At 64.5% G+C, this 56,900-nt stretch carries 48 protein-coding genes (1 of these 48 running past the window's edge); 13 read left to right on the forward strand and 35 right to left on the reverse strand.

Going from position 1 to position 56,900, the window contains the following annotated elements:
* Positions 1-126: 126 nt before the first annotated feature.
* Positions 127-2,457 carry a TonB-dependent receptor gene (locus tag ACVOLS_RS13475; protein WP_481546011.1) on the reverse strand — a complete coding sequence of 777 codons (2,331 nt, stop codon included), beginning with the start codon at positions 2,455-2,457 and terminating at the stop codon, positions 127-129.
* Between the two features lie 426 nt (positions 2,458-2,883).
* On the opposite strand from ACVOLS_RS13475, the gene ACVOLS_RS13480 reads away from it, so the two are divergent.
* From ACVOLS_RS13480 to ACVOLS_RS13490, 3 genes are all read left to right on the forward strand, one after another.
* Positions 2,884-3,393: a sigma-70 family RNA polymerase sigma factor gene (locus ACVOLS_RS13480; protein ID WP_481546012.1), complete on the forward strand. Its 510-nt coding sequence runs from the start codon at positions 2,884-2,886 to the stop codon at positions 3,391-3,393.
* Between the two features lie 5 nt (positions 3,394-3,398).
* Positions 3,399-4,382, forward strand: coding sequence for a FecR domain-containing protein (locus tag ACVOLS_RS13485; protein ID WP_481546013.1), 984 nt, complete (start codon positions 3,399-3,401; stop codon positions 4,380-4,382).
* A gap of 79 nt (positions 4,383-4,461) precedes the next feature.
* On the forward strand, positions 4,462-7,611 hold the full coding sequence (locus ACVOLS_RS13490; protein ID WP_481546014.1) for a TonB-dependent receptor: 3,150 nt from the start codon (positions 4,462-4,464) through the stop codon (positions 7,609-7,611).
* 158 nt (positions 7,612-7,769) lie between these two features.
* Here ACVOLS_RS13490 and ACVOLS_RS13495 read toward each other — a convergent pair whose 3' ends face one another.
* From ACVOLS_RS13495 to ACVOLS_RS13555, 13 genes are all read right to left on the reverse strand, one after another.
* Positions 7,770-8,519: an energy transducer TonB family protein gene (locus tag ACVOLS_RS13495; protein ID WP_481546015.1), complete on the reverse strand. Its 750-nt coding sequence runs from the start codon at positions 8,517-8,519 to the stop codon at positions 7,770-7,772.
* The gene (gene exbD, locus ACVOLS_RS13500; RefSeq protein WP_481546016.1) at positions 8,516-8,938 is read right to left on the reverse strand and encodes a TonB system transport protein ExbD; all 423 of its coding nucleotides are present in this window, start codon (positions 8,936-8,938) and stop codon (positions 8,516-8,518) included. The genes ACVOLS_RS13495 and exbD overlap by 4 nt, the downstream gene beginning before the upstream one ends.
* 2 nt (positions 8,939-8,940) lie before the next feature.
* Positions 8,941-9,639 (reverse strand): tonB-system energizer ExbB, encoded by a 699-nt coding sequence (exbB, locus tag ACVOLS_RS13505; protein ID WP_481546017.1) that lies wholly within the window; start codon positions 9,637-9,639, stop codon positions 8,941-8,943.
* The gene (locus ACVOLS_RS13510) at positions 9,636-9,953 is read right to left on the reverse strand and encodes a hypothetical protein (protein ID WP_481546018.1); all 318 of its coding nucleotides are present in this window, start codon (positions 9,951-9,953) and stop codon (positions 9,636-9,638) included. Before ACVOLS_RS13510 ends, exbB begins: the two co-directional genes overlap by 4 nt.
* Positions 9,954-9,964: 11 nt before the next feature.
* Positions 9,965-10,336 carry a YbaN family protein gene (locus ACVOLS_RS13515; protein ID WP_481546019.1) on the reverse strand — a complete coding sequence of 124 codons (372 nt, stop codon included), beginning with the start codon at positions 10,334-10,336 and terminating at the stop codon, positions 9,965-9,967.
* Positions 10,336-10,944 (reverse strand): biliverdin-producing heme oxygenase, encoded by a 609-nt coding sequence (locus ACVOLS_RS13520; RefSeq protein WP_481546020.1) that lies wholly within the window; start codon positions 10,942-10,944, stop codon positions 10,336-10,338. The genes ACVOLS_RS13515 and ACVOLS_RS13520 overlap by 1 nt, the downstream gene beginning before the upstream one ends.
* 34 nt (positions 10,945-10,978) lie before the next feature.
* Positions 10,979-12,421 (reverse strand): surface lipoprotein assembly modifier, encoded by a 1,443-nt coding sequence (locus ACVOLS_RS13525; protein ID WP_481546021.1) that lies wholly within the window; start codon positions 12,419-12,421, stop codon positions 10,979-10,981.
* Positions 12,422-12,584: 163 nt separating this feature from the next.
* On the reverse strand, positions 12,585-13,412 hold the full coding sequence (locus ACVOLS_RS13530; protein ID WP_481508122.1) for a HupA family protein: 828 nt from the start codon (positions 13,410-13,412) through the stop codon (positions 12,585-12,587).
* A gap of 88 nt (positions 13,413-13,500) precedes the next feature.
* Positions 13,501-16,587, reverse strand: coding sequence for a TonB-dependent receptor (locus ACVOLS_RS13535; protein WP_481546022.1), 3,087 nt, complete (start codon positions 16,585-16,587; stop codon positions 13,501-13,503).
* 185 nt (positions 16,588-16,772) lie between these two features.
* Positions 16,773-17,729 carry a FecR family protein gene (locus ACVOLS_RS13540; protein ID WP_481546023.1) on the reverse strand — a complete coding sequence of 319 codons (957 nt, stop codon included), beginning with the start codon at positions 17,727-17,729 and terminating at the stop codon, positions 16,773-16,775.
* Between the two features lie 106 nt (positions 17,730-17,835).
* Positions 17,836-18,342, reverse strand: coding sequence for an RNA polymerase sigma factor (locus ACVOLS_RS13545; protein WP_481546024.1), 507 nt, complete (start codon positions 18,340-18,342; stop codon positions 17,836-17,838).
* Positions 18,343-18,758: 416 nt separating this feature from the next.
* Positions 18,759-19,715, reverse strand: a complete 957-nt coding sequence (locus tag ACVOLS_RS13550) for a hydroxymethylglutaryl-CoA lyase (RefSeq protein ID WP_481546025.1) — start codon at positions 19,713-19,715, stop codon at positions 18,759-18,761.
* Positions 19,715-20,866, reverse strand: a complete 1,152-nt coding sequence (locus tag ACVOLS_RS13555; protein WP_481546026.1) for a hypothetical protein — start codon at positions 20,864-20,866, stop codon at positions 19,715-19,717. Before ACVOLS_RS13555 ends, ACVOLS_RS13550 begins: the two co-directional genes overlap by 1 nt.
* 342 nt (positions 20,867-21,208) lie before the next feature.
* Here ACVOLS_RS13555 and ACVOLS_RS13560 point away from each other — a divergent pair, with 342 nt between their 5' ends.
* Positions 21,209-22,624 (forward strand): aminotransferase-like domain-containing protein, encoded by a 1,416-nt coding sequence (locus tag ACVOLS_RS13560; RefSeq protein WP_481546027.1) that lies wholly within the window; start codon positions 21,209-21,211, stop codon positions 22,622-22,624.
* A gap of 67 nt (positions 22,625-22,691) precedes the next feature.
* Here ACVOLS_RS13560 and ACVOLS_RS13565 read toward each other — a convergent pair whose 3' ends face one another.
* The 3 genes from ACVOLS_RS13565 to ubiK all read right to left on the reverse strand — a co-directional run bounded on the left by ACVOLS_RS13565 (position 22,692) and on the right by ubiK (position 26,226).
* Positions 22,692-24,218, reverse strand: coding sequence for an esterase/lipase family protein (locus ACVOLS_RS13565; RefSeq protein WP_481546028.1), 1,527 nt, complete (start codon positions 24,216-24,218; stop codon positions 22,692-22,694).
* A gap of 225 nt (positions 24,219-24,443) precedes the next feature.
* Positions 24,444-25,958: a YifB family Mg chelatase-like AAA ATPase gene (locus tag ACVOLS_RS13570; RefSeq protein ID WP_481546029.1), complete on the reverse strand. Its 1,515-nt coding sequence runs from the start codon at positions 25,956-25,958 to the stop codon at positions 24,444-24,446.
* 10 nt (positions 25,959-25,968) lie between these two features.
* Positions 25,969-26,226 (reverse strand): ubiquinone biosynthesis accessory factor UbiK, encoded by a 258-nt coding sequence (gene ubiK / locus ACVOLS_RS13575; protein WP_303747857.1) that lies wholly within the window; start codon positions 26,224-26,226, stop codon positions 25,969-25,971.
* A gap of 155 nt (positions 26,227-26,381) precedes the next feature.
* Between ubiK and ACVOLS_RS13580 the strand changes: the two genes are divergently transcribed.
* Positions 26,382-26,720, forward strand: coding sequence for a P-II family nitrogen regulator (locus ACVOLS_RS13580; protein ID WP_057628415.1), 339 nt, complete (start codon positions 26,382-26,384; stop codon positions 26,718-26,720).
* Between the two features lie 153 nt (positions 26,721-26,873).
* Here ACVOLS_RS13580 and ACVOLS_RS13585 read toward each other — a convergent pair whose 3' ends face one another.
* Both ACVOLS_RS13585 and speE read right to left on the reverse strand, forming a co-directional pair.
* Complete coding sequence (locus tag ACVOLS_RS13585; protein WP_481546030.1) at positions 26,874-27,530, reverse strand: RIO1 family regulatory kinase/ATPase domain-containing protein; 657 nt, start codon at positions 27,528-27,530, stop codon at positions 26,874-26,876.
* Positions 27,531-27,795: 265 nt separating this feature from the next.
* Positions 27,796-28,653 carry a polyamine aminopropyltransferase gene (gene speE / locus ACVOLS_RS13590; RefSeq protein ID WP_282267936.1) on the reverse strand — a complete coding sequence of 286 codons (858 nt, stop codon included), beginning with the start codon at positions 28,651-28,653 and terminating at the stop codon, positions 27,796-27,798.
* Positions 28,654-28,905: 252 nt separating this feature from the next.
* On the opposite strand from speE, the gene speA reads away from it, so the two are divergent.
* Complete coding sequence (speA, locus tag ACVOLS_RS13595; protein ID WP_481546031.1) at positions 28,906-30,795, forward strand: arginine decarboxylase; 1,890 nt, start codon at positions 28,906-28,908, stop codon at positions 30,793-30,795.
* A gap of 85 nt (positions 30,796-30,880) precedes the next feature.
* Here the strand turns inward: speA and ACVOLS_RS13600 are convergent, their stop codons facing one another.
* Genes ACVOLS_RS13600 through ACVOLS_RS13610 form a run of 3 tightly spaced genes read right to left on the reverse strand, consistent with a single transcriptional unit; the run spans position 30,881 to position 33,176 of the window.
* Entirely contained in the window at positions 30,881-32,209 is a 1,329-nt protein-coding gene (locus tag ACVOLS_RS13600; RefSeq protein ID WP_481546032.1) for a sensor histidine kinase, read from the reverse strand.
* Complete coding sequence (locus ACVOLS_RS13605; RefSeq protein WP_481533096.1) at positions 32,206-32,868, reverse strand: response regulator transcription factor; 663 nt, start codon at positions 32,866-32,868, stop codon at positions 32,206-32,208. The genes ACVOLS_RS13600 and ACVOLS_RS13605 overlap by 4 nt, the downstream gene beginning before the upstream one ends.
* Complete coding sequence (locus ACVOLS_RS13610; RefSeq protein ID WP_312370360.1) at positions 32,868-33,176, reverse strand: PepSY domain-containing protein; 309 nt, start codon at positions 33,174-33,176, stop codon at positions 32,868-32,870. Before ACVOLS_RS13610 ends, ACVOLS_RS13605 begins: the two co-directional genes overlap by 1 nt.
* Before the next feature lie 119 nt (positions 33,177-33,295).
* Between ACVOLS_RS13610 and ACVOLS_RS13615 the strand changes: the two genes are divergently transcribed.
* Complete coding sequence (locus tag ACVOLS_RS13615) at positions 33,296-33,736, forward strand: PepSY domain-containing protein (protein ID WP_481546033.1); 441 nt, start codon at positions 33,296-33,298, stop codon at positions 33,734-33,736.
* Between the two features lie 40 nt (positions 33,737-33,776).
* On the opposite strand, the gene ACVOLS_RS13620 is transcribed toward ACVOLS_RS13615, so the two are convergent.
* The 4 genes from ACVOLS_RS13620 to radC form a co-directional block, all read right to left on the reverse strand.
* Positions 33,777-34,529: an SDR family NAD(P)-dependent oxidoreductase gene (locus ACVOLS_RS13620; protein WP_481533093.1), complete on the reverse strand. Its 753-nt coding sequence runs from the start codon at positions 34,527-34,529 to the stop codon at positions 33,777-33,779.
* A gap of 640 nt (positions 34,530-35,169) precedes the next feature.
* Positions 35,170-36,051, reverse strand: a complete 882-nt coding sequence (locus tag ACVOLS_RS13625; RefSeq protein ID WP_481546034.1) for an SPOR domain-containing protein — start codon at positions 36,049-36,051, stop codon at positions 35,170-35,172.
* A 21-nt stretch (positions 36,052-36,072) separates the two neighbouring features.
* Positions 36,073-37,761, reverse strand: a complete 1,689-nt coding sequence (gene argS / locus ACVOLS_RS13630) for an arginine--tRNA ligase (RefSeq protein WP_481546035.1) — start codon at positions 37,759-37,761, stop codon at positions 36,073-36,075.
* A 195-nt stretch (positions 37,762-37,956) separates the two neighbouring features.
* A complete protein-coding gene (gene radC / locus ACVOLS_RS13635) occupies positions 37,957-38,631 on the reverse strand; it encodes a RadC family protein (RefSeq protein ID WP_481546050.1) in 675 nt (224 codons plus the stop codon).
* Positions 38,632-38,728: 97 nt separating this feature from the next.
* On the opposite strand from radC, the gene coaBC reads away from it, so the two are divergent.
* From coaBC to ACVOLS_RS13650, 3 genes are read left to right on the forward strand one after another with little or no spacing between them, the layout of a single operon-like run.
* Positions 38,729-39,970 carry a bifunctional phosphopantothenoylcysteine decarboxylase/phosphopantothenate--cysteine ligase CoaBC gene (coaBC, locus tag ACVOLS_RS13640; RefSeq protein ID WP_481546036.1) on the forward strand — a complete coding sequence of 414 codons (1,242 nt, stop codon included), beginning with the start codon at positions 38,729-38,731 and terminating at the stop codon, positions 39,968-39,970.
* Positions 39,967-40,434 (forward strand): dUTP diphosphatase, encoded by a 468-nt coding sequence (dut, locus tag ACVOLS_RS13645; RefSeq protein WP_296253083.1) that lies wholly within the window; start codon positions 39,967-39,969, stop codon positions 40,432-40,434. The genes coaBC and dut overlap by 4 nt, the downstream gene beginning before the upstream one ends.
* A gap of 15 nt (positions 40,435-40,449) precedes the next feature.
* Positions 40,450-42,801 (forward strand): phosphomannomutase/phosphoglucomutase, encoded by a 2,352-nt coding sequence (locus ACVOLS_RS13650; RefSeq protein ID WP_481546037.1) that lies wholly within the window; start codon positions 40,450-40,452, stop codon positions 42,799-42,801.
* Positions 42,802-42,995: 194 nt separating this feature from the next.
* Here ACVOLS_RS13650 and ACVOLS_RS13655 read toward each other — a convergent pair whose 3' ends face one another.
* From ACVOLS_RS13655 to pyrE, 8 genes are all read right to left on the reverse strand, one after another.
* On the reverse strand, positions 42,996-43,706 hold the full coding sequence (locus ACVOLS_RS13655) for a response regulator transcription factor (protein ID WP_481546038.1): 711 nt from the start codon (positions 43,704-43,706) through the stop codon (positions 42,996-42,998).
* Positions 43,696-46,356 (reverse strand): ATP-binding protein, encoded by a 2,661-nt coding sequence (locus ACVOLS_RS13660; protein WP_481546039.1) that lies wholly within the window; start codon positions 46,354-46,356, stop codon positions 43,696-43,698. The genes ACVOLS_RS13655 and ACVOLS_RS13660 overlap by 11 nt, the downstream gene beginning before the upstream one ends.
* Positions 46,357-46,392: 36 nt before the next feature.
* Positions 46,393-47,001: a potassium-transporting ATPase subunit KdpC gene (kdpC, locus tag ACVOLS_RS13665; protein ID WP_481546040.1), complete on the reverse strand. Its 609-nt coding sequence runs from the start codon at positions 46,999-47,001 to the stop codon at positions 46,393-46,395.
* Positions 46,998-49,046, reverse strand: coding sequence for a potassium-transporting ATPase subunit KdpB (kdpB, locus tag ACVOLS_RS13670; protein WP_481546041.1), 2,049 nt, complete (start codon positions 49,044-49,046; stop codon positions 46,998-47,000). The genes kdpC and kdpB overlap by 4 nt, the downstream gene beginning before the upstream one ends.
* Before the next feature lie 8 nt (positions 49,047-49,054).
* Positions 49,055-50,773, reverse strand: coding sequence for a potassium-transporting ATPase subunit KdpA (gene kdpA, locus ACVOLS_RS13675; protein WP_481546042.1), 1,719 nt, complete (start codon positions 50,771-50,773; stop codon positions 49,055-49,057).
* Between the two features lie 11 nt (positions 50,774-50,784).
* A complete protein-coding gene (locus ACVOLS_RS13680) occupies positions 50,785-50,877 on the reverse strand; it encodes a potassium-transporting ATPase subunit F (protein WP_054660392.1) in 93 nt (30 codons plus the stop codon).
* A gap of 607 nt (positions 50,878-51,484) precedes the next feature.
* Positions 51,485-52,189 carry a hypothetical protein gene (locus ACVOLS_RS13685; RefSeq protein WP_481546043.1) on the reverse strand — a complete coding sequence of 235 codons (705 nt, stop codon included), beginning with the start codon at positions 52,187-52,189 and terminating at the stop codon, positions 51,485-51,487.
* A 15-nt stretch (positions 52,190-52,204) separates the two neighbouring features.
* Entirely contained in the window at positions 52,205-52,864 is a 660-nt protein-coding gene (pyrE, locus tag ACVOLS_RS13690; RefSeq protein ID WP_282270424.1) for an orotate phosphoribosyltransferase, read from the reverse strand.
* Between the two features lie 197 nt (positions 52,865-53,061).
* Here pyrE and ACVOLS_RS13695 point away from each other — a divergent pair, with 197 nt between their 5' ends.
* The 3 genes from ACVOLS_RS13695 to ACVOLS_RS13705 all read left to right on the forward strand — a co-directional run bounded on the left by ACVOLS_RS13695 (position 53,062) and on the right by ACVOLS_RS13705 (position 55,694).
* Entirely contained in the window at positions 53,062-53,862 is an 801-nt protein-coding gene (locus tag ACVOLS_RS13695) for an exodeoxyribonuclease III (RefSeq protein WP_481546044.1), read from the forward strand.
* On the forward strand, positions 53,859-55,388 hold the full coding sequence (locus ACVOLS_RS13700) for an AmpG family muropeptide MFS transporter (RefSeq protein ID WP_481546045.1): 1,530 nt from the start codon (positions 53,859-53,861) through the stop codon (positions 55,386-55,388). Before ACVOLS_RS13695 ends, ACVOLS_RS13700 begins: the two co-directional genes overlap by 4 nt.
* A gap of 78 nt (positions 55,389-55,466) precedes the next feature.
* The gene (locus ACVOLS_RS13705; protein WP_481546046.1) at positions 55,467-55,694 is read left to right on the forward strand and encodes a hypothetical protein; all 228 of its coding nucleotides are present in this window, start codon (positions 55,467-55,469) and stop codon (positions 55,692-55,694) included.
* Between the two features lie 192 nt (positions 55,695-55,886).
* Here the strand turns inward: ACVOLS_RS13705 and ACVOLS_RS13710 are convergent, their stop codons facing one another.
* Positions 55,887-56,900, reverse strand: partial view of an anhydro-N-acetylmuramic acid kinase gene (locus ACVOLS_RS13710; RefSeq protein WP_481546047.1) — the 3' portion only. 111 nt of this gene lie beyond the right edge of the window; 1,014 of the gene's 1,125 nt are visible here — the last part of the coding sequence; its start codon lies off the right edge, out of view; the stop codon is at positions 55,887-55,889.

A 56,900-nucleotide genomic window follows, 5' to 3' on the forward strand; every position in this document is an offset into this window, starting at 1 on the left:
AATTTGTAGGCTTGCCGGGTCTTGCTGGTGATCTTGCCTGCAGACATGACTGTCTCCCAATGCTACCCCCAACAGAGGCTAGCTCTGTCTAGGAAATCCTGGGAACTCCACGGCAGCAGCGGGCCCTCAGAGGTTGATGCGCAACCCAAGCTGGAATGCACGGCCCGGCAGGGGCGCGATGTACTTCAACGGTGAGTTGTGCGGACGTGCTTCGGCGTCGAGCAGGTTCGAGCCATTGAGGAACACCTCGATCGCGCTTACGTAGCCACCCCGCGGCTGGAAGCGGCGGCTGACCTGCATGTCCAGCATGTTGAAGCCATCCAGGGGGACTTCCTCGCTGACATTCTTCCCCAGGTACTTCTGCTTGTCATAGTAGGTGCTGGAGATGCCGGCCTTCCAGTCGCCTTTCTGCCAGCCGATATTGGCGCCATAGCGGTTGGTCGGCATGTTGGGCAGGTACTCGCCGTCGTTGTGCGCCCGCAGTGAATCCGGATGGTCTGCACGGTTCTTCACCAGATCGGAGAACGCAGACAGGTTCAAGCTACCCCAGCGGCCGAGTTCCAATGCCTGCGATACCTCGATTTCGAAGCCCTTCACCGTGGTGTCGGTCTGCTTCCAGTACTTCAGCGGCAGGCGATTGGCGGTCTGCAGGCCGGAATACCCCTGGTAGAGGTAATTTTCGTACTTCATGACATAGCCGGTCGCTGAGATGTCGAAGCCGCGGTTGTTGAACAGCAGGGCGAGTTCGGCATTCTTCGCGCGCTCGGGTTCCAGGTTCTGGTTGCCTTCTTCCTGGGTCATGACCGAGTAGTGGGCGTTGCTGGCATACAGCTCATTGACCTCAGGTGCCCGTTGAGAGGACGCGTAGCGGGCCTTGGCGCTGAGTCGGCTGCCGAGCTCGACAAGCGCGCCCAGGCTGTAGCTGTTGAGCGTGAACGACCTGTCCTCCAGTTTCGAGTTGGCGGAGTTGCGTGAGGTCTTGAAGGCACTGCTGCGGATGTCATGATCCACGCGCTCGTGGCGGAACCCGGCATCGAAGGACGCGCCATCGAAGTCGAGGCTCTGCTTCAGGAACACCGCATTGGTCACGCTCTGCACATCAGGCAGGTAGCGCAACGCGCCGCTGCCGCTGATATCGCGCGTGCGCTGGCTGAGCCCGAGCAGGCCACTGAGCGGGCCGGCGCGGCGCTGTGCCAGCAGCACTTCAGCCTGATAGCTATCGAACTGGTACTCGTTGGCCTTGCTGGCCCCCAGTTGTTCTGCCGAGGTATTGCTCACCTGCGACACGCGCAGATCCGCGCTTTCAAACAGCGGAAGCGGATCCAGCACATTGGCCTGCAGCGCGTACTTTGTCTGCTTGAGCACCACGCCCACCGGACGGCTCTGGCTGTGGTCGGCACCGAAGGACAGGTTGTCCATCGAGAAGCCCGGCACCCCGTACTCGCTGTCCTTGGCGTCGATGCTGATACCGACGTAACCACGGTCGAAGAAGTAGGTGCTACCTGCGGCAAGGTGTGAGTTGCGGAAGTAGCTATTGCCCAGGGTGCCGCGGTAGTTGGGGGTGACGTCGCGGTTGATCTTGTTCTGCACATACGAAGGCGTGCCGGCTACATAGTCCGGGTTTGCCGGGTTCACGTAGGTCTTGCCCTGCCAGACCGATGAAGGGTTGTTGGTATAGAACGAGAAGCTGCCGTCCGCCCAGTCCGGGTTTTCGGTCATGAACTGGTCGATGTAAGGCTGCGATGCCTTGTTGTAGACCTGCTGGATGCGGGCCTCCTTTTGGCAGCTGTCGGCCAGGCCGCTATTGACCCCGCCGCCGGCTGGGAACAGCTGGCTGTCGCAGACACTGGCCTTGCTGTTGCCGGGGATGTCGTAGTGCGAGATGCGCTGGTGCGACATCTGCAGGTTGGTCGAGAGGTTGCGCTGGTTGTTGAAATTCATCCGGAAGCCCTGTGCGTCGGCGGCGTTGAAGCCCTGCCGGAGCACCAGCTCCATGTCCTGATCCTTGTCCTCCATCTTGGTGGAGATGAGGCCGGAGTCGACATCGATGCTGCCGCCGATCGCGTTGCCGCCGTGACGGACGCTGTCCGATGACTTGTTGACGCTGACGCTGCGCACGAACAGCGGATCGAAGGGAATGGCGATATCACCGCTGAGCGCGTTCATGCCGAGGATGGACTGGCCATCCTCCAGCACCTGCACGCGGTTGCCGCCCAGGCTGCGGATGACCGGCGCGCCGGCGTTCGGGCCGAAGGCGCTGTTCTGCACACCAGGCACGCGTTCCAGCATGCCGCCCAGGGTGCGGTTCTGTGCCTGGGTGTTCTCGACGACAACGATGCTGTCGATCTTTGAAGCCTTGTCGGCCCGGACCTTGACGGTGGGCAGGGTGGTGTCATCTGCGGCGTAGGCGCTCTGGACAACGAGCAGCACGGCGGCTGCAAGTACGTGTTGACGCATGGATCATCCCCGTTGAAATTGGAATGTTATAATATATCGTTTGAGGAAAAGCGAAAGTCCCTCTGGTGCCGCGGCCAAGCTCGGGGTCATTCGTGGGGCGGTGTCCGCCGGGGAGATCGTTCGCGCACAGGTGTTGCTGCGCGCTGGCGCAGGGAGCCAGGTTCGAGATGATGGGAAACCAGCTAATGGGTTCCGCCAACATTGCCTCGAAGCTCCCGAAACTTCGGAGGCTCCCGAGGCAGCCAGACAGCCAGGCAGCCAGGCAGCCAGGCAGCCAGGCAGCCAGGCAGCTGGGCAGCTGGGCAGCTGGGCATGCCGGGTCGCTTCACTGGTGGCGGTCAATGTTGCCGCTGCCGGCGGCATGCGCGGTTTGCGTGCAATCCCAACTTATCGGATGATAGTGATTCCTATTCGCAATATTTACCCATGGTCAACGCTTCGCCGGCACCGGCGCCTGATTCCCTGCAGGGCCTGTACGTCGCGCACCATGGGTGGTTGTTGCAGTGGCTGCGCCGACGCATGTCTGCGGACGAGGCAGCGGCGGATCTGGCGCAGGACACCTTCGTGCGCCTGCTGCAGAAGCCACAGTTGCCGACGCTGGAGCAGCCACGCGCCTACCTGACCCGCATCGCCAACGGATTGGTCATCAATCTGTGGCAGCGCCGCGCGCTGGAGCGTGCGTGGCTGGAGGTACTGGCCAGCCTGCCCGAGGCGCTGGTACCTGACGAGGAACAGCGGCAGATAGCCCTGGAAGCGCTACTGCGCATCGACCGCATGCTGGACGCGTTGCCGCCGCGCGCACGTGAGGCCTTCCTGCTGTCGCAGCTGGACGGGCAGACCTATGCGGTGATTGCCACGCGCCTGGGCGTGACCGAGCGCACCATCAAACGCGACATCGTGCTGGCGATGGCGGCCTGCCTCGAGGTCATGGACTGATCCGCATGCAGGAGCCATTGGCCAGGATCGATACGCCAATTCCCCCGCCGGTGCTGCATGAAGCGGCCGAATGGCTGCTGCGTTTCCGCGAAGGCGAACTCGATGCCAGGGAGCGCGCGGCCTGGCAGCGCTGGCTGTCCAGCAACGACCTGCACAGGCGTGCCTGGCAACGCGCGGAGCGCTTGACCGGTCTGCTCGACGATGTGCCCGGTGCGGTAGGCAGTGCGCCCTTGCAGCAAGCTCGCCGTACTCGGCAGGGTCGCCGCGCCGCGTTGGCGGCCATCATGGGAATGATGGTCGGCGCGCCGCTGGCGCGCCTGGCGTGGCAGCGTGAGCCTTGGCAACACCTTGTTGCCGACAGCAGCACCGCCATCGGCGAGCGTCGCGCACTGCGGCTTGAGGATGGCAGTGAACTGCAGCTCAACACCGATACGCGGATTGCGCTCACCTTCAATGAGCAGTTGCGGCAAGTGCAGCTGCTGCGCGGTGAAGTGCTGTTGCAGGAAGCGGCGGATGATCGGGTTCCAGTGCGGCCCCTGCTGCTGCAGCTGCGCAACGCGCATCTGTCTGCTCTAGGCGCGCGCTTTGCCGTGCGCATGTGGGATGACCATGCGCGCGTGGCGGTAGAGCAGGGCGCGGTGCGGATCCGCCTCGGCGATCGCGGCGATGTCACGCAGGTGGTTAGCGCAGGTCAACAGGCGGTCTTCAACACGACGGGCATCAGCGCGGCCACTGCGCTACAGCGCAACAGCCTGGCGTGGGTGCAGGGCGTGCTGCATGCCGAGGCCATGCCGCTGGGGGAATTGTTGTCCGAGCTGGCGCGTTACCGCAGCGGCGTCGTGCGTTGTGATCCGGAGATCGCCGGGCTGTTGGTGTCCGGTGTATTCCAGCTGGACGATACCGATACCGTGCTCGCCCTGTTGCAGGCAGGGTTCCCGCTGCGCGTGCGCTACCGCAGCCGCCTGTGGGTGATGGTCGACCCCGCCTGAGACCGGGATGTCCCTTTTTGCCGGTTGGCCGGGCAAGGAAGTGAACCCTTTCAATTCCTTTCTGTCACGGACCCCCGCCATGTCTTCGCGTCCCCCTGTTGTCCGCACCTCGCTGGCCCTGGCCTGCCTGGTCGCGCTTTCGCTGCCATTGCCGCAGCTGGCCTTCGCCCAGAGCGGCACATCCGCAGCCAGCGAGGGCAACATGAGCTTCAACCTCCCGGCTGCGCCGCTGGCGCTGGCACTGAATGACACCGCGACGGCCGCCGGTGTTTCGCTGAGCTATGACCCGGCATTGGTCGCCGGCCGTGCGGCTCCTGCATTGCAGGGGCGCTATACGGTGCGCGCGGCGCTTGCGCGACTGTTGCAGGGCACGGATCTGGCGGCACGCGAAGTCAGCCCGGGTGCGTGGAGCATCCAGCGCGTGGCGAGCACTGACGGTGATGCCGTGGTCATCGGTACGCTGCGCGTGGGTGGCGAGCGCTCGGCCGACCCCACCGGCATCGAGCGCGACGAGCGCGGCTACGACGATGTCTACGATCTCGACCTGTCCACCGTGTACGCCGGGCGTGAGCAGATCGAACGCTACAAAGGCGCTGCGCCGGCCGATATCTTCAAGGGCATGGTCAACGTCTACAGCGGCGATGCCCGCAACAGCGGCGCGCTGGACCCGAACATCCGCGGCATCCAGGGGCCGGGCCGCGTGCCGCTGACCATCGATGGCACCGAGCAGGCACTGACGGTCTGGCGCGGCTACATGGGCGCCAACAACCGCAACTACATCGATCCCAGCCTGATCGGCGGCATGCAGGTCATCAAGGGCCCGGCGATGCTGCGCGGTGCCAACACCTCGGTGGGCGGCGCGGTGCAGATCAAGACGCTGGACGTCGACGACATCCTGCTGGAAGGCGAGAGCTTCGGCGGTGAGTTGAAGATGGAGGCCAGCGACAACGCCATCGATCCGAAGTTGCCGACCCTGTTGACCGGCAAGCCGCTGGGCAGCGTGCCGGGTTTCCCCGCCAGCCAGGTCAATTTCTACGACCCGACCCTGTACCAGCATCCGCGTACCAGTGGCAGCGGCAGCTTTGGCAACGACCAGGCGTGGCGTCTGGCGCTGGGCCTGCGCAAGGAAAACTTCGACCTGATGGCGGCGTACGCTTTCCGCGAAAAGGGCAACCACTTCGCCGGCAAGCATGGCAGTTCGTTCTATGACAACGCGCCCACCAACAGTTGGGATTATGTGCCGTACCTGGCCAAGGTCTATGTGCCGGGCTCGGAGATCCTCAATTCCTCCAGCCGCATGGAATCGTGGCTGGTCAAGGGCACCTGGCGCTTGAGCGACAGCCAGGTGCTGCAGCTCAACGTGCGCGACACGCAGTCGCGCTATGGCGAAATCATGCCTTCGCGCATCCAGTGGGACAACACCGTCACCGATGGCATTCCGCAGTGGCCGCTGAGCCAGGTGGATGCGCGTGCGGTGAACCTGGAATACAAATGGCGCCCGGGGCTGGACTGGGTGGATCTGCGCGCCAACCTCTGGCGCACCGATACCGACAGCGCGACCTATAGCAGCGGCGGCCTGCCCAACGATCGGATGAACTGGTACAACGACGTCGACAAGGTCTATGTCACCCCGGACCACTTCCGCAACACCGCGATAGCCAACAGCAGGAACGCGCGCACCGGCTTCTCGTTCGACAACAAGATGCAGCTGAGCGACAGCCTGGACCTGACGGTCGGCGGCAACCTGCAGAAGGAAACCCTCAGCTCCAAGGACGCCTACAACGATCCGGAGATCACCGGCTATTGGCGTGGCAAGCCGCGCGCTGGCTGGCGCCGTGAGTATGATCTCAGCGCCTTGTTTGAATGGCGACCGATCGACAAGCTGCTGCTCAGCGCGGGTGTGCGCTACCAGAACTGGCAGTCGTTCGATGAATTCCTCGCGCGCCAGCAGCGGGCCGGCGTGTTGCCGACCAGCAGCAAGGAAGCCTCGGGTCGGGTGATGAAGTGGAACACGCTGGAGCACTACACCCAGGCCGAGATCGATACTTCGATCGAGCAGATGACCAGTTTGGTGGAAAGTCAGTGGTCCTTCTACGAGGAGTTCTTTGGGTACACGCGTGAGCAGTTTGTGGCGGAGATATTGAACCCGTCCCTAGACGAAGTCCGCAGCCGCACCACGTACACCGCCAACAATGAGATGCTGTGGAAGCACGATGGCCAGGGCCGTTACACCCGCGCCGGGAATCCCTGCATCAATGGCGCCATCGACTTCAGCAACGTGGTGCTGAGCGGTAGCAGCAAGTGCTGGTCTGATGGGCCTTATCCGGGCCAGAGCATCAATGGTGAGCTGATTCCCTTCGCCACGGTAGACAACACCGCACGCAGGCAGCGTGGCGCTGGCTGGGTGCCGTCGTTCGCGGCGACCTATGAGTTCAGCGAACACAGCCGCGTCTATCTTCGCCACAGCCAGGTGCGACGCTTCCCGGCGCTGTTTGAAAGCACGATTGGCTTCTCCAGCATCCAGGACAGTTACGGACTGAAGCCGGAACATGCCTACAACACCGAGTTGTCGTGGGTGCAGGACTTCGGTCAGATGCTGGATGGCAATCCGCTGGCGGACCTTAAGATCGCCTACTACCACCACCGCACCCGCGATGTGATCGAGCGTAGCCCGCAGCTGACGTTCTCCAACATCGACGAGCAGACCATTCGTGGCGTCGAGGTACAGGGCCGCTTCGACAACGGCCGCTTCTTCACCGACATCAGCGGTGCCTGGAACCTGGAAAACCGCGTCTGCGATCAGCACACCGCGATGTTGCTGGACAACACCGGTGGCGTCTCCAACTGCGTGGAAACCGGCTTCGTCGGCGGTTACCTGGTGACCATGGCGATCCCGCGCTATACCTTCAACTGGACGGTGGGGACGCGCCTGTTTGATGGCCGCTTGGAGCTTGGCAGCCGCATCGTCCACCACGCGCCGCAGGAGATCGTGTTCAAGGACAATTACGGTAACCAGTCGGCGACGATTTCCTACTACCTCAACACGCCGCTGCAATGGGGTCGCATCACCACGTATGACGCCTACGCCACGTGGCGCGTCAATGACCGCGCCACGGTCGAAGTGGTGGGCACCAATCTGGGCAACCTCTACTACATCGACCCGCTAACGCGGTCGTCCATGCTGGCACCGGGCCGCACGTTGAAGGCGAGCTTCAACTATCGGTTCTGATTCAGTGCGGCGTATTTCAACGCGCTATGTGCAATGACAAAGCCCGCCCGGATCTGGATCCGGGCGGGCTTTTTTTGCTGCGAGCAGTTCCCAACAATGGCGCAGTGATGCACAGCATGCGGTGGAACAGGCCAGCGCGACAGTTCAACGCGGGCCAATCAGCGAATGAAGAACTCCACCGGCGTGGTGATCTGCACGGGATCGCCTTGCACTTCATCCGGTGGCGACGGCAACGGGCTCGCGCGCTGCACGGCGGCCAACGCCTCGCCATCCAGCAAGGCATTGCCGCTGCTGCGGGCGAGCCGCGCCCACTGCACGCCGCCGCTGCGGTCCACCGCGTACTCGACCAGGCTCACGCCTTCGCTGCGACGGCGCTGCGCCGCACGCGGGTAGCGTTTGTAGCGCTCCAGATGCGCAAGCACCAGCGCCTGCCAATTGGCCTGCGAAGGAACGGCGGCGCCGGCCGAGGATTGTCGGGCGGTATAGCGGGTGCTGCTGCGCGCCTGCACGCTGGGTGGTGCAGTTGATTGCAGTACCTCGGCGGTTTCGATCGATGCGGTGCGTTGTTCCTGCCGCTCTGGCGCAGGCGGTGGCAGGGCAGCGTCTGCTGGCAGGGTCACCGAGGGCGGCGTCACTGCCGCTGCCGGTGTTGCAGCTGCCTGCGCGGGCTGCGGCTGCTGTTCCTGTTGCAGCGGTCCCGGCGCCAGATCGGTGGGCGGCGCCGGCGGCGCACTCGGTAGTGGCGCCAGTTCCACCATCACCGCCTGTGGCGGCGAGGGCGGGGCAGGTACTGTTGACCATGATGAGCAGATCACAGCGCCGCCCACTGCCAGCGCATGCACACCAAGCACGATGCACAGACTGCGGCCCCAGCGCGGGCCTTCGGCCGCATGCTGTGTCGCGTTCACGGCGAGGCCTGTTCCAGCCCGACCAGGGCCACCTTCAAATAACCGGCAGTACGCAGGCTGTTCAAGGTGTCCATCAGGTCGCCATAAGCAACGCCCTTGTCAGCGCGCACGAAAATGCGTTGCTCACGGTTGTTGCTGGTGAGCGTGTCCAGCGCCGCTGCCAAAGCAGGGGCAGCAACCGGGTCCTGGTTCAAGCGCAGTGACAGGTCCTGCTGCACGGTCAGGTATACCGGCTCATCGGCTCGCGGTTGTGGCAGCGCCGTTGATGCCGGCAGATCGACGGCGACGTCCACGGTGGCCAATGGCGCGGCGACCATGAAGATGATCAGCAGCACCAGCATCACGTCGATGAAGGGCGTGACGTTGATCTCGTGGTTCTCATCGGGGACATCGTCCTGCTCGTCGGTCCTGATCGCCATGCTCACGGTGCTCCGGATGGGTTGAAGGCGTGGCGGTCGAGGTCGCGCGATACCAGCTGCTGCACGCTGGCTGACAGGTCGCCGCTGTCGCCGCGCAGCGCTGCAAGCTGACGGCTCAGCTGGTTGTAGATGACCACCGCGGGGATCGCCGCGACCAGCCCAAGCGCGGTGGCCAGCAAGGCCTCGGCGATACCCGGGGCGACCACGGCCAGATTGGTGGTGTTGGCCTGGGCGATGCCGACGAAGCTGTTCATGATGCCCCACACGGTGCCGAACAGGCCGACGAAAGGCGCGGTGGCACCAATGGTCGCCAAAAGCCCGGTGCCGCTGCGCAGCTGGCGTGCGTGCGCGAGTTCGATGCGCTGCAGGCGCGAGCCGACCCGTTCCTTGATGCCGTCGGTACTGCCAACGTTGGGCGAGCGCTGCAGCTCATCCTGTGCCTCGGCCAGCAACGCCGAGGCGATGGCACTTTCCTGCCCGGCCGTGGCCAATGCCGTGGGCAGGTTGTCTGCCGCTGCGAGTATGCGGCGTGCGGCTTGCATGCGCTGCGCCTCTCGCCGCAGCTGCCGGTGCTTGGCCAGCAATACCGTCCACGTTGCCAGCGAGGCAATGGCCAGGCCGACCATCACCGTCTGCACCACCCAGTCTGCATGCAGGAACATCTGCCATGGGCTGAGATTGCTGGGCAGGTTGGTCGTCATGCGTGCTCCTGGATGGTCGCGCTGTTCGCAGGTGGTAATGGGTCTGTTTGCTTGGGGGATGGCAGCAAGCCAGCTGCACCCAGCGTCGACAAGGTGTTGTAGAAAGCGCTGGTGGAGACATGCATGTCACCCTGCTTCAGGGAAGCGGCATGCAGCAATTGCGGACTAAGGCGTCCGTGTGCGGCCAACACCAACGGCGCCAGCCGCAAGGTGGCAATCCGCGCCGAGGTCACCCGGATACCGGCACCACGCAGTATCGCCGAGTGGATGTTGCGGACTGGCAGCGGCAGGCTGGCGGGCGTTGTCAGGGGCATGATCAGTATCCTCAATGGATGAGCACACGCGGTGCGGGACGCGACAGCACGTAGCCGGCGCTGACGGTGAAGAACAGGCCGACACCCAGCGCCAGTTTCCAGCCGGGGTGCGCCGTGCAGAAGAAAACCAGGTAACCCACAGCCATCCCTGCACCGGCAAAGGCTTTGCCTTTGGCGCTGACCGCCCCCTGTTCGCGCCATAGGCGCAGGCTGTGGCCGTAGCGCGGGTGCCGTAGCAGATAGCGCTCCAGCCGTGGCGAGGAGCGCGCGAAGCAGGCCAGCGCCAGGATCAGGAAGATGGTGGTCGGCATCACCGGCAGTAGCGCGCCGATGATGCCAAGCGCCAGCATCCAGCAGCCTGCGCAGAACCATAGCCAACGCATCAGGGCACCGGCACCGGGTCGGTTTGGAGCTCGTCTTCGACATAGCCGCGCACGTTCTGGAACGCTGCGCGTGCGCCCTCCACCACCAAGGCTTCCTGTTCGGCCGCCAGTGGCGCCGCATCCAGTGCGGCGGTGAAGCTGCGCCAATGCCGAGCTGCGCCGTCGGCATGTGCGGCCAGGTGGCGTGCACCGAAGTCGGCATGCAGCTGCAGCCGGTCGCGCGCCAGTTTGAACAGCACGGTGCCACCGAGGTTGGAGCCTTCGGCAACGTACAGCCAACCCAGGGCATTGGGCAGGGAGATGTTGGCGTCGACCAGTGGCGTGCTGTGCACTGGAACATCGCTGCCGAGATCCTGCAGATCGAGTGCGATCCTGGCCAACCGCCGGCGCTCGGCCAGATCGGGGATCAACGCCAGTAGCCCCTGATGCGAGTAGAGCGCATCGATATCGCGGTGGAAGCGATACTGCACGCGCAGGAAGCGCGTGAAGCTGTCGCGGCTGGCAAAGATGTCTGCTGCCATCACCCGCTTGTCCAGGCTGTCATGGGTGCTGTGGGTGGCGGCCTTCAGTTGCTGGCTGCGCGAAACAACGTTGCTGTGTTTGCTCATATGCAATTCCCGGTAGTGCAGGAAGTGGTTGGGGTCAGAAACTGCGTTCCAGCTTCAGGCTGGCGGTGCTGCGGTCATAGCTGTAGAGCCAGTCGACGTTGCTGGAGACGACGTTGTAACGAAGGCTCAGCAAGGGCGTGAAGCCGGCGAAGGCCAGGCGATTGGCCTTGACGATCAGTGTGTAGTTGCGTTCGTCGTCATCGCGGCGCACGCCGAGCATTGGGCTGTAAAGGTCGTAGCTGCGGCGGCGATAGGAGGCGAACAAGGTGTGGCTGAAGCCTTCCGGCCACTGCAGGGATGCGCCGAGTCGGGCACCTACCGAGCGGTAGCTGTTGCTGCGGTCGTGCGAATCGCTGTCCAGTGCATCGATGCCGCCGAAGGCCATCCAATGACTGCCAAGACTGCGGAAGTAAGTGGCGGAGGCGGTGCGCTGCACGCCGTCCAGATTGAGCGCGTAGTCGCGCTGGCGATAGCGAAGATCCTTCCAGTCAGCTTCCAGCTTCAGCATCGACAGCCGCCCCGGCGTCCAGCTCCATTCGGCATGCACGCCCGGTGCACCAAACAAGGCGCTGTTGCCCAGCGCGTAGTAGTCGAACGACGGTGCCAGCGCGACGTTGTGGCGCGCACTGCGGAAGCTGTAGCCAGCCTGCAGCGCGGCATTGAGTTCGTTGTAAGCGCTGTTGTCGCGGTAGTTCTGGCCAAAGGCGATTGCACGCAGGTAGGCGCCATGGTGGCCGCGCAGCGCATGCCGCTTGTTGAGGGTGGCGTCGTAGTCGATGCCGGTAGCGGTGATGGCTTCGGGCAGCTTGCGTTCGATAAGGCAGTCGCCGGTGATCAGCAGCAATAGACAGGTACGACTGGCCGAGGTGCGGTTGGCGTTGTCGGTCCAGCTCGGGCCGGCCGCGTAGGAGCCGCTCCAGCGCTCGCGCTGGGCCAGAGCCTGGCGGAAGCTGACGATGGTGGTGCGCACGCCTTCGGTTTTCGGGTCGTCGGCATCGATGCTGGCGCCGACATCGGCGAACAGCGCGTCGGCTTCGCGATCCTGCTGGTCTTCGAACAAGGTGCGGGCCAGTTCCAGCTGCGCCGGCATGAAGTCCGGCTGCAGGGCGAGCAGGGCGCGGTACTCGGCGGCCGCCTGCGCGTGCTGGCCCTGGATGCGCAGCAAACCGCCCTGGGCGTAGTGCACCAGCAGTTTGTCGTGGTCGGGCAGGGTCAGGTATTCGTTGAGGAAATGCGCCGCCAGGTTCCACTGCCGCTGTTGCAGCGCCAGATACAGGGCGCGACCGAGGTCGTCGACGTTGTGGCCAATGACGTGGCGCTGGCCATCGATGGTCAGCGTCGGGCGCTCGCCATCCAGTTCGTCCTTGAGCAGCTCACGCTCGCGGGCCTGCGCCTGTTGGTCGATGTGCTGGTCAAGCAGGCGGCGGGTATCAGCCTGCTCCTGTGCGGCGCCCGCGACGGGAAGCAACAATCCCACCAGCAGCAATGCGGCGGGAAGCGCGAAGAGGGGCCGGCGTCGGCAACCGGTTGAAGAACGAGAATGCATGCAATGGCCATCGAGGGAGGCAAGGATTGGCGGACGCTGGCTGGTCCTTGCCGGTAGCAGTCGAATTACAGCGGTTGACGGACAGGCTTATCCGTCAGTTCTTGGTGCCGCCCCAAGCGATGTTTGTTGCCGGGTTGCCAAAATCGACAATGCCGGCGACGGCGGCCGCACCAGCACCGAAGAAATCGCCCTTCACCGTACCGGTGGCGTATACGACATTGCCCGGGATCACCCACTGGCCGGCATTGGCGGCGTCGAAGTGACCGTTGGTGTCGAACGCGATCTGGCTGCCGCTGGTGCCCAGACGGATCTGCGTTGCGCCGATCGACAGGTCGCCGTGGAAGGTGCGGCTGCTGAAGTTGGCGGTCAAACTACCGGTCAGGTGGGTGTTGGCGCCGTAGCGGTGCAGGCCGGTCAGCGTGTAGCCAACCGCGGTACCGGTGGCGGCGGTATAGCCGGTCTTGTCACCGACGTAATAGACCTGACGGTTCTGGTAGGTCGGGCTGCCGGTATTGCCGTTGGTCGACCATTCGCCGAACCAGACATCGCCACTGCCAACCTTGACGAAGCTGAAACTACCCAGGCCAAAGTGTGCCGGATCGTTCGGGTTGCCGGGGGTGCCGGGAGTGATCGGATCGTGCAGGCGGTAGACGGTCATGCTCGGAGTCAGCGCGGTGGCGGCGCTGGAAGGCGTCAGACCCTGGAAGTCGACCTTGGTGCCACCGGCATAGCTGGAAATACCGACGCCGGAGATGCCGGCGGTATGCGGGCCGAACGGTACCTGTGACACACCGACCGTGACGTACGACGTTCCGGTACCGGCGGTCTGGGCGCCGACGATGGTAGCAGCTGCGGCAGTGCCTGCCACGGAAACCACGGTCAGGGCGAGGGCGAGCTGGGAGATGCGTTTGTGCATTTTCATGATCATGTCTCTCTTGATGTGATGAAGGAAAAAGCAGAACTGCAGTGATGTTTCGGGTTGCGGTGGACTCCTTGTTGCTACGGGATGATCAGAAGCGCGCGGTCACGCTCAGCTTCAGCGTGCGACCCGGGGCAGGCAGCAGTGAGCGGGTGGCCGGGTCGGCGTAGTAGCGGTCGGAGAGGTTGGTGCCGATCAGCTCAAGCTGTACGGTGTCGTTGACGCGGTAGCTGGCATAAGCATCGAACAGCCAGGTGGTATCCCAGGAGAACGGCACGTTGAACACGGCAAGGTTCTGGTTGGTGACGGCGGCAAACGCCTCCAGGTCGCGGTTGGGTTTGCGGCGCTGGTAATAGACGACGCGCGCGCCCAGCTCGAGCCGCTTGTCAAGGAAGCGTCCACCCAACGACCAGTTGGCCGAAGTTTCCGGCGAGGCCTGGGTCAGCAGCCAGCTGCCGATGAAGCCCTGGTCGACACAGGTTGGCGTGCCGCTGACGTTGGGGTCGATGGTGATGGCCGTGTGTTCATCGCAGACCTCGTTCTTCAGCGTATGCGCCACGGCGAGGTCGGTGAAGAAGCGGCCATTGTCATAGCGGCCCTGGAACTCCACGCCCTGCACAAGCTGTTTGTCGATGTTGCGGAACAGGAAGTTGTTGTCGCGCTCGATCAGGTCATCGGTGCGGCGGTGGTAATAGCTGAGCTTGACGTCGGCAATCGTGTCATCGCCCAACAGATGCCCGAGCTCCTGGATGTAGCCCAGCTCGTAGCTGTAGGTGTGTTCGGGTTTCAGGTCGCGGAACGGGCTGACGCTGGCACCGAAGGCGATGACGCTCTCGAACATGTTGGGGTAGCGCAGTGCCTCGTTATAGCTGAGGTAGGCGCGGCTGTAGTCCGAGAACAAGCCAGTAACGGTAAGCGACGGCGCCCAGCCACTATCACGACGCTTCTTTGCCACGGCGTACCTGGAAGCGATCGGGTTGGCGGTGTAGCCGATCCTGCAGTTCCCGCCCTCGAACAGATCGGCTACGCCGGCCAGCGCGCCGTTGCTGCAGGGGTTGTCTGCGCGGTGGAACCTACCTTCGGCGTCAGGGAGCCATTCGAGGGTGTTCTCTTTGGCAGCATATTTGATGTTGGCGGCGACGTAGTCTGCTTCGCTTATCCCTTCCGGAATACCTAACATCTCGCAGTAGAACGGCATCGCCGCGCAGACCTGGTGGCCGGCGCGTAGCTGCGCCTCTGCATTGCTGCGCTCCTGCGCAGATAGGGTCCGGTAGCTGGCCTGATAGCCGGATACCGAGCCCAGGAACTTGTTCGGATGGTCGGCGAGGAAATCGTCGTACGCCCAGTACGAGGAGTAGCGGGCACCGGCATTGATCTTGAGGAAGTCGACCGGGCGCCATTCAAGGTTGAAGTTGGCATTCCATTCCTCGCGACGGCCGGCACGCGGGAACATGCGCCAGGCCGCGGAGGGGCCGATGTACTCATCATGCGAGCGCAGCTTTTCGTGCTGGAAGTCGCCGCCGACGGTCAGGTCCAGCGTATCGCTGAGGCGGAACAGATTGCTCAGGGTCAGGCCGTTGCGGGTATTGGTGGAATCATCCAGCGCGCCGTTCATGACGATCGGCTGGGTCACCGCATTCCAGTAGTTCGGGTAGCTGCCGGCGGTGTTCGCATTGCTGTCGGTATCGGTGCGCCACAGGTTGGCGTACAGGTCGATCCAGCGGCTGCCCTGCGGCTGCCACTTGTATTCCAGGTTGTAGGCGGTGGAATCGACCCGGCTCAGTGACCATTGCGGCAAGCCGAGCGCGGTGCGGTTGATGCGCGAAGGCATGATCTCGCCGTAGTGCGACAGCGTGTCGCGGTAGCCGAAGCGCAGCACCTGGTCGGGCGTCGGGTTCCAGGTGGCTTTGAACAACCACGATTCCATCTGGCTGGAGGTATTGGTGACCTCGTCGCCCGGGCGCAGGCGGTTGGCCATGGTGATGATGTAGTCGCCGGCGCTGATGTTTTCCACCGGCTGCGAGTAGTAGCCGGCGCCGCGCTTGCCGGCGAAGTAATTGCCACGGTCGCGGTAGGCATAGGCGCCGAACAGGCTGAGCGTGTCCGACTTCCAGCCCAATGCCAGCCGATAGGCGTGGTCCTCGCCATCGAAGACGTTGTAACCGCCGCCACCGGTGTGCGGTTGCACGCGCAGTGTCGGGTCGTTGGCCGGGCTGCCGGTGGCCAGTTCCGGCACGTCGCGGTGGTTCATGCCGGTGTACAGCCGGCCCGGCAAACGCGGCGCCACCGCATTGCTGCTGCCTTCGATCTTGAACTCGCCGCCGAACGACTCGCCTTCCGGCACCACATCGTCCACGTCCAGTGTCTTGATCACCACGCCGCCACCGATGCCGGTGGTGACGTTGCGGGTCAGCGACGGGCCCTTGAAGATCTGCATGCCGCCGATCAGGTTGGGGTCGACGTAATTGCGGTTGCCGATGCCGTTGTAGCCGCGCCAGGCGGTAACCGCCTGTTCGGTGCCATCGATGGTGACCGGCACGCGTCCTGGCCCCTGCACGCCACGGATGTTGACGTCGAGCGCGCCGCTGTTGCGCGCATCGCCACTGAACACGCCAGCGACGCCGTTGAGCAGGTCCGAGGGCGTCGCGCCCTTGTAGCGTTCGATTTCGGTGCGGCCGAGATACGCCGTGGACAGGTCCAGATCATAGACATCGTCCTGGCCCCGCAGATCGCGCTGTGCGCCGGTGGCCTCGATGCCTTGCTGGCCGGTCACGCTCAGGGTGCCGGTGACGATGGGGGTGCTGGCACCTGCAGCGGCGGCGCCGTTGCGCGTCACCACGGCGGTGCCGGGCTCGCGCCATTGCCAGGCCAGGCCGCTGCCCGCCAGCAGTTGATCCAGCGCCTGCGCCGCACTGAGTTGGCCTTTGATGGCCGCCCCCTGCAGGCCGCTGACATCGTTGGACACGAACAGGATGCGAACCCCGCCCTGGTCCGCCAATCGGGTCAGCGCGCTGTCCAGGGACTGCGGCGGGACATCGAATGCGCTGCGCTGCGTGGAACCGCTGGCGACGCTGTTCTGTGCGGCGGCATATAGCGGTGCATTGAGTGCCAGGGCGATGCTGACGGTCAGCATGGCCGGCAGTCGCGGGGAACGACGGGGAAAGTTGGAAGGGCTCATGGATCCGACGAAGCAATAGGAAGAGGACGCTCGGAGGTACCGGCGTTGACTTTATGAGAATAAGTCTCATTCCTATAGACGACTGTCGTGGGCGAAACTTGCAGCGTCAGCAGAAAAAAATTTGTCCGCCGCTTCGTGTGCCTGCACGGCGGGCCGCATGCGGGGTTACAGCACTGCTCGGCCGCTCAGCGGATCACGGTCAGCAGCGGCAGGCGGATCAGTTCTGCACCGGCCAGCGCGGCGATATTTCGCAGCAGCGCATCGATGTCATCCAGCTCGAACACGCCGGTGAGCTGCAGTTGCTGTAGTGGCTCACCCATCACGACGATGCGCCCCGGAACGTGGCGCTGCAGTTCGCCTGCGATGGCGGCCACGCTCTGCTGGTTGAAGATCAGCTTGCCGCGGACCCAGGCGGTCAATGCACCGGCATCGACGGTTTCGGCTTTGCCCAGTACATCGGCGCTGAAGGCAACACGCTGGTTGGGGATCATTTCGATACTGGCGCCGGCCCGGTTGCGCAACTCGGCCAGACCAGAGACCACGGTCAGCGTGCTACGGCGTGATTGGCGGTGCAGGGCAAAGCGGCCAACGCTGCAATGGACGCTGCCATCGCGGCTCTCGATCACGAACGGCCGCTGCGGGTCGGGTGCGACGTCGAACAGCAGCTCGCCAGCGGCCACCGATACGGTGCGGCGGACGTTGGAGAACGCCTGCGAGAATGCGCTCTCGCTGTTGAGCCAGGCGGTCGATCCGTCGCCCAGTGATGCCTGCCGGCGCTGGCCGATGCGGGTACGGTGGTCGGCAAGCACGCCGCTGACTGGCCCCAACATCCCCGTGCCAACCACGCCGGCCAGCGCTGCCGCCGACAGCCCACCCGCCAGCACCGCGCGGCGGCTGATCCGGCGCGGCGCAGGTGTCAGCGCCTGCACCCAATGGCGATGCTCGGCCGCAAGCTCGGTCTGGCCGACGCCATCGAGCAGCGCGAATGCCTGCCGCGCAGCCTCGGCATGGGCCGGGGAGCGCTGGCACCAGCGCTCGAACGCGGCTTTATCGCCCGCAGATGGACGTGCACCCAAGCGGATCACCCACTGGATGGACTCGTCATTGAGCGCGTTGTTCCGGGTTCGGAAGCGGTCGAACATCGTGGCGTGGCTAGGGGCTGCGCTGGGAAAGGGGTTGTCTACCTATAAGACGTTTCGCCAATGCCAAAGTTGCAGTGGCTGCAGTGATCATCTTCCATCGTTGTCCTCACATTGGCCCCAGACGGTCGCGACAATGCCGCAGCGCCTGCGCCAGATACTTGGCCACCATGCTCTCGGATACGCCAAGCCTGCGCGCGATCAACGCGTGCGACAGGCCGTCGACGCGGAACAGCAACAAGGCCAGGCGTGCATTGGGTGGCAGCTCGCGCAAGGCCTCGTCGAGCTGCCGCAGGCGGTCCTGGGCGATGGCATTGCGCTCCGGGCCGGCGACAGGGTCGGCCTGCTGGGGGTCGGGTTCGCCGTTGCCGCCTGCGCGCTGCTCACGTCGCGCCACGTCGATGGCGAGATTGCCGGCGACGCGGAAAATGAAAGCGCGCTGGTCGCGGATCTGCTCCTGCTGCGCACGGCTGTCGGTCTCGAGCAGGCGCAGGTAGGTTTCCTGCATGACCTCTTCGGCACGACTGCTGTCGCCCGTGCGTCGCCGCAGGTGTCGCTTCAACTCGCCGTACAGGCCAAGGAAGGCATCAATCAGGCGCGAGCTCGGCGTTGTCATCAGTGCCGGCAGCCGGCAGTGGCATGCAGCTGTGACATGCAGGCAGGCGTGATATGGGGCAGGGCAGGCGCATGGCGCTGCTGCTTCCGCCAGCGTGGCCCAGGTTTCGACAGCAGCGGCATGGGAATCTCTCCACGGCGCTCGGCGCCGGCATCGGGTGGTCGGCTGGCCGCTATGCTCGCTGACCGCCACATCATACGTTCATCGCCGACGGCGTGTCAGTTTCGCGCTTGGTCTGGCACTGTTCCAGGCAGCCAGGACAATGACCAACGCCAGAACCTGGGCGATCCCATCGACGTGAAGGATGGCCAGCGTCGCCGAAGCAGTGCGGCTGCCAGCAGCTGAGCATGCTGGGCTGATCTGGCACGACTGCGCGAGCCAAGGTCATTACGCCATGCAACAGCAGCCGAGCTGGCTCATCCCATCCAGGTCCTGGCAGTGTCCTTCTTCTGGCTTCTTCTTGCCCGCAGCGCCCGACCCACGCGCGACTCGGTTCTGCGCTCAAGCATGCAGTCTATGTAGTCGGCAGCCAGCAGCAGACCGTCGATATCGGCGTTGCAGCCGATCCCCAGCTCGGAGAACAGATAGACAAGATCTTCGGTAGCCAGGTTGCCTGCCGCACCCGCTGCATGGCTTTCACCGCCAAGCCCGGAAATAGCGCTGTCGAATGCCCGTACGCCATGCTCCAGCGCTTCGATGACGTTGGCGATGGCCAGGCCGAAGGTGTCATGGAAATGCATGGCCACGCGGTGCATCGGTACTTCGGTCGCACAGGCACGTAGCAGCACACCGACTGATGCGGGCGTACCGCTGCCGGTGGTATCGCACAGGCTGATCTCGCGGCAGCCCATATTGTAGAGTCCGCGCACGATTGGGATGACCTCCGCCGTCGTCACCGCTCCACTGAACGGACAATGGATGCTGGTAGCCAACGTGGCACGAACCTGGATGCCGAGGGCCAATGCGTGCTCGCTGATCTCGTCAGCACGGCGCAGGCTCTCGCTGATGTTGCAGTTGAGGTTGGCGCGGCAATAGGCATCCGATGCGGCCGATGCGACGGTGATATCGCGGCAGCCGTTGGCGACTGCCATCTCCAACCCCTTCATGTCGGGGACCAGCACGGAGCGGATGCGATCAATCGGCGGCGGTCCCAGTAGCGCGCATAGCGCAGCGGTATCGGCCGTCTGTGATACCCAGCGTGGTGACGTGAACGAGCCCAGTTCGAGTTCCTTGATGCCGGCCGATTCCAGCAATTCGATCAGGTTCATGCGGACGATGGCCGGCAGTGCCTTGGCCTGGCTTTCAAGGCCCTTGCGCGCGCCAACCTCGATGATGCGAACACGATCTCCCGACGCATGATCGTGGCTGTCCATCACCGCCCCCGCAGCTTGTCGAGCGCGCCGATCGCCAGATCCAGGCGGATGCCCTGCGCGGACAGCAGGGCTTTGACCACGTGAGCGATCTCACCATCGCGGGCGCCTGCCAGCAATGCCAGGTCGTAGGCGTGTTGGCTGGGATCAACTTGCGTGACCGCCCCGGTTGCATGTGCATGCAGGCTGGCCAGGCTCTGCGCCAACCCGATCGCCGCGACAGCAGGATCGAGTGGATACGTACACGGGACGTTGGCAGCTACGGGCGTCTGCGTCGTACTGACGTCTGGCGCAGTGCCGATGTTGTCTACGTGCTCGGCCTGCACCTGCAGGGAGATTCTTCCTGCCAGATGACCGTAGTGATCACGGTACCAGATGACCAACGGTACCCCGGGGACATCGACTGCCGTCCAGGTGCTGAGCTTGCTGCCGCGCACAGCTTCAATGGCAGCAAGCAGGGAATTCGCCGTTGCAAGAATGTCCGCGTTGCACTCGCGGATGCGCTCCCTGACCAAGCAGGTGAAATTGTGTAGATCGACGATGCGGCCAGCCAGTGCATAGCCTGCGGCGGCTGCAAGCGAGAAGCTGCCCGGGTCGAAAGTCACCTGCGCGCGTAGCAACTGGCGACTGGCAATCTCGGTTATTGATGCTCCCGCCATCGTACCGCTGGTCAGCTGCTCAATCAGTGGTGCCAACCTCGCGATCAGCTTGTCGATGACCTGGATGCCAGATCTATCAGGAATTTCGACAAGCACGGCCATCTCCAGGAGTGGGCCCATATCGCTGGTCGTGCGCACATCCGCTTCAATATCCTTGCAGCCGCCACCGTCCGAGACGAGTGCCGGATTGATCGTGTTGATGAGCCCGGCCAGCTGGTTGCGTAGTTGAAGTACATGCCTGCGAGCGTCATGAACATCGCGGATCGAACGGAACTGGATGCAGATACGCAGCATTCGGGCTGCGCAAAATACGCGAAATCCACCAGTTGGGCGCGAAAGCTCGGTGATGCGTTGGAGGATGCGCGCCGATCCCGGCTGGCACTCCGCTATTGCTACGCGCCGATTCCTGCCATTGATCGGCAGATCTTCGATGAAGCTGATCGGCTGGGACAAGTGGACGTGTTGGCTATCTGGCGTTGGAATGGCGCTGTCCACAGGCATTGCTTCCGCAGTACCGGTCATTCTTATGTCGATGCGTGGTTTGCGCGGAATGTGCGCTATCGCTGACGTTGAATCAGATAACGCGGCATGTTCTGCGTGTGCATGAGTTGCGTTCAACGGTGATCGCCCTGGTCGTTCCACTTCCATCGAGCATTACTCAATCATCGGCACGCAATGTGCTCCGAAGAGTGCGGGCGAAAGGTACAGTTTTCTCGTACAGAGATGGCGCCGGAGCGTATCTGCCAATTCATATCAAAATGTCCATTTATGCTCTTTACAGGGGGCGTTACCGCGTAGATACAGTGAGCGCCCCCGAAGAAGTTTGTATGGATTCCTATGCGCTCTGAACCACGGAAGATTTCACTAGCGGAAAAAGTTGCCATGGACATCGGTCGTCAGATCCTTGCCGGCGTGCTGAAGCCAGGAGACAAGCTGCCGTCATTGCGTGAGTACGCGCGATTGAATGGCTATTCAAAGAACACGGTGATCTCGGCATTCGACCTGCTTGGCGAGCGGGCGTTGGTTGAGGCACAGCACGGTAAGGGTTTTTTTGTGCGGGGCGTGGAAGCGCCACCGGAGCGGGACGTTGATGAGGAGCCCGTTGGTTACAGCAGGGTGATCGACACCTTGTGGATGATGCGCCAACAGGCCATCCGTGAGCCGGGGCGGTCACACCTGGCCGAGGGCTTTCCGCCTGTTGACTGGTTGACCTATATGCGACTTGATCGCTTCCATCGGCAGGTCGCGCGCAGTGGTACCGGCAGCTTGTTCCGATACGGCAATCGTTACGGCTATTTGCCGTTGCGACAGCAGTTGATCCGGCGCATGGCCATGCATGGCATGGAGCTTGGTCCGCGGCAGTTGGTGACTACATTTGGCGCGAATCACGCGCTGGACCTGATCATCCGACGCTACGTCGCGCCGGGTGATACGGTGTTGGTGGAACAGCCGGGTTACTACCCCCTGTTCGGCAAGCTGCAACTGCAAGGCGCGAAGCCAATCGCCATTACACGCCGTGTGGATGGTCCCGATCTTGCGGAGTTCGAGGCGGCGCTGCTGACCAGCAAGGCGCGCGTCTTCTTCCTGCAGACCACCGCGCATAACCCGACCGGTACGGACGTGGCGCCCGAAGTCGGAAAGCGCTTGCTGGAGCTGGCGGCGGCGCACAACGTACTGATTGTCGAGAACGACGCGATGGCCGATTTCAAGCCAAATTCCGCGTTTCGCCTGTCTTCGTTGTCGCAGTTCAGGAATACGCTGTATGTCGGCAGCTTCTCGAAGTCGGTATCGGCGGCATTGCGCAGCGGTTTCATCGCCGGCGAGAACGCACACATTGAAGAGTTGGCGGACCTGAAGATGCTGCTGCATATCGGCAGCAGCGAGTACGGCGAGCGCGTGCTGGAGGCGATCCTGCGCGAAGGTAACTTCCTGCGTCATGTCGGGCGCTTGCAGGACCGGGTGCGCGCCGCCACCGCCGAAGGCCTGGAAGTGTTGAACAGGCTGGACGCCACCGTCTACGCAACGCCGGAGCAAAGTCTGTATCTGTGGGCACGTTTCGATGGCATCGATGATACCCGCACGCTGACCGCGCGTTTGTTGTCACGCGGTGTTGTGCTGGCGCCGGGTGCGTTCTTCAATATCGACTCCGAACAGGTGTCCCCGTGGACACGCTTGAACGTTGCCTATTTGAATGACAGCGTTTTCATCGAGAGCCTCCGTGAGGAGTTGGACCAGGCCGCGGCGATGGCCTGATGATGGCACGTTGAACCGGGGAGCTGCCATTGGTGCAGCGCCCGGAACGGCGGGGCAGGGTGAACGCTCAATGCCAATCGGAGAGCGAAAGCTTCAACTCGGCGTTGAAGCCTTTGGCTGACTGCAGCGGTATTGCGAAGATGTTCGGTGCCTGTTGGTTGATGCCGATCGCCTTGGTACGGGCGGTATCCAGTTCGGCCTCATTCTTCGGGCCACCTGCCCATTGGTCGTCACTCCAGACATAGCGCAGGCGCCAGTCGCCTGCATCGCCGGGCTTGGCGAACACAACCAACGTGTTGCGGAACAGGTACTCGCCGGGGATGTGGTTTTTCAGGAACAGCGCACCGTCCACTTGATAACCGGCATTGCTGACCGCCAGATCGATCGAGAACGCGATTTCGCTGCCAGCCAGGATCTTGCTGCTGTCCAGGAACACCGAGAACAGCACGGTCGAGCGTTTGTCCTTCAGCAGGTTGCCCTGCGCATCGAAGATGTCGCCGTACTCGCGGCGGATGGCGCATTGATTGGCCTGGGTGCGCGAGGTCAGCTCATAGGTGTAGGCGCCGCGTGGGGCGACCGTGGCTTCGATGTAGTACGAGGATTCAATCTTCTTGCCGCGTTTGCGCGCAGCCTCGATCTCTGGCGGGAAGGGCAGGGCGCTGATATCCAGCTGGGCAGTGGCGCCGGTATCGCCGAACAGGAAGCGCACCAGGTTCTGGTAGCCCTCCTCGGAATTGACGATACCGAAGTAGCCGCTATGGCTGCGATTGACGAACGCGCGCGGCGAGCCTTCGACATAGGCGTTGGCGATGCGCACCAGGCCATCGCTCAGAGCGCCGACAGCAAAGGACGACAAGCCATGCGCCGCGGCGTAGTCGCGGCTGTTGGTGCCGATCAGGCAGAACAGGCGCTCGGGCGGAAAGCCGGACGCTCCCAAGGTGTTGACCTTGTCCTTGGGCACCTTCAGGTACTTGCCCATATTGGTCCGGTTGAAGTTGTTGATGTCGTTGATCGACAGCAGGTTCGGCAGGTTGATGCCGCCGACTTCGATGCCATTGTGCGGGGTTGCATAGGTGAAGGCCTTGTCGACCATCGCCCGCACTTCGGCACTGGCCACGTCCGGGTTCTGCAGCAGGCAACGGCAGATCAGTCCGCCCATTGAATGGGCGACCAGATAGACGCGGAATTCCTTGCGCATGGCTGCGTTGTTGCCGCAGATGCTGTCGCGCAGTTGTTCGATGCGCTTGCCAAGCGCGGCGGCGGCATCGGGGATGGACGGCGTCTTGCCGTCACCGAATGCCGGGTCCGCCGGATCGTAGTAGCGGTGGATGACGATGCAGCGCGGCGAGATGCGGTCACGGCGCTCGGCACCAAACTCGTAGACATCGCGGTAGTTGTAGTCCTTCATCAAGCGCACCAGTGGCGACTCGAAGACGAATTTGACGATGCTGCCGTCCTGCGCCTGGCGCATCTTGGTGGAGCCGGCCTCGAAGCCCATGAATGGCGTGGAGGTGGTTTCGACGATCTCATCGCGGGTCATCGCGTAGCCGCGCACGTAGATGATCGGGAAGTAGGGGCGTTCAATACGTTCCATGGCCGGTCTCCGCGGGGGCTGCTGGCGATGGTGAACGGATTTTTGGGATTTGTCTTGAATGTGGTGCTTTAAGAGCTCACCCCTCCCCAGCCCTCCCCTTGGCTGCGCCAAAGGGAGGGGGCCAAGCTCTGCTCCCTCCCTTGCGCATAGCGCAGGGGAGGGCTGGGGGGGGTAAAGCCTTTGCCGTTGCAGTGGCTCCGAGCAAGCGCCAAAACCCCCAGCAACCTAGCCCTCACCCCCAACCTCACCCCGGTCCAACTGCCGATAACCAATCGCCTCGGTCAGATGCCCCCGTTGGATCGCAGCTTCACCGGCAATATCGGCAATTGTCCGCGCGACGCGTAGGATCCGGTGCATCGAGCGCGCCGATAGCTGCAATCGCTCCATCGCCTGCTCAAGCAGATCACTGTCCACAGCGGAGAGCACGCAGTCCCGTAACGTCTCCGCCTGCCCAAGGTGTGCATTGGCCTTGCCAGCACGGTGCAGTTGTCGCCCGCGGGCCCGCATTACCCGCTCGCGCACCTCGGCACTGCTTTCGCCCGCAGGAGCATCCCCACGCAGTTCGCTCGGCGCCAGCCGGGGCACCTGTAGATGCAGATCAATGCGGTCCAGCAATGGCCCGGAAATGCGCGCGCGATAGCGACGTATGCTTTCTGCGGAGCAGCGGCAGCGGCCACTGCTGTCACCGGCCCAACCGCAAGGACATGGGTTCATGGCCGCAACCAGTTGAAAGCGCGCCGGGAACTCCATGCTGCGCGCCGCGCGTGAGACGGTGACCGTGCCGGACTCCAGTGGCTCGCGCAGCACTTCCAACGCATGTCGACTCCACTCCGGCAATTCGTCCAGGAACAACACGCCGTTGTGCGCGAGCGAAATCTCGCCAGGGCGCGGATGCGAGCCACCACCAACCAGCGCAACCGCGCTGGCGGTGTGATGCGGGGAACGGTACGGCCGCTGCCGCCAGCGACTCGGATCAACGCCGCGACCGCTGATCGAGGCAATGGCTGCGGACTCGAGCGCTTCATCTTCACTGGCCTCGGGCAGGATGCCGGGCAGGCGCGAGGCCAGCAGGGTCTTGCCGCAACCGGGTGAACCCAGCAGCAGGAGGTGATGGCCGCCGGCCGCGGCAATCTCCAGCGCTCGTCGTGCATGTTGCTGGCCGCGCACATCACTCAGATCTGCAAGTGCAGCGGGTGCGGTGTGTGGTACCTGCGCGTCCGGCAGTTGCTTGCTGCCGTTCAGCGCTGCGCAGACTTCCAGCAGCGTGCGTGCGACTTTGACTTCGGCGTGTTGGGCCAGCGCCGCTTCGCCGGCGTTGCCGGGTGGCACGATCAGGCAGCGCTTGGCATCGGCGGATGAAATGGCCGCGGGCAAGGCGCCGTCTACCGCACGCAGCTCACCGGTCAGTGCCAGCTCGCCGATGAACTCGTAGTTGGTGAGTGTGTTGCGGTCGATCTGGCCACTGGCAGCGAGGATGCCGAGCGCGATCGGAAGGTCAAAACGGCCGCCCTCCTTGGGCAGATCGGCCGGCGCAAGATTGATGGTGATGCGGCGCGCCGGATAGTCGAACTGCGCGCACAGGATGGCGGAACGTACGCGGTCGCGCGATTCGCGTACCGCGGCCTCGGGCAGGCCGACGATCTGGGTGAAGGGCAGGCCGCCGGACAGGTGGACTTCCACCTGTACCAGCGGTGCGTGCACACCTGCACGGGCGCGGCTGTGCACCAGCGCCAGGCTCACGGCCCGGCGCTCAGGCGTTCTTGTCGGAGGCGCGGTTTTCCAGGGCGGCGACGGCGTGTTCCAGCGCGTCGAGCTTTTCACGGGTGCGCAGCAGCACGGCACGCTGCACTTCAAATTCTTCGCGGGTGACCAGGTCCAGCTTGCCCAAGCCGGCCTGCAGCGCGGTCTTGAAGGTGGCTTGCAGTTCTTCGCGCGATTCGCGCAGGCCCGGCGGCACCAGGCTGCTCAGGCGGCGGGCCAACTCGTCGATGTGGTTGAGGTCGATCATGGGGTTTCTCCGCAGGGGTGAGCCGAGCCTAGGCGGCGGCTGTTGCTTGCGGGCATCGGTATCCGTTAGTGCCAATGGTAAGGATAGTCCGGAACCTTGCTAGTGGCACGTCAGCCTGCACGGTATGCTTCAGGCATCACCCAAGGAGCCGACCTATGAAGATGATCATGGCCATCGTCAAGCCGTTCAAGCTGGACGACGTGCGCGAGGCGCTTGCCGAACGCGGCGTGGCCGGTATCACCGTCACCGAGGTCAAGGGTTTTGGTCGGCAGAAGGGTCACACCGAGCTGTATCGCGGTGCCGAGTACGTGGTCGATTTCCTGCCGAAGGTGAAGATCGAGGTCGCCGTGACCGATGCGCAGGCTGACGAGGTGGTGGAAGCCATCGTCAAGGCGGCCGGCACCGGCAAGATCGGCGACGGCAAGGTATTCGTGTACGACCTGGGCAGCGTGGTGCGGATCCGCACCGGCGAGCTGGATGGGGATGCGCTTTGAGGTTTTGGGTTTTGGGGATTTGGGGATTTGAAGCTTTAGAGCTTTAGAGCACCCCTCCCCAGCCCTCCCCTGCGCTCTGCGCAAGGGAGGGAGCCAAGCGCTCTGCCCCCTCCCTTTGGCGCAGCCAAGGGGAGGGTTGGGGAGGGGTAGGTTTTAGCCTTTGATCCACCGATAAAGCCGCTTCCACGCATTACGTACCGCCTGCACCCAGCCCGGCTCAGCCAGCGCTGCAGCCTGTTCGGCGGAAGGTTGCTGTCCGGTCAGGCGCTGGCGCATCTTCACCAGGTTCTTCATGTCACTGCGGCGCAGCTGGCGCGAGATCGGCCAGTTCCGGAACCAGCGTGGTGAGCGCAGTGCCGAGGTGAAGTCCAGCAGCACCGGCACGCCGGCGCTGACCACCACATTGGTGCCGTGCAGGTCGTTATGGGTGATGCCGGCCGCATGCAGGCGTGCCAGCGCGTTCTGCAGCTGGTCGAAGACTTCCTGGGTGACGCCCTGCACGCCGGCACTCAAGGTGTCGCCGGGGATGAACTCCATGCCCAACGCCAGACCGCCAAGGGTGCCCAGCAGCGCCGGAGCGTGCTTCCAACCCTGCAGGCGCTTGAGCACCTTGGCTTCGCGGCGGACCAGCAGGCGCGCCACCGGCGATAGCGGCGTGCCCTGATAGCGGCGGTAGTCCTTGACCACGGCCGGGCGGCCGTCCAGTTCGGTGCGGTAGACGTCAGGCTCCAGCAGGCGTTCGCCACGCTTGAGCAGATGGTGGGCGGGAACAACCGCGTGTTCGCCGTCGAAATTGGGCAATGTGTTCATCAAAACCTTCCTGACGCGGGCATGGCGCGGAAAGCGTCTTGCAAAGCCGGTCTAACGTGCCCTGGTGGGCGGGGATGTGCGGCAATTATAAAACTGCACAGTCCATGAATTGCTGAATGTAAAAAAAATGTAGGAGTCAGGAGCCGGAAAGGATTGTTGCGGCCATGTGAATGATGAAAGCCCGCCTGTCTGCGTCCTGGCCGGAAAACGAAAAACCCCGCACCGTTGCGGGCGCGGGGCTCGGTTCACGGCGCTGGCAGCGGGCTTATTCGCCCAGCGCCTTGGCCACGAACGGCGGGCTGACCAGCACGCCGGTGTGCAGCGGGGCGGTGTAGTACAGGGTGTCGAACGGTTTGGCGGCCGAATCGGCCTCGCGGAAGCCGAAACCGAAGCCGGCCTGCTTGCTGGCCACGGTCACCGACCACCAGCCGGTCGGATAGCACGGCTGCGGGAACGGCAGGGTCTTGAACGACTGGAAGCCGGCCTTGCCCATTTCCGAACGCATGTCCTTGATCAGTTCCAGCAGGGCCAGCGGCGACTCGCTCTGCTGCACCAGCAGGCCGTCGTCCTTCAGGGCGCGGAAGCAGCTTTCGAAGAAGGCCTTGTTGAACAGGCCTTCGGCCGGACCAACCGGGTCGGTGGAGTCGACGATCACCACATCCACGCTGCCCGGGGCGCAGTTGGCCATGTAGGCCACGCCGTCGTCGAACAGCAGCTCGGCGCGGGCGTCACCGTTGGATTCGCACAGTTCCGGGAAGTACTTCTCGGCCATGCGGGTGACCTGCTCGTCGATGTCGCACTGGGTGGCGCTTTCCACGCCCGGGTGCTTGAGCACCTCGCGCAGGGTGCCGCAATCGCCGCCGCCGATGATGACCACGCGCTTGGGCGCCGGGTGGGTGAACAGCACCGGGTGGCTGATCATCTCGTGGTAGAAGAAGTTGTCCTTGGTGGTCAGCATCATGGCGCCGTCGATGACCATCAACTTGCCCCAGTCGGTGCTGTCGTAGATCTCGATCTTCTGGAACGGCGACTGCACCTCGTCCAGCTTGCCGGTGATGCGGAAACCAATAGCCGAACCGGTCGGCTGGAAGTGTTCGATGAACCAGTTTTCGTTGGAGGTCATGATGATTCCTGGGTGCAATGGACTTTTCCCTTCTCCCGCGGGCGGGAGAAGGTGCCCCCAAAGGGGCGGATGAGGGCAGCGGTGAGCCTGCCACAGCAGGGTTTCACCCGTAATCTGGTCCTGAACCCCGATTCAGTCAGGCTGGTCAGTCAGGCTGGGGGAAAGGCGCGGGCGCGGATTGTAACGGACCCTTGCCCCGCTAGCGTTAGAATGCGCGTCCTTATTTATCCACAGCTGAGAGTTGCTACGCCGATGAGCGATTGGTCCCTCGAACAGGCCCGCAAGACCTATTCGATTCCGCACTGGTCCGACGGGTATTTCGACGTCGATACCGCAGGCCACCTGGTGGTCCGTCCCGTTGGCGCCGAAGGCGCGGCGGTGTCGTTGCCGCAGGTTGTCGATTCGGCGCGTGCCGCCGGCGCCAAACTGCCGTTGCTGGTGCGTTTCCCGGACATCCTCGGCCAGCGCCTGGGCAAGCTGCAGGCGGCGTTCGCCCAGGCCCAGTCCGACTGGGACTACGCCGGCGGCTATACCGCGGTCTACCCGATCAAGGTGAACCAGCACCGTGGCGTGGCCGGCACCCTGGCCAGCCACCACGGCGAGGGCTTCGGCCTGGAAGCCGGCTCCAAGCCGGAGCTGATGGCAGTGCTGGCGCTGAGCCGGCCGGGCGGACTGATCGTCTGCAACGGCTACAAGGACCGCGAGTACATCCGCCTGGCCCTGATCGGCCGCAAGCTCGGCCTGCAGACCTATATCGTCATCGAGAAGCCGTCCGAGCTGAAGCTGGTGCTGGAGGAATCCAAGGCGCTGGACGTGATGCCTGGCCTCGGCGTGCGCATGCGCCTGGCCTCGCTGGGCGCCGGCAAGTGGCAGAACAGCGGCGGCGACAAGGCCAAGTTCGGCTTGTCCCCGCGCCAGCTGCTGGACCTGTGGAAGGCCCTGCGTGACACCGAGTACGCCGATTGCCTGAACCTGCTGCATTTCCACATGGGCAGCCAGATCAGCAACGTCCGCGACATCGCCAACGGCATGCGCGAGGCCACCCGTTACTTCGTCGAGCTGTCGCAGCTGGGTGCCAAAATCAGCCACGTCGATGTCGGCGGCGGGCTGGGCATCGACTACGAGGGCACCCGTTCGCGCAGCTATTGCTCGATCAACTACGGCCTGAACGCCTACGCCAGCAACATCGTGCAGCCGCTGGCCGAGGCCTGCGAAGCGCATGGCCTGACCCCGCCACGCATCATCACCGAGTGCGGCCGCGCAATGACCGCGCACCACGCCGTGCTGATCGCCAACGTGTCGGAAGTGGAGCAGGCAGCCGAAGGCCGCGTGCCCGAAGCGCATGACGACGAGCCGGCGGCGATCCGTCACCTGCGCGAGATCCACGAGGAACTCGACCAGCGCCCGGCGGTGGAACTGTTCCAGGAAGCCCAGCATTTCCATGCCGAAGGCTTGAGCGCCTATGCACTGGGCCAGATCGACCTGCCGCAGCGTGCGCGCATCGACGACCTGTTCTACGCCATCGCCAACGGCGTGCGTGCACGCCTGAGCTATGACGAAAAGAGCCATCGCCCGGCGCTGGACGAATTGAACGACCGCCTGGTCGACAAGTACTTCGTCAACTTCAGCGTGTTCGAATCGATCCCGGATGCATGGGCGATCGACCAGGTGTTCCCGATCGTGCCGATCGAGCGCTTGAACGAGCGCCCCGAGCGTCGCGGCGTGATCGCCGACATGACCTGCGATTCCGATGGCATGGTCAAGACCTACGTCGAGAACGAAAGCCTGGACAGCTCGCTGCCACTGCACGCCGTTCGCCATGGCGAGAGTTACCGCATCGGCTTCTTCCTGGTCGGTGCCTACCAGGAAATCCTCGGCGATATCCACAACCTGTTCGGCGATACCGATGCCGTGGAAGTAGTGGTGGAAGACGACGGCTACGTGATCACCCAGCAGCGTCGCGGTGACACCACCGACGTGATGCTGGACTACGTCGGCTACAGCCTGGCCGACCTGCGCACGGCCTACCGTGAGCGCGTGGCTGCTGCTGATTTGTCGGCAGAGCGCGCCGCAGAACTGGATGCCGCGCTGGAAGCGGGCCTGACCGGTTATACCTACCTGTCGGACGAACCGCTGGGCTGATCCAACAGCCCATGCAGGGAAACAGCGAACGCCGCGCCGGCTTGCCTGCGCGGCGTTTTCTTTGGCGGATTGATTCGATGTGCGCTCAGGTCCGTGGCAGCTGCAGGCTGGCGCACAGCCCGCTGCCGGTATTGCGCAGGGTCAAGCTGCCGCCATAGCTGTCGACAATGTCGCCGACTATCGCCAGTCCAAGCCCGCTGCTGCCATCACGCTCGTCCAGACGTACGCCACGTTGCAGCACCTGTTGCAGCGCTTCCTCGGCCAAGCCCGGGCCGTCGTCGATGATGTCGATCAGTACCTGCTGATTGTCTGCACGCGCCTGGATACGCACTTCATGCGCCGCCCAGCGGCCAGCGTTGTCGAGCAGATTGCCGAGCATTTCCTCGAGATCGGCTGCCGCGCCGGCAAAGCACAGCTGCGCATCGATATCGTCGGCGACGAAACGGATGTTGCGCTCGCCGTGAACACGCTGCATCAGTCGGCACAGCGATTGCGCGACTGGCGCGACTGCGCTGCGTTGATGCCGGTCCGCGGCCATGCCAGCGGCCAGGTAGCGATCAATGCTTGCCTGCATGCGCCGGCTTTGCTCGCGCAGGGTTTGTCGCCAGTGCTCGCCGCTGCCATCGGCTTCGGCATGCAACACGCTCAGCGGTGTCTTGAGCGCATGCGCCAGATCCTGCGCGCTGCTGCGCGCACGGCTGACCATACGCTGGTGGTGGGCCAGCAGGGCATTGAGTTCATCGGCCAGCGGCGCTACTTCGCGCCCCAGCCCCTCGCTGCTGATCTGTGCGGTATCGCCGTGGCGCACCTGCTCGACACGTTTGCCGAGCGCGTGTAACGGACGCAGGCCGAACTGCACCTGGCTGACCAGCACCGCCAGCCACGCAGCGATCAACACCGCCATCGCCAGCGCCGAACGCTGGCGGAAGCGGGCGACATCAGCATCCAACTGGCTGCGGTCGCTGGCGACGGTGACTTGCAATGGTGCTTGGCTGCGCGGCAAACGCACCTGTTGGGTCAGACCTCGCAAGGGCTGCTGCAGTGGGCCGCTGAAATCCACGCCGCTTGCCTGGGTGGGAACCTTTGGAATAGGTGGGAGCAGGCTCTCGTCCCACAAAGAGCGTGATTGCAGCAGCACTTGCCCATCGGTTGCGGCGATCTGCCAGTACGCGCCGGAGAACACGCGTTGGAAGCGCGCATCGTTGGGTTCCTGGCGCAGTGCGAGCTTGCCGCTGGCATCGATCTCGGCCTGTGCCAGTACGGTCAGCAGGTCCTGCTCCAGCTGCGTGTCCAGGTTGTCGCGCGCGGCCTGTTCGAACAAGCGCCCCAGCAGTACACCGGCCAGCACCGATACCAACACCAGGCCGAGACCGCCGGCAAGCAGCAGGCGCGCGCGCAGCGAAAGCGCCTTCATGCAGGCGCGACCAAGCGCCAACCCTGGCCACGTACGGTCTGGATCATGTCCACGCCAAGCTTGCGCCGCAGCCGTCCCAACAGTACATCCAGCGCATTGGAATCGGGATCATGGCCACCGTCGAAGACCTGCTCGCCCAGCCGCTCGCGGCTGACGACGCTGCCGGGATGGTGGATGAAATAGCTGAGCAGGCGGAATTCCTGTGGACTCAGTGACAGCGGCTGTCCTTCCAGCAGGAAGCGCCCGGCATTGATCTCCAGCTGCAACGGCCCACAGCTCAGCTGCGCGCTGGCGTGGCCATTGCTGCGGCGGATCAGCGCCCGCAGCCGCAGGATCAGCTCATCGGCCTGGAAGGGTTTGGTCAGGTAGTCATCGGCACCGGCATCGAAGCCGGCCAGCTTGTCGTGCCAGCGCCCGCGCGCGGTCAGCACCAGCACCGGGAAGTCGCGGCCATTGCCACGCCAGCGCTCGATCACGCTGAGCCCATCCAGTCCCGGCAGGCCAAGGTCGACGATGGCTGCCTGCAGTTCCTCGATCTGGCCGAGTTCCTCGGCTTCACGGCCGTCGCTGACGTGGCTGACCACGTAGCCGGCCTGCTCCAGCAAGGGTTGCAGGCGGCTGGCCAGTTCAAGGTCATCTTCGGCCAACAGGATCCGCATCAATCGTCCAGTTCGGTCTTCAGCAGGGCGCCGCTGCGGGCATCATAGTCGAGCTCGATGACCACGCCGTCTGCACGCAGGATTTCCACTTCGTAGATGCCGTCGTCGAGTTCCACTTCCAGCAGCTTGCCCGGATGTCGCTTCAGCGCGTCGCGCACGATGTTTTCCAGCGGCACGTAGCGGCCCTGCTTCAAGGCCTGGCGCGCGGTCTGCTGTGCGGCGTCCTGGCCGTGGGCGATGGCCAGCGGCGTGCCTGCCGTCAGCAAGGACAGGCCAGCGAGGGCGACAAGGGTGCGGTAGGAAAACATGCGTTATTGATAGCGCGCCTGGCTAACAATCGACTAACAGCGCTGGCTAGGGTGCTGTTAGACAGGCGGCGGAGACTGTCCGGGCCGGGCTGATCCGGCAGCACTCAAGGAACTCCCCCATGTTGAAGTCATTGTTCGCCACCGCCGCCATTGCCGCGGCATTGAGCACCAGCGCCCATGCACAGACCAAGTCGCTGGGCATGGCCGAGGTCGAGCAGAAGCTGCGTGCCGCCGGCTACACCCATATCCACGAGATCGAGAAGGACGACGGCCTGTGGGAAGCCGATGTCGCACGCGCTGATGGCCGCTTCGCCGAGGTGTGGGTGGACCCGGCGACCGGTGAGATCTTCGACGAGCACGACGGCCGCGCCCTGCTGGGCAGCGAGCAGATCCTGGCCCGGGCTGGCGCCGCAGGCCTGCGCGAGATCCACTCGCTGGAGCGCGATGGCGCCACCTGGAAGCTGGAAGCACGCAATGCCCGCAACCAGCGTGTTGAAGTCCGCATGAGCGGCATCGATGGCCGCATCCTGCACAGCGAGCGTGACGGCTGGCTGGACTGAGTCTCCGCGAAGGCGCAGCCAAAGGCTGCGCTTCGTGCGATCAGGCGTTGCGTGCGACCTGGAAGCCCGCAAACGACTGACTTACCGGCATCAACTCGATGCGATTGACGTTGAGGTGTTCGGGCAGCGTCGCCACCCAGAAGATCTGCTCGGCGATGTCTTCGGCAGTCATCGGGCTGGCGCCGCCGTACAGCTGATCGGATGCGGCCTGGTTGCCGTGCGTACGCACCAGGGTGAATTCGGTTTCGGCCATGCCCGGTTCGATCGCGGTCACGCGTACGCCAGTGCCGTGCAGGTCCGAGCGCAGGCCCAGCGAGAACTGGCTGACGAAGGCCTTGGTGCCGCCATAGGCATTGCCGCCCGGATACGGGTAGAGCGCGGCGGTGGAGCTGATGTTGATGATCGCGCCACGGCGCTCTACCAGCTTCGGCAGCAGGTGATGGGTGAGGGTCACCAGCGCGGTGATGTTGGTGTCGATCATGGTGCGCCAGTCTTCCAGGCTGGCGTGCTGGGCCGCAGCGGTGCCTTGGGCGAGGCCGGCGTTGTTGACCAGCAGGTCGATGTCGCGGAAGGCCGGCGGCAACGCGGCGAGTGCGGCCTCCATTGCGGCGGCATCGCGGATGTCGAAGGCGGCGGCGTGGATCTTGTCGGCGCCGAATTCTTCAACCAGCGGCTGCAGGCGCTCGGCACGACGACCGGTGGCGATCACTTTCCAGCCGGCCGCAGCAAAGCGGCGGACAGCGGCGGCGCCGAAGCCAGAGGTGGCGCCGGTGATCAGGGCGGTCTTGGACATTGCGGAATCCTTGGGGCGGGGGATGTTGATTTTCGCACTGTGGGGCGGCTGGGAGTATGGCCGGGGGTGAAAAGCGGTGACCAACGTCAAAAGCCAAGACAACTGCAAAGCCAAAGCTGCCCTCATCCCAACCCTTCTCCCGCAGGCGGGAGAAGGGCTAAAGCTAAAGCTAAAGCTAAAGCTCAAAGCTCAAAGCTCAAAGCCAAAGCTCCCCTCCCCAACCCTCCCCTGCGCCTGCGGCGCAAGGGAGGGGGCACCGCGCGGCTTCGCTTTGCGTCGCCGCGACCTGACCGATCGCACAATCAGCTCCCTCCCTTGCGCCGCAGGCGCAGGGGAGGGTTGGGGAGGGGTGCTCTTTGCAGGGAAATCAACGGCGCAAAGGGAACCAACTATCGAGCAAACGCGCACTCAAAGCCTCAGGTGCGCTGCACGTACCAGGACTGCAACGGCACAAACAAAAACCCCGACATCAACCGATATCGGGGCTCAAATACTCCTGAAGTTCCACTAGCGATCTGTCCGCCCCAATAGCCTCCTTGAGTCAAGGGGGCGCGCCGACAGGCGCAGGGTTTTGGATGTAACGGGCACGGGGCCCAAAGTTTGTTTCACAAACTTTGGGGTGAAGCCGCCGTAGGCGACTTCACTGCGCCTTGATCGCCATGGCCTGCAAGCCAGTGCCGTTGAGCTTGGCCTTGGCTTCTGCCAGTTCGCTGGCGGTGCCATACGGGCCCATGCGCACGCGGTACACGGTGTTGCCGTTGATCTGTGCCGATTCCACGCGCGCCGCCAAACCCATCATCGCCAGTTTGGCCTTGGTCGATTCGGCATCACCCGAAGCACCAAATGCACCCGCCTGCAGGATGTAGCGCACGTTCTCGGTCGCTGCTGCCGGGGCGGCAGTTGCAACCGTCGCTGCCGGAGCAGGAGTTGCCGTGGCAGGCGCCGGCTTGGGAGCCGTGGCCGTAGCTGCCGGAGCAACGCTGGCAACCTGCGTCGGGCGCGCAGCGGTTTCGCTGATCGGTGCCGGCTGGCGGGTGGTCTCGCTCACCGGTGCCGGCAACGGACGCCCTTCCAGCGCAGCCTGCGCACGCTGGGCATCGGTCGGCGGGGTGGCCGGCGTTGCGGCCGCAGTCGCGCGTGCAGCAGCTGCACGACGCTGTTCCTCGGCCTTGGCACTTGCTGCCAACTCGGCGTCGGACATTTGTACTTCGGTGCCTGGCAGCAGGGTGTAGAAGTCGTACTGGGTGGCTGGCTTTTCCTCCGGCTTGGCACCGGCAGGCGTGGCTGGCTTGTTCGATTCCACCCCGGCGTCGACGTCGGCGTCAGCGACCGGTGCCGGCTGTGCGTCCGGGTTGGGTTGCGGGCCTACGCGCAGGAAACCGTCGCCGTCCTTCTTGAACAGGTTCGGCGCCGCCAGGAACACCACCGCCGCAATCGCCACGCCGGCAACCAGCCACACCCAGCCGGGCGTGCCATTGTCGTTGTTGCGCCGGGCTTGGGTTTTGCCGCGTCGTGCTGCCATGTCTACTGCGTCTCCAGGTGTTTACATCTTTTCCGGGGCACTGACGCCCAGGATGCTCAGGCCATTGGCCAGGGTCTGCCGTGCGGCGCTGGCCAAGGTGAGCTTGGCGTTGCGCTCGACTGCATCATCCACCAGCACGGGGGTGCCGTGATACCACGTGTGGAAAGCGTGTGCCAATTCACGCAGGTACTGCGCGATCTGGTGCGGTTCCAGCGCGATGCCGGCCGCTTCCACCACTTCCGGGTAGCGCGAGATTTCGTTCATCAGTTCCAGCGAGGCGTCGTCGCCGAGCCGCGACAGTGCAGCCAGGCCTTCGGCCTGCTTGTAGTCCAGGCCCTTCTCCTGCGCCTGGCGCAGCAGCGAGCAGACGCGGGCATGCGCGTACTGCACGTAGAACACCGGGTTGTCGCTGCTCTGCTGGCGGGCCAGGTCGATGTCGAAGGTCAACTGCGAGTCGGGCTTGCGCGCGATCAGGAACCAACGCACCGCATCGCTGCCCACTTCCTCGATCAGGTCGCGCAGGGTCAGGTAGCTGCCGGCACGCTTGGACAGCTTCACTTCCTCACCGCCGCGCATCACCGTCACCATCTGGTGCAGCACGTATTCCGGCCAGCCCTTGGGAATGCCCAGGTTCAGTGCCTGCAGGCCGGCGCGCACGCGCGCCAGCGAGCCGTGGTGGTCGGCGCCCAGTTCGGTGATGGCACGTTCGTAACCGCGCTGCCACTTGCTCAGGTGGTAGGCCACGTCTGGCAGGAAGTAGGTGAAGGTGCCGTCGGACTTGCGCATCACGCGGTCCTTGTCGTCACCAAAATCGGTGGAGCGCAGCCACAACGCGCCGCCTTCCTCGTAGGTGTGGCCGGAGCTGATCAGCTGCTGCACGGTTTCGGCAACCTTGCCGTCCTTGTACAGCGAGCTTTCCAGGAAGTAGATGTCGAAATCCACGCCGAATGCGGCCAGGTCCAGGTTCTGCTCGTTGCGCAGGTAGGCAACGGCGAAACGGCGGACTTCCTCCAGGTTCTCGGCATCCTTGGCACCGACGATCTGGCTGCCTTCCAGGTCCACCGTCTCACCGAGCAGGTAGGCCTTGGCCACGTCGCCGATGTATTCACCGTTATAGGCTTCGGCCGGCCACTGCGCGTCGCCCGGCTTGAAGCCACGCGCACGCGCCTGCACCGACTTGGCCAGGTTTTCGATCTGCACGCCTGCGTCGTTGTAATAGAACTCGCGCTTGGCGTTCCAGCCGTTGACTTCCAGTACGCGCGCAATGCAATCGCCGATCACACCGGCGCGGCCGTGGCCGACATGCAGCGGGCCGGTCGGGTTGGCCGACACGTATTCGACACCGACGCTGCGGCCATTGCCACTCAGGTTGCGGCCGTAGTCTTCGGCTTCCTTCAGCACGCTGACCACTTCGCGCTGGTAGGCCACCGGCGAGAGTTTGAAGTTGATGAAGCCAGGGCCAGCGATCTCGACATTGACGATGTCGTCGCTGGCCGGCAACGCGTCAACCAACGCCTGCGCGACGGCGCGCGGATTGCTGCGCGCGGCCTTGGCCAGCAGCATGGCGGCGTTGGTGGCGAAATCACCGTGTTCGCGGGTCTTGGGTCGCTCGACCACGAAATCCGGCGGCAGGGTGTCGGCAGGCAAAGTGCCGTTGGCGCGCAAGGCTTCGATGCCTTGGCCGATGAGGGCGCGGAGTTGGGCTTTCACGTGACTATTCTGCTTGAAGCGCGGAACTGACCATTTTACCTGACCTGCGGCAAGGCCGCCCGCGGCACGCCAGCTGGGGTCAGCAATGTCAAAAAAACGGAAAAACCGCGTCGGCCAGCGGTCAAGGGGATCCCGGTGCCCGACTAGGCGGTTTTGGGGGCCGGGGTAGGCGGAGGGTGGTTCAGGCTGAGCGGTTCAGACCCAGCCCCGCGCGGCCAGCGACACCGGCGTGCCGTCACCGATCACGAAGTGGTCGAGCAGGCGGATATCCACCAGCGCCAAGGCCTGCTGCAGCCGCGTGGTGATGGCGCGGTCTGCCGCCGACGGTTCAGGGTTCCCGGACGGGTGGTTGTGCCCGACGATTACCGCCGCAGCGTTGTGTGCCAAGGCTTGGCGGACGACTTCACGCGGATGCACCTCGGCGCTGTCTACCGTTCCTGTGGATAACTCTTCAAAGGCCAAGGCACGATGGCGATTGTCCATGAACAGCACGGCGAACACCTCCTGCGGCCGGTGGCGCAGGCGCTGGGCGAAGTAGCGGCCGGCGGCGGCCGGGTCGGTCAGTGCATCGCCGCGCTCCAGCCCGGCGGCCAGATGGCGCCGGCCCAGTTCCAGCGCGGCGCTGAGCTGGCAGGCACGCGCCGGGCCCAGTCCGGGCAGTTTGGCCAGTTGCGGGGCGCTGCGGTCCAACAGCGCCCGCAATGGGCCGTACGCCTGCAACAGTTCGCGCGCGGTCTGCACCGCATCACGCCCGCGCAGGCCCGAACCGAGGAAAATCGCCAGCAGTTCCGCATCGGAAAGTGCGGCCGCACCACGTGCCAATAATTTTTCGCGCGGGCGTTCAGCGCTGGGCCAATCACGGATATGCATGAGTGGCAGATTCACCGCCATTTGCCAAAAACTGGATCAGGCGTAACAAAGCCTTCGGTTAAGCTAACCCTTCTTCTGTACCTAGGAATCCCCATCCGTGACCAGCGTTTCCCCCACTTCCCGCCCCTTGGAAGGACAGAAGCTGCTGCTATGCGTCGGCGGCGGCATCGCTGCATACAAGTCGCTGGAGCTGGTGCGTAGGCTGCGTGATGCCGGCGCCACCGTGCAGGTGGCGATGACGGCTGGTGCGCAGCAGTTCGTCACCCCGCTGAGCTTCCAGGCGCTGTCCGGCCATCCCACCCGCACCACGCTGTGGGACAGTGCTGCCGAGCAGGCCATGGGTCATATCGAACTGGCGCGCTGGGCCGACCGCATCATCATCGCCCCGGCCACGGCCGACCTGCTGGCGCGGTTGGCGCACGGCAATGCCGACGATCTGGTGACCACGCTATGCCTGGCCACTACCGCGCCGCTGACCGTGTGCCCGGCAATGAACCATCGCATGTGGCTGCACCCGGCCACCCAGGCCAACATGGCAGTGCTGTGCGAGCGCGGCGTGCAGGTGATCGGGCCGGAAGACGGCCCGCTGGCCGAAGGCGAATCCGGCCCGGGTCGGGTTAGCGAGGCAGCGACCATCATTGCTGCGCTTGCCGGCAATGTGGCACCGCAGGCAGCGGCCAAGCCAAGCCGCCTGAACGGCATGCGTGTGCTGATCAGCGCCGGTCCTACCTATGAAGATCTGGACCCGGTGCGCTACGTCGGCAACCGCTCCAGCGGCAAGATGGGCTATGCCCTGGCCGCCGCCGCCGCCCGTCAGGGCGCGCAGGTGGTGCTGGTCAGCGGACCGGTACAGCTGGCCACGCCGGCCGGTGTGCAGCGCATCGATGTGCGCTCGGCCGCGCAGATGCGTGAGGCCGTACTCGGTGCCTTGCCGGCCGATATCTACATTGGCGCGGCCGCCGTGGCCGATTACACGCCGCGCCAGGTCTCGCCGCAGAAGCTGAAAAAGACCGCCGGCACCCAGACGCTGACGCTGGAACTGGTGCGCACCGCCGACATCCTGGCCGAAGTGGCCGTGCAGGAGCAGGCCTTGAAGCTGGTGGTGGGCTTTGCCGCCGAAACTCACGATGTGGAGAAGTACGCGCGCGGCAAGCTGGCCGACAAGCACCTGGACCTGATCATCGCCAACCAGGTCGGCATCGCCGGCAATGGCTTCGAGAGTGACCAGAACGCGGCCGTGGCCTACTGGAATGGCGGCCTGCGCGAGTTCCCGGGCACCGCCAAGACCCAGCTGGCCGAACAATTACTGGATTTGATTGCCGAGAGGTTGGACGCATGAGTAATGGACTGCAGCCCTTGCAGGTGAAATTGCTGGACCCGCGCTTCGGCGACAGCTGGCCACTGCCGGCCTACGCCACCGAGGCCAGCGCCGGCATGGACCTGCGCGCGGCGACTGAAGCCCCGCTGACGCTGGAGCCCGGTGATGCGGCCCTGCTGCCCAGCGGCATCGCGATCCATATCGCCGATCCTGGCCTGTGCGCGGTGGTTCTGCCGCGCTCCGGGCTGGGCCACCGCCACGGCATCGTGTTGGGAAATGGCACGGGCCTGATCGATGCCGATTACCAAGGGCCACTGTTGATCAGTGTGTGGAACCGCGGACGCGACGCCTTCACCATCGAACCGGGCGATCGGATCGCGCAGTTGGTGGTGATGCCGATTGCACGGGTGACGTTGCAGGTAGTAGATACTTTCATCGACAGTGCACGTGGAACGGGTGGATTCGGCCACACCGGGGTGCGCTGACAGGGGGAACGCACGATGAGCCAAGGGAACGAGAGCGGGCGGCCACGTCCTGCGCTGGGTCGATCAACGCCACTGCTGGCGGTACTGCTGCTGCTGTTGGCCGGCTGGTTCGGCTGGAGCGCGGTAGATCAATGGATGCAGTCCGGTACCAGTGCCGGGCTTGAGCAATCCCGCGATCAGGCCGTGACCGGCGTGCAGCAGGCATTGGCCGCCCAGACCGCGCAGTTCGGCAAGCAGCTGGCGCTGGAGCCAGTGAAAGTTGCGCTGGCCAGCGGCGATGCCGCCGCCGTCGCTTTGGCGGTACGTGACAAGTGGACCGGCGTGGAAGACGCGCAGGTTCTCGACGCCAGCCTGGCCGAGGCTTATACCGACCCGGCGGCGTTTGGCTACTCGCGGCTGGCACTGCTGGAACAGGCCATGGCCACCGGCCAGCCGGTAGCGCTGGTGGTCCGCGATGGCGGCAGCCCGAGGCTGGGCCTGGCCGCACCGGTGCTGTTGCAGGGCAAACCGGCGGTGATCTACATCCGTCAGCCGTTGACCCGGCTGACCTCCGTGTTTGATGGCATCGATTCGCCGAGCAGTGCCTTCCTCGGGCTGCGCCAGGGCAGTTTCACCATCGTCCAGAAGGGCGCCACCGATCTGGGTAACAGTGCCGATGTACTGGCGCGCCCGGTGGGGGACACCGGCCTGCGCGTTGTGGCCGAATTGCCGGATGCCAGCACTGGCTTGATGGGTCTTGGGGTGGTGACCAGCGCCATCGTGGCGTTGTCGTTGTTGGCCATCGCGTTGCTGTTGCTGCTGGGCCGCAAGCGTTTGGCGAATCTACCTGTCCTGCGCAAGAACACCGTACAGGCCGACGATGGCGGCCCGACCCTGCAGGAAGCGCTGGAGCAGGACCCGCAGCCGCTGCCGGTCGCGGCCACTGCGCGCGCGGATGATGCGCCGCCGGCGCGCGTCGAGCCGGGCGCTGACGCGGTCCTGCCGGTCATCTTCCGTGCCTACGACATCCGCGGCGTGCTTGGTGCCGAGTTGAATGCCAATGTCGCCACGCTCATTGGTCAGGCCATCGGCAGCGAAATGCAGGCGCAGGGCCTGCGCGATGTGGTGGTGGGCCGTGACGGTCGTCTGTCCGGACCGGAACTTGCCGATGCCTTGATCACCGGCCTGCGCCGCGCCGGTTGCGATGTGATCGATATCGGCATGGCCCCGACGCCGGTGGTGTACTTCGCCAGCTATCACCTGCGCGCTGGCAGCTGCGTGGCGGTCACCGGCAGCCACAACCCGCCGGACTACAACGGCTTCAAGATCGTCATCGGTGGCGAGACGCTGTCCGGCGACGCCATCACCGACTTGTACAAGCGCATCCAGGAAGGCCGCCTGCAGCATGCCGATAGCGAAGGCAGCCTGCAGCAGCGCGAGGTCATCAACGACTACGTGCAGCGCATTGCCGACGATGTGCAGCTGGACCGCCCGCTCAAGATCGTTGCCGATGCCGGCAACGGCGTGGCCGGCGCGGTGGCGCCGCAGTTGCTGGAAGCCATTGGTGCCGAGGTGATTCCACTGTACTGCGAGGTGGATGGCGACTTCCCCAACCACCACCCGGATCCCAGTGACCCGCACAACCTCGAAGACCTGGTGCAGATGGTCAAGCGTTTCGACGCGGACCTCGGTGTGGCCTTCGATGGTGATGGCGACCGCCTGGGCGTGGTTACCAAGGACGGCAAGATCATCTTCGCCGACCGCCTGCTGATGCTGTTCGCCGCCGATGTGCTGGCCCGCAACCCCGGCGCGATGGTCATTTACGACGTGAAGTGCACGGGCAAGTTGTCGGATTACATTCTGCGCAATGGTGGCAGTCCGATGATGTGGAAGACCGGGCATTCACTGGTCAAGGCCAAGATGCGCGAGACCGATGCAGAGCTGGCCGGTGAGATGAGCGGCCACTTCTTCTTCAAGGAGCGCTGGTACGGCTTTGATGATGGTCTGTATGCAGCGGCGCGCCTGTTGGAGATTCTTGCGCAGCGTGATGAAGAACCGTCCGAGGTATTGAACGAGCTGCCGGATGCGGTGTCCACGCCGGAGCTGAAGGTGGCAGTGGAAGAAGGTACCCAGCATGCGCAGGTGGCCTTGATCGTGGCCGCAGCGCAGGTGGAGGACTCGCCGTTCGCAGGCGCGCGCATCTCGACGATCGACGGCCTGCGGGCCGACTTCAGCGATGGCTGGGGTCTGGTGCGCGCCTCCAACACCACGCCGGTGCTGGTGCTGCGCTTCGAGGCCAATGACGAAGTGGCGCTGGAGCGGATCAAGGGCGTGTTCCGCGAGCAGTTGCTGCAGGTGTTGCCGGCGGGGACCGAACTGGGTTTCTGATCGATTGATGCCGTTGCACGAAAGGCCGTCCGCGCGCTGCGTGGGCGGCCTTTCTTCGTTTTTGCTTTTGTGGGAGCGGCGTCAGCCGCGAAGCCAATGCACCTTCAGCTTCAGGGTGGCTGCAATCGCCGATTGCTTGGCGGCGGTTGTTTCACCCGCTTCGCGGCTGACGCCGCTCCTACAAGCTGTGCCGCTCACGCCCCACCAAACCGCAAACCAACCCCCGGCTCGGTAAACAGATAGCGCGACTCCAGTGCCGAATCGCCCAGCTTGTGCCGCAACCGTCCCACCAGGATGCGCAGGTAATGCGTGTCGTGCCGGTGCGTTGGTCCCCAGATTTCCTGCAGGATCTGTGGCTGGGTCACTACCCGTCCGGCATTGCGCAGCAACAACGCCAGCAACGCGTACTCCTTGCGGGTCAATGCAATCGCCTCGCCATCCACGCGCACATCGCGGCGCGACAGGTCGATATGCAGGCGGCCGTCATCGAACACCGGCACCTGGCCTTCGCTGTCGGTGCTGCGGCTGCGCAGCAGCGCACGCACCCGCGCCATCAACTCCTGGGTGCCGAACGGCTTGGTCACGTAGTCGTTGGCGCCGTTGTCCAAGGCGCGGACCTTTTCGGCTTCACCGGCGCGCACACTGAGCATGATCACCGGCACCTGGCTCCATTGCCGCAGCTCTGCCAGTACGTCGTGGCCTTCCATGTCGGGTAGGCCGATATCCAGCACCACCAGATCGGCGCCATCCTCGGCCAGCCGCTGCAGGCCTTCGGCGCCGTTGGCGGCCTGGCTGACCGCATAACCCTGCGCGCGCAATGAAATATCCAGAAAGCGCCGGATCTGCACTTCGTCATCGACCACCAGCACGCGCGGCGGCGGAATGGCCGGCGTCTCAGCCGTCATCGCGCGGGCTCTCGGGGTGTGGCTGGAGCAGGGGCAGGGTCATGCGTATCAGCGTACCGCGTCCGTCGCGTCCCGGCAGCGCTTCGACGCTGCCGCCATGGGCGCCGATCATGCCCTGGCAGATGGTCAGGCCCAGACCCGTGCCTTGGCGGCCGCGATCACCGCGCTCCACGCTGTAGAACATGTCGAAGATGCGCGAGCGCTCGGCATCGGGGATGCCGGGGCCGGCGTCGATCACCTCGATACGCAGCTCGTTGGCCTGCTGTCGCGCGCGCACCTCCACCGGCACGCCCGGTGGCGAGAACTTGGCGGCGTTCTCCATCACATTAAATACCGCCTGCTCGACCAGCGCCGGGTGCACCCAGATCGGTGCCATGTCCGCTGGGATATCCAGCTGCAGGCGTACGTCCGGTTGGTAGCGCTGCAGGCGGCGTGCGGCCGAGCCGATCAGCTCGTCCACGCCGATCCAGTCACGGTTGAGCTTCAGCCCGTCGTGGCCGAGCCGGGTCATGTCGAGCAGGTTCTGGATGTAGCGGTCCAGACGTTCGCCCTCGACCACGATGGTGTCGAGCAGGGCGCGGCGGTCGCTGGCATCCATCGCATCGGCGTAGTTGGACAGGCTGTCGGCCGAGCCGATCATCGCCGCCAGCGGTGAGCGCAGGTCGTGCGACACCGAGGACAACAGGGCCGAGCGCAGACGCTCGGTTTCGTTGTGCAGATGGGCGGTTTCCAGATCGGCCACCAGCCGTGTGCGCAGGGCCGCCTGGGCGATGTCGTCGGCCATCGCTTCCACCAGCTGGCGCTGTTCCGGGGCCAGCCGTGGATGCTGATGGTCAAAGCGCAGGCCTGCCACGCCTATTGCGTGCGCTTCGCCGTCAAGCAGCGGCAGGAACCACCAGCCGGCACCGGCCAGCGTATCGGTGAAGCGGCCGGCCGGCTGTCCATGGCGCAGCGCCCAATCGGCGGCAGCCAGATCGGTGTCACCCGGTGCAGCCGTGCCACTGGTGCTGATGTCCTCGACCAGTCGCACCCAGGCCGGTGCATCCAGCGCCTGTTCCAGTGCCACGCGGCCGGCATGCGCGACCTGCGCGTTATCTGTGGCACCAACCAGTTGCCGGCCCAGCGTCTGCCGCACATTGGCATGGCGATTGGCCGCGCGCAGTGCCACCACCTGCATGCGCAGGCGTGATGCCAGGCGGCCTGCGACTAATGCGGCGGCGAGGAACAGAAAGACGGTGATCACGCCTTGCCGCGCGCTGATCGCAAAGGTGAAGCGTGGTGCGATGAAGAAGAAATTGTAGGCAAGGAAGCACAGCGTCGCCGCCAGCACCGCTGCACTCATGCGGGTGCGCGCGGCCACCAGCACCACCGCGACGATGAACACCATCGCAAGGTCGCTCAGGCCTATCCAGTGCTCGCCCAGCCATGCGGCGAGGCAGGCACCAGCGGTGGCCAGCACCGCCGTCATCGCATCCTTGCCCCAACTGTCCGGGGCCAGCGACAAACCGAAGCGACGTGCATTGGCGCGCGCCTGCGGGGGGCTGATGATGGTGATCTCGTAGTGCGCGCCGCGTTGGATCAACTGCTGGGTCAGGGTCTGGTTGAACAACCGTGCCAATGGTCGTTCGCGGGTACGGCCCAGCACCAGCGACGACACCGCGTTGTGCGCGGCGTAGTCGAGCAGCGCATCGGCAATGCCCGGCCCATGCAGCAGCTCGGCATCACCGCCCAGTCGCCGTGCCAGTGCGAATGCATCATCGATCTCGCGGCGGGTGGCTTCGTCGTGGCGCCGGTGCTGCACGGTCACCACCGTCCATGGCGCATCGCGGCGCTCGGCAATACGCCGCGCCACCCGCACCAGATACTCGCTCTGGCCGCCGCCATCGATGGCGACCACCACCCGTCGCCGCAGCGGAAGGTTGCCTTCGCCGCGTGCGGCGCGGGTCTCGCGCAGGCTGCTGTCGACGCGGTCGGCGGCTTCCTGCATCGCCAGTTCCCGCAAGGCAGTGAGGTTGGCCGGCGAGAAGAACGCCTGCAGTGCCTGCGCCGCCTGTTCCGGTACGTAGACCTTGCCTTGCTGCAGGCGTTCGATCAGCTCGCGCGGCGGCAGGTCGACCAGCACGATGTCGTGCAGGCGGTCGAACACCACGTCGGGCACGGTCTCGCTGACGCGCACGCCGGTGATACGCATCACCACATCGTTGAGGCTTTCCAGATGCTGGATGTTGATCGTGGTCCACACGTCGATACCGGCATCGAGCAGCTCCATCACATCCTGCCAGCGACGTTCGTGACGACTACCGGGAGCGTTGCGATGGGCCAGCTCATCGACCAGCACCAGTACCGGCTTGCGGGCCAGCACCGCATCCAGGTCCATCTCCTGCAGCTGATGGCCGTGATACTCCAGCGTGCTCATCGCGATGCGCGGCAGGCCATCGAGCAGGGCGGCGGTGTCGTTGCGGCCGTGGGTTTCAACCACGGCCGCCGCCACATCCACACCGCGCCGCAGCTGTTCCTGGGCGCGGGTGAGCATGCTGAAGGTCTTGCCCACGCCCGGTGCGGCGCCGAGGAAGACGGTCAGCTTGCCACCGGCATCGCGTTGCAGGGCCTCGGCCAAGGCATCGGCCTGGCGGCTACGGGAGTCGTTCATGGCCACGATTGTGCGCTGTTGCTGGTGCGGCCGACATCACGGCGCATGCGCGGCCTGATCCAAGGCCCGGTTGAGGGCAATCACGTTGATGCGTGGCTGGCCGAACACGCCCCATTGGCGGTCCTGCAGCTGTGCATCAACCAGTGCCTGCACCTGTGCCAGCGGCAAACCACGTGCAGCGGCTACGCGTGCCACCTGCACCTGTACGGCAGCCGGTGACAGTTCCGGGTCCAAGCCGCTGGCCGACTGCGTGACCAGATCGCCCGGCACGGTGGCCGGATCAATCTTCTCGCGCGCTGCGGCGGCAGCAGTGGCTTCGCTGACGCGCTTGACCAGGTCTGGATTGCTGCGCGCCATGTTGCTGCCGGCCGCGGCCATCGGATCGTAGTTGGCAGCCGAAGGACGCGTCTGGAAGTAGCCATCGCCAGTGAACGGCTGCGCCAGATACAGCGAGCCACGCACCTGTCCGTCGGCATCGCGGATCAGGCTGCCGTCAGCCTGCGCCGGAAACAGCGAACCGGAGATGCCGGTCGCCAGCACCGCATAGACCAGGCCGGTGCCGAGCAGGCCGAACAGGGACAGACCAATGGCCGGCCGCCACAGCGGGTTGCCGGAACGACGGGAGGAAGTGTTGGAGGTGTTCATGCGCCAAATACCAGAGCAAGCAGGAGGTCGATGGCCTTGATGGCCGCAAATGGCAGCAACACGCCGCCGAGGCCGTACACCAGCATGTTCCGCCGCAGCAGTGCGGTGGCGGTGGCCGGACGGAAGCGCACGCCACGTAGGGCCAGCGGAATCAGGGCCGGGATCACCAAGGCATTGAAGATCAGCGCCGCCAGCACCGCATTGCGCGGGCTCGACAGCTGCATCACATTCAAGGCTGCCATCGACGGAATGCTGGCGGCGAACAGTGCTGGCAGGATCGCGAAGTACTTGGAGACGTCATTGGCCAGCGAGAAGGTCGTCAGCGCGCCCCGGGTGATCAGCTGTTGCTTGCCGACTTCCACCACTGCCAGCAGCTTGGCCGGATCCGAGTCCAGATCGACCATGTTGCCGGCCTCCTTGGCCGCCTGCGTACCGGAGTTCATCGCCAGACCAATATCGGCCTGGGCCAGTGCCGGCGCGTCGTTGGTGCCGTCGCCGACCATTGCCACCAGTCGGCCACCGGCCTGCTCGGCGCGGATACGTGCCAGTTTGTCTTCCGGCCGTGCCTGCGCGATGTAGTCATCAACACCGGCTTCGGCGGCAATGGCGGCAGCGGTGAGCGGATTGTCACCGGTGATCATCACCGTGCGGATGCCCATTGCCCGCAGCTGGGCGAACTTTTCGCGCATACCGTGCTTGACCACGTCGGCGAGTTCCACCACGCCGAGCACATGCCGGCCTTCGCTGACCACCAGCGGGGTGGCACCGCCACGGGCAACCTGGTCGACCCGCGCCTGCAGCTCGTTCGGCACCGTTCCACCCAGCGCCAGTACATGCGCGGTGATGGCATCGGCGGCGCCCTTGCGGATGCTGCGACCGTTGTCCAGGTCGACGCCGGACATGCGGGTTTGTGCGGTGAAGGACAGGTACTCCGCTTTTTCCGGCTCGGCGGTGGTGCAACCCTGCTCGCGGGACAGACGCACGATGGATTTGCCTTCCGGAGTCGGGTCGGCGAGTGAGGACAGCAGCGAGGCTTCGCGCAGCTGTGCGGCGTCGATGCCGGCCAGCGGATGGAAGTGGGTGGCCTGACGGTCGCCGTAGGTGATGGTGCCGGTCTTGTCCAGCAACAGCACGTCGACGTCGCCGGCTACTTCCACGGCCTTGCCGGATTTGGCCAGCACATTGGCTGACAGCGCACGGTTCATGCCGGCGATGCCGATGGCTGGCAGCAGGCCGCCGATGGTGGTCGGGATCAGACACACCAGCAGGGCGATCAGCAGTAGCGGATCCACGCTGACGCCGACAAAGCCTGCAATCGCCGGCAGCGTTGCCACCACCACCAGGAAGGTCAGCGACATTGCCGCCAGCAACAGGGTCAGCGCGATTTCGTTCGGCGTCTTCTGCCGGTTGGCACCTTCGACCAGCGCAATCATGCGGTCCAGGAAGCTATGGCCCGGCTCGGCACTGACCCGTACCACGATCTCATCGGACAGCACCTTGGTGCCGCCGATCACGCCGGAACGGTCGGTGTCGGCCTCGCGCAGTACCGGTGCCGATTCGCCAGTGACGGCAGCTTCGTTGATGGTGGCCAGGCCACGCACGATCTCGCCATCGGCCGGCACGAACTCGCCGGCACTGACGATCACATACTCACCCGGGCGCAGCTCGGCAGCCGGCACACGGCTTTCGGCAGCACCCTGCAACGGCGTGGCGACTCGCCGTGCGACCAGGTCCTGACGGGCACGTCGCAGCGACGCGGCCTGGCCACGACCACGTGCTTCGGCCACGGCTTCGGCGAAATTGCCGAACAACACCGTCACCAGCAGGATCGCGGTAACGGCCAGGCCGAAGCCCAGCGGCGCAGTGCCGCTGAGAGTGACGATCAGCGCCAGCACGGTGCCGACCATCACCACCGCCATCACCGGGTTGTGCAGCAGGTGCAACGGCGACAGCTTGCGTACCGAGTCGATCAGCGCACGGCGCAGGCCGGCCGCATCAAGCAGGGCGGGGCGGCGCGATGCCGCGGGAGAAGTAGAGCGGTTCATGGGGGCGTTCACGGCGACGGAGCTCCCTGCAGGGCAAGCAGGCTCAGGTGTTCGGCCACCGGGCCAAGCACCAGCGCTGGCAGGAACTGCAGCACGGTAAGGACGATGACCACGCAGATAAGCGTCAATGCGAAGGTCGGGGTTTCAATCTGCAGGCTGCCGGCGCTTTGCGGCACCTGCCGTTTGGCTGCGAGCTGGGTGGCGATGATCAGCGGGATGATCAGGATCGGGAACCGGCCCAACGCCAACACCAGCGCACAGCTCAGGTTCCACCAGACGGTGTTGTCGGCCAGCCCTTCAAAGCCGGAGCCGTTGTTGGCATAGGCTGAAGTGAACTCGTAGAACACCTGGCTGATGCCATGGAAACCAGGATTGGAGGTGCCTGCCAGGCCGGGGATGGCCAGGGTCAGCGCGGTCAGGCCAAGCAGGGTGATCGGCTGCAGCAGCACCAGTACCGCGAGCAGGCGCACCTGTGGCGTTTCCAGCTTGCGGCCGAGCAGTTCGGGTGTGCGTCCGGTCATCAAGCCGGCCAGGAACACCGCCATCATCAGATAGACCAGGAACTGCTGGATGCCGCAGCCAATGCCGCCCCAGATCGCGCTGACCAGCATGTTGACGATGGGCATCATGCCGCCGAGCGGGCTCAACGAATCATGCATACCGTTGACCGAGCCGTTCTGCACCTGGGTGGTGATGGACGACCACAGCGCTGTGCCATCGGCGCCGAAGCGGGCTTCCTTGCCTTCCATCAGCAGCGCACTGGCGGCGCTGGCGCTGTGACCTTCCAGCCACAGGCTGGCGCTGGTGGTGATGACCGACATGGTCAGCATGCAGCCAAATACCAAGGCGCCAAAGCGACGCCGGCCGGTGAAGGCGCCGAGCATGCAGATGATGGCCATCGGAATCAGCAGGATGCCGATCAGTTCCAGCGCATTCGACAATGGCGTCGGGTTTTCCAGCGGGAAGGCGCTGTTAGGGCCGTACCAGCCGCCGCCATTGGCACCGAGCTGCTTGGCCGCGACCATTGCTGCGACCGGGCCGAGCGGGATCTTCTGCGTTTCCATGCCGGCACTGGCATCGATCGGCGTCGCCTGCGGGCCAGCGGCCAGCGTGGAGGGCACGCCCTGCCAGTTCAGCAGCAGCGTCCACAGCAGGCACAGCGGCAGCAGAAAGCGCAGGCACAGACGCACCACGTCGGCGTAGTAGTTGCCTACGGTGACGCGCACCGGTGCATTGCCGGTGTCGTTTGTTGCCGGTTTCATGAACAAGGCACGCAGCGTTGCCACCGCAAGTGCCAGGCCCATCATCGGTGTGATCACCTGCAGGCCGGTGATGCCGGTCATCTGCGAGAAGTAGGACAGCTGCGCCTGGCCGCTGTAGTGCTGTTGGTTGGTGTTGGTCAGGAACGAGACCATGGTGTGGAAGGCGGTGTCCCAACGCATGTTGGGGATGTTGTCCGGGTTCAACGGCAACCAGGCCTGGGTCATGAACACCGCCTGGGTCAGCACTGCCAACACCAGGTTGCTGAGCAGGAAGGCGACCACATAGCCGCGCCAGGACATGGAATGCTTGGGATCAACGCCGAGCACGCGGTACAGCGGTTTTTCGATCCAATGGAAGAGGACGTCGATACGCATCGGCGTACCGCGCATCAGCCGCGCCAGGTACAGGCCGAGCGGCCAGGCCAGCGCCAGACTGGCCAGAATGATGAGGATGGGTTCAATCACGACGGCACTCCTCAGAACGACTCAGGTCGTAGGACCGCGTACAACAGGTAGGCAGCGGCGATCAGCACCACTACACCGCACAACAGAGCAAGCCAGCCGGGCATGGAAACCTCGAATCAGGATCAGGACGCGGCCGGGGCTGCCGGAGTACGCGTCGGTGGACGGGTAGGGCGGCAGGCAGGCGCGAACGACAAGTCTGATCACCCCGATCAGGCCGCTATCGTCCGCCTGAGGGGCGTAAACGATCGACGCTGCTGGGGCGGGGCTGGCGTAAAAGGCGCGTAAAAAGTGGGGTTTTGGGCGAGGCGAGGGGAATTGCGGTGGGAACAGTGCCGGAGCAGAAACGAAAGCCACAAGCCACAAGCCAGAAGCCCCCTCATCCGCCCCTTCGGGACACCTTCTCCCGTAAACGGGAGAAGGGACAGTCCTGGCCTGCGGCTGGCTCTGCTGTGGCTCTGCTGCAGTTCGCGGGCTTTCTGCCGCCTGTGGACTTTCAGCAACTGGCGAACTTTCATACGCAGGGAGCCAATCCCTTCTCCCGCCTGCGGGAGAAGGTGCCCCGAAGGGGCGGATGAGGGGAAGCTTTTGACTGGAAGCTTCTAAAAAAAAAGCGACCCCAAGGCCGCTTTCATTCGCAATCCGACAATTTATCGATAAAGCTGCTGCCGAGCATGGCTCGGCACTACAACCGACGTCTACCGCCTAGGCCGCTCAGCCCTTGGCTGGCGCTGCATTTGCAGCAGGTGGGGCTGCTGCCGCAGCCGGCGCGGGAATCCCCTTGAGCTCGCGATATCGCGCCAGGCTCTCGGCAATTTCAACTTCCAACGCCTGCCGCTGCTGCTCAAATGCCGTCTGCAGGCGCAGCTGTGCCAGCAGCTCGTTGTGACGCTGGCGGATCTCGCCGGCCTGCTTGTCAGGTACCTTCTGCCCGGCCAGCTCCCTGTTGCCGGCTGTGGCGAGCTGGGAGGCCAAAGCGCCACGCAGGCTGGTCACGTTGAAGACCGCGGTCTTGATGTTGTTGTCGACAATCGCCGTGCGTTCGCTGAACACACGGCGCAGATCATCTTCAGTGGCGTACGTGGACAGCATCGCCTGCTCGGTACGCTTGCGCGTGTCCGCCGCCGCTGCGTCCACTTCCTGTTGGGCTTTGGCCAGGGCCGCGTCTGCACGTTCTTCGGCGGTGAGCGCGCGCTGCACATCGGCACCACGGATGCCGCTGCGTGCATTGAACTCCTCGCGTGCCTTGTTCACCGCTTCCGGTGGCAAGGTGTCCGAGCAGATGCGCTTGCCGCCCTCATCCCAGCAGTACAGCTTCTTGCCAGGATCGGACGGCTTGTTCTGGGCGAGCGCCGGCATTGCCAGCGCAGCCAGCATCAGCAACAACGTTGCAGTGGTTTTGGACGGATTCGGCACCATGGCAGCCCCCTGCTATCAGCCTGTCGGATTGCTCCCGTAGTGGCCACGGTAGGCCAGCAACGGTTCGCGATAGCCAACAAGTTCCGGGTTCCCGGAGGCGAATGCAAGCAGGTCGGCCAGATTGGCCACGGCAATCACCGGAATGCCGGTTTCGGCGGACACGGCCTGGGCGGCCGAACGGCGGTCTTCTTCCGAAGCGATCTCCTGGCGGTCCAGTGCCACCACGATGCCGGCCGGGATGCCCTTGGCCTCACGGATGATGGCCAGGGCCTCGCGGATGGCGGTGCCGGCGGTGATCACGTCGTCGACGATCAGGATGCGCTTGCCTGCCATGTCGGCGCCGATCAGGGTGCCGCCTTCGCCGTGGTCCTTGGCTTCCTTGCGGTTGAAGGTCAACGGCAGGTTGCGACCGCGGTGCGAAAACTCGCAGGCAATCGAGGTAGCCAGCGGGATGCCCTTGTAGGCCGGGCCGAACAGCTGGTCGAAGGCAATACCGGCGGCGTCGATGGCGTCGGCGTAGCAGTTGCCCAGCTGGGCCAGCGCCAGGCCGGTGTCAAAACGGCCGGCGTTGAAGAAATACGGGCTTACCCGGCCAGACTTCAGGGTGAACTGGCCAAAACGCAGCGCGTCGGCATTCAGCGCCAGCTGCAGGAAACGGGAACGGTGGTCACTCATGTAAATACGCTGTCTTATCGTCTATTGAGGCTCCTAGGGTAAAGCATGGCCCTTGCAATTGCTGCGCTGCGGGTCCGGACAGGGGCCCCGCAGCGAACCGGGCTGCTATCAGGGGAAAGCTGAGGCCCGGTTTGTCGGCCGCCCCGGTCCGGGCGGTATGCTGTGCCGGTCTTGAGCTTTCCCAACAGCGGTCCTTCATGCGTATTACCAGCTTCAATGCCAACGGCATCCGTTCGGCCACCACCAAGGGCTTCAACGAGTGGTTCCTGGCCCAGCAGGCCGATGTGCTCTGCATCCAGGAAACCAAGGCGCAGGAGTCGCAGCTGACCGACGCGCTGTTCCGCCCGGATGGCCATCACTGCTTCTACCGCGATGCCATCACCAAGAAGGGCTATAGCGGTGTAGGCATCTGGAGCCGACGCGAGCCGGACGAGGTGCGTACCGCACTGGGCTGGGCACCGTTCGACGACGAGGGCCGCTACATCGAGGCACGCTTCGGCAACCTCAGCGTGGTCTCGTTCTATATCCCCTCCGGCTCCTCGGGCGATCTACGCCAGGGCTTCAAGTACGAGGTGATGGAGTGGCTCAAGCCGATCCTCGACGAATGGCTGGCCAGCGGCCGTGACTACGTCCTGTGCGGCGACTGGAACATCGTGCGCAGCGCGCTGGACATCAAGAACTGGAAATCCAACCAGAAGAACTCCGGCTGCCTGCCGCAGGAGCGCGACTGGATGAACGGCTTCTGCGCCGACCAGGCCGAGTTGACCGATACCGCCAACGGCCGCGGCTGGGTCGATGCCTACCGCGCGCTGCATCCGCAAGGCCAGGATTACACCTGGTGGAGCAACCGCGGCGCGGCCCGTGCCAACGACGTCGGTTGGCGCATCGACTACCAGTTCGTCACCCCGGGGTTGCGTGAGCGCCTGCGCGGCAGCTCGATCTACACCGGGCAGCGCTTCTCCGACCATGCCCCGTTCACCGTGGACTACGACCTGTGACGGAAGCGGTAGTGGAGGCCCCGCCGGCCGGGCTGCAACGCCTGCGCCGGTTGTTCGTGATCCTGCTGCTCGGTTTTGCCTCCGGCCTGCCACTGGCGCTGACCGGTGGCGCGATGCAGGCCTGGCTGACGGTGGACGGGTTGGACCTGGTCACGCTTGGCTTCCTGTCGCTGATCGGCATCCCCTACACCTTCAAGTTCCTGTGGGCACCACTGATCGACCGCTTCGATCTGCCGCTGCTCGGCCGCAGGCGCGGTTGGATCGTACTGATGCTGTTCGCGCTGGGCGCGGCATTGACCTTGATGAGCACGCTGTCGCCATCGCGCAACCTGGCGTTGTTTGCGTCCGTGGCGGTGCTGGTGGCCTGCTTGTCGGCCACGCTGGATGTGGTGATTGACGCCTATCGCACCGACCTGCTGGCGCCGGCCGAGCGCGGCCTGGGTGGTTCGCTGACCGTGCTGGGTTACCGGCTGGCGATGGTCCTGTCTGGCGGCATCACCCTGATCTGGGCCGAGCAATGGCAGAGCTGGCCGCAGGTCTATCGGGTCATGGCGGGCCTGTCGGTAGCGGTCGGCGTATTGGCACTGCTGTTGATGCCGCAGCTGCCGGAGCGCTTCAAGGCACCGGTTTCCAAGGCTGGCGGCGAGCTGCGTGGTTTCCTGGCACTGGTCGCGGGCGTGGCGCTGGGTGCATGGCTGGCGCATCAGGCGCTGGTGCTGATCGGATTGGATCCGGACAGTGCGGATCGTTGGGTGCGGCTGGTGTTCGTCGTCACCCAGATCGCGGCGGCAATGGTATTGGGGCTGGGCGTCACCCGCTGGGTGCAGTTCGAGACGCTCAATGCATCGCTGCGCAGCTATTTCGGCATGCGCGGCGCGGGTGCGTTCCTGGCACTGGTGGTGCTGTACAAGGTGGGCGATGCGTTCGCGCTGAGCCTGTCCACCCCGTTCCTGCTCAAGGGCATGGGTTTCAGCCAGGCTGAAGTGGGTTTGGCCAATAAGACCATCGGCCTGCTGATGACGATTGTGGGCGCCATCGTCGGCGGCTTCTTCCTGCTGCGCCTGCGCCTGTCGACGGCGGTGATCGGTTTTGGCGTGCTGCAGCTGGTCTCCAATCTCGGTTTCTACCTGTTGGCACGGGAAGGGGCAGGGGCCTGGGGCACGGTTGAAGTGCCAGCGTTCAACCTGCTGATCGTCCACCTGGACCAGCCGACGCCGATGGATGGCCTGCTGCTGTTTGCGTTGAGCCTGGATAACTTCGCCGGTGGCATGGGCACGGCCGCATTTGTTGCACTGCTTAGCGGCCTCTGCGGTACACGCTTCTCGGCCACCCACTACGCCTTGCTATCGGCATTCGCGACCTTGGGGCGGGTGTTTGTCGGGCCGTTTGCCGGTGTGTTGGCCGACGCCTATGGCTGGCAGATTTTCTTCCTGGTATCGGTGGTGGTTGGCATGCCAGGCCTGCTGATGGCGTGGTGGCTGCGACGCGAGGTCGACGCCACCACCCAGCTGTCGCGCGCGGGTTGATCTTGCGCACCGATTGAATCCTCCGGCGGTGTCGTTGATGATGCCGCCGGGGGATCCACCGACAGCAATGTGGTGCACATGGCCGACGTGACTCTGCGGGATATCGATCCGGTGCTGATGGAGCGCATTCGTCGGCTGTCGGTGGCGCGCGGCTGGACCCGCGAGCAAACCTGTCTGGCGTTGCTGGAACAAGGTTTGTTCACCAGCGAGCAACACGTACGTGGCGGCTTTGAAGACCCCGAAGTAGACGTCCTCTCCGAAGCCATCAAGGCCCTGCAGGCCCTACCAACCGGCAGCGACATCTGAGAACTGTAGAGCCGAGCCATGCTCGGCTGAAGCCTTCCCGGCAATGCCTGAAATGCCTGTAGGAGCGGCGTAAGCCGCGAAGTCACTGAAGGATCCGGCGTAGACAGCGCTGGGCAATCCCGCATTGGGTATGCACGTCGCGTGGACGCAGGGTCAGCTTCGCGGCTTACGCCGCTCCTACAACCCCGGGGCTCACGCCAAATGAATCGCGCCCAGAATCCTCGGCCCGCGCGCGCCGCTGACGCTGGGCAGGTTGCCCGGCCGCCCAGCCAGCGTTTCCTGCGCCAGCCACGCAAAGCCCATCGCTTCCATGTAATCCGGATCCAATCCGTGCTCGGCACTGGAGCCGATCAGGACGCTCGGTAGCCGCGCCTGCAACCGTGACAGCAACTGCGGGTTGCGCACCCCACCGCCGCAGACCAGCACCCGCCGCGCAGCCGGCAACTGCGTCAGCAGCGCAGCGGCGACCGTGGCTGCCGTCAGCTCCAGCAACGTCGCCTGCACATCCGCAGGTGACAACGAGGCTGCACCGAGCTGCGCCTCCACCCATTCCAGATGGAACTGCTCGCGACCGGTGCTCTTCGGCGGCGGGAGTGCAAACCAAGGCTCGGCCAACAAGCGCTCCAATAGCGCCGCATCCACTTGGCCACTGGCCGCAAACGCCCCATCAGCATCAAACGCATGACCAAGATGGCGCTGGCACCAAGCGTCCAGCAAGGCATTGGCCGGGCCGGTATCAAAGCCGCGGATGCTGCCATCGCGCGCAATCAGGCTGAGGTTGGCGATGCCGCCGAGATTGAGCACCGCGCGGTCTTCGTCGGCGCTGCCCAGCATCGCTAGGTGGAAGGCCGGCATCAGTGGTGCGCCATGGCCGCCAGCGGCCACATCACGGCGGCGGAAGTCGGCCACGGTGGTGATGCCGGTCAGCTCGGCAATACGGTTGGCATCGCCGATCTGCCAGGTGAAAGCCGGGGTGCTCAGCGGCCGGTGACGGATGGTCTGGCCGTGTGAGCCGATCGCCTGCACCTGCGCGCGCTGCACCCCGGCTTCTTCCAACAGCTGGTTGGCAGCGCTGGCGAAGGCGATGCCAACACTTGCATCCAGTTGCCCCAGTGCATCCATCGACGCGGGCTCACCGCCTTGGCCCAGCGCGATCAAGGCATCGCGGGTCGTGCCATCCCAGGCATGCGTGTAACCGTGCACGAA

Source organism: Stenotrophomonas sp. STEN038 (assembly GCF_056759895.1).

What these genes read in the sequence shown, in the direction of transcription:
- ACVOLS_RS13475 (WP_481546011.1), bottom strand. Translation starts at nt 2,457, where the DNA reads ATGCGTCAACACGTACTTGCAGCCGCCGTGCTGCTCGTTGTCCAGAGC.
- ACVOLS_RS13480 (WP_481546012.1), top strand. Translation starts at nt 2,884, where the DNA reads ATGGTCAACGCTTCGCCGGCACCGGCGCCTGATTCCCTGCAGGGCCTG.
- ACVOLS_RS13485 (WP_481546013.1), top strand. Translation starts at nt 3,399, where the DNA reads ATGCAGGAGCCATTGGCCAGGATCGATACGCCAATTCCCCCGCCGGTG.
- ACVOLS_RS13490 (WP_481546014.1), top strand. Translation starts at nt 4,462, where the DNA reads ATGTCTTCGCGTCCCCCTGTTGTCCGCACCTCGCTGGCCCTGGCCTGC.
- exbD (WP_481546016.1), bottom strand. Translation starts at nt 8,938, where the DNA reads ATGGCGATCAGGACCGACGAGCAGGACGATGTCCCCGATGAGAACCAC.
- exbB (WP_481546017.1), bottom strand. Translation starts at nt 9,639, where the DNA reads ATGACGACCAACCTGCCCAGCAATCTCAGCCCATGGCAGATGTTCCTG.
- ACVOLS_RS13510 (WP_481546018.1), bottom strand. Translation starts at nt 9,953, where the DNA reads ATGCCCCTGACAACGCCCGCCAGCCTGCCGCTGCCAGTCCGCAACATC.
- ACVOLS_RS13515 (WP_481546019.1), bottom strand. Translation starts at nt 10,336, where the DNA reads ATGCGTTGGCTATGGTTCTGCGCAGGCTGCTGGATGCTGGCGCTTGGC.
- ACVOLS_RS13520 (WP_481546020.1), bottom strand. Translation starts at nt 10,944, where the DNA reads ATGAGCAAACACAGCAACGTTGTTTCGCGCAGCCAGCAACTGAAGGCC.
- ACVOLS_RS13530 (WP_481508122.1), bottom strand. Translation starts at nt 13,412, where the DNA reads ATGAAAATGCACAAACGCATCTCCCAGCTCGCCCTCGCCCTGACCGTG.
- ACVOLS_RS13535 (WP_481546022.1), bottom strand. Translation starts at nt 16,587, where the DNA reads ATGAGCCCTTCCAACTTTCCCCGTCGTTCCCCGCGACTGCCGGCCATG.
- ACVOLS_RS13540 (WP_481546023.1), bottom strand. Translation starts at nt 17,729, where the DNA reads ATGTTCGACCGCTTCCGAACCCGGAACAACGCGCTCAATGACGAGTCC.
- ACVOLS_RS13545 (WP_481546024.1), bottom strand. Translation starts at nt 18,342, where the DNA reads ATGACAACGCCGAGCTCGCGCCTGATTGATGCCTTCCTTGGCCTGTAC.
- ACVOLS_RS13550 (WP_481546025.1), bottom strand. Translation starts at nt 19,715, where the DNA reads ATGGACAGCCACGATCATGCGTCGGGAGATCGTGTTCGCATCATCGAG.
- ACVOLS_RS13560 (WP_481546027.1), top strand. Translation starts at nt 21,209, where the DNA reads ATGCGCTCTGAACCACGGAAGATTTCACTAGCGGAAAAAGTTGCCATG.
- ACVOLS_RS13565 (WP_481546028.1), bottom strand. Translation starts at nt 24,218, where the DNA reads ATGGAACGTATTGAACGCCCCTACTTCCCGATCATCTACGTGCGCGGC.
- ubiK (WP_303747857.1), bottom strand. Translation starts at nt 26,226, where the DNA reads ATGATCGACCTCAACCACATCGACGAGTTGGCCCGCCGCCTGAGCAGC.
- ACVOLS_RS13580 (WP_057628415.1), top strand. Translation starts at nt 26,382, where the DNA reads ATGAAGATGATCATGGCCATCGTCAAGCCGTTCAAGCTGGACGACGTG.
- ACVOLS_RS13585 (WP_481546030.1), bottom strand. Translation starts at nt 27,530, where the DNA reads ATGAACACATTGCCCAATTTCGACGGCGAACACGCGGTTGTTCCCGCC.
- speE (WP_282267936.1), bottom strand. Translation starts at nt 28,653, where the DNA reads ATGACCTCCAACGAAAACTGGTTCATCGAACACTTCCAGCCGACCGGT.
- speA (WP_481546031.1), top strand. Translation starts at nt 28,906, where the DNA reads ATGAGCGATTGGTCCCTCGAACAGGCCCGCAAGACCTATTCGATTCCG.
- ACVOLS_RS13600 (WP_481546032.1), bottom strand. Translation starts at nt 32,209, where the DNA reads ATGAAGGCGCTTTCGCTGCGCGCGCGCCTGCTGCTTGCCGGCGGTCTC.
- ACVOLS_RS13605 (WP_481533096.1), bottom strand. Translation starts at nt 32,868, where the DNA reads ATGCGGATCCTGTTGGCCGAAGATGACCTTGAACTGGCCAGCCGCCTG.
- ACVOLS_RS13610 (WP_312370360.1), bottom strand. Translation starts at nt 33,176, where the DNA reads ATGTTTTCCTACCGCACCCTTGTCGCCCTCGCTGGCCTGTCCTTGCTG.
- ACVOLS_RS13615 (WP_481546033.1), top strand. Translation starts at nt 33,296, where the DNA reads ATGTTGAAGTCATTGTTCGCCACCGCCGCCATTGCCGCGGCATTGAGC.
- ACVOLS_RS13620 (WP_481533093.1), bottom strand. Translation starts at nt 34,529, where the DNA reads ATGTCCAAGACCGCCCTGATCACCGGCGCCACCTCTGGCTTCGGCGCC.
- ACVOLS_RS13625 (WP_481546034.1), bottom strand. Translation starts at nt 36,051, where the DNA reads ATGGCAGCACGACGCGGCAAAACCCAAGCCCGGCGCAACAACGACAAT.
- radC (WP_481546050.1), bottom strand. Translation starts at nt 38,631, where the DNA reads ATGCATATCCGTGATTGGCCCAGCGCTGAACGCCCGCGCGAAAAATTA.
- dut (WP_296253083.1), top strand. Translation starts at nt 39,967, where the DNA reads ATGAGTAATGGACTGCAGCCCTTGCAGGTGAAATTGCTGGACCCGCGC.
- ACVOLS_RS13650 (WP_481546037.1), top strand. Translation starts at nt 40,450, where the DNA reads ATGAGCCAAGGGAACGAGAGCGGGCGGCCACGTCCTGCGCTGGGTCGA.
- ACVOLS_RS13655 (WP_481546038.1), bottom strand. Translation starts at nt 43,706, where the DNA reads ATGACGGCTGAGACGCCGGCCATTCCGCCGCCGCGCGTGCTGGTGGTC.
- ACVOLS_RS13660 (WP_481546039.1), bottom strand. Translation starts at nt 46,356, where the DNA reads ATGAACGACTCCCGTAGCCGCCAGGCCGATGCCTTGGCCGAGGCCCTG.
- kdpC (WP_481546040.1), bottom strand. Translation starts at nt 47,001, where the DNA reads ATGAACACCTCCAACACTTCCTCCCGTCGTTCCGGCAACCCGCTGTGG.
- kdpB (WP_481546041.1), bottom strand. Translation starts at nt 49,046, where the DNA reads ATGAACCGCTCTACTTCTCCCGCGGCATCGCGCCGCCCCGCCCTGCTT.
- ACVOLS_RS13680 (WP_054660392.1), bottom strand. Translation starts at nt 50,877, where the DNA reads ATGCCCGGCTGGCTTGCTCTGTTGTGCGGTGTAGTGGTGCTGATCGCC.
- ACVOLS_RS13685 (WP_481546043.1), bottom strand. Translation starts at nt 52,189, where the DNA reads ATGGTGCCGAATCCGTCCAAAACCACTGCAACGTTGTTGCTGATGCTG.
- pyrE (WP_282270424.1), bottom strand. Translation starts at nt 52,864, where the DNA reads ATGAGTGACCACCGTTCCCGTTTCCTGCAGCTGGCGCTGAATGCCGAC.
- ACVOLS_RS13695 (WP_481546044.1), top strand. Translation starts at nt 53,062, where the DNA reads ATGCGTATTACCAGCTTCAATGCCAACGGCATCCGTTCGGCCACCACC.
- ACVOLS_RS13705 (WP_481546046.1), top strand. Translation starts at nt 55,467, where the DNA reads ATGGCCGACGTGACTCTGCGGGATATCGATCCGGTGCTGATGGAGCGC.